The sequence below is a fragment of the Frankia sp. RB5 genome (assembly GCF_059816245.1).
In genome coordinates, this window is the sequence record NZ_JCBATA010000014.1 from 1 (window position 1) to 55,492 (window position 55,492).

Here is a 55,492-nt window from a genome sequence, read left to right on the forward strand (position 1 = left end):
CCCCCCCCCCCCCCCCCCCCCTTTGCTCACGGCTTGCGCGCCCCCCGTCCTCCCCCGGTTTCCTCACAAGTTGGCCCTCCCCGCGGCTCTTCCGATCGCGCCCACGGCGAGCGGGGCCGCCCGGTCGCCGCGCTCGCGGTGGCGGCCGTGGCCGCCGTGGCGGCCGCCGCCACCGCCGCGGGTCTCAGCGCCGCCAGTGACGACGTGACGACCGGCGCCCAGGCCCCGCTGCACGACACGCGACCGGACGGTCCCGCCGCCAGCCGCTCCGCCGACCGGAATCCGGCGACCGGCCGGGATTCCGCCCGCGTCCCCGCCCCGGCGGTGCCCCGGTCCACCGATCCGGCGGACACGGTGACGGGCGCGCCGTCAGGTCGGGGCAGCGACCCGCTCGCCCCCACCGAGCAGGATCAGCAGGGCAGCCTCGCCGCCGAGGATCTCGCGCTCAGCACGCTGCGCCTCGCGGCCGCCAGCCGGCCCGACGCGGCATCCCCACCAGCCACCCAGCCGAGCGCACCCGGCAGCGACGCGCGCTCGGCCCCGGAGCCGCCGGCCGGCCTACTGATCACACTGCTGACTCCCACGGAGCCGGCCACCCCCGCCGCGCCGGGCACGCCCGCCACCCCGGAGCACTCCGCCGTCGAGGCAGCCGCCGCCCCGCCTGTCCAGGCCGGAACCAACACCGGCACGAGCCCCGGCACCGTCAACCGGCCGATGGGCCGTATCCCGGCCGCCGGCACGGCCGCCGCCGCGGTGGCAGCCCAGCCGGCACAGAACCCCTCGCCCCCGTCGACCACCCAGACCACCACCGCCGTGGCCCAGGCGGGTGCTGGCGGACAGGCCACCACGGGCGCCGCCCAGGCAGGCGCGGCCACGGCCCAGACGGGCACCGGTCAGAGCACCACGGTCCAGCAGGGCACCGCAACGGCGACCGCGGGCGCGGCCACGGGTGGCGGGAGCGCCGCGGGGGGCTCCAGCTCGGGCCTCACCGCGGTGCCCATCGGCATCGTGCCGCTCACTCCCCGCTAGCCGGGCCGCGGACGTCGCCGTCCGGCCAGATGATCTGCACGGGCCGGCCGCGCAGCCGCGCGTAGTCGACGACGTCCGCCGTGCCGCCGTAGCCACGGGCGGGCAGCCCGTCCCAGACCGCGATGATCCGGTCGGAGGAGTCGACGAGCACGCGGCTCGCGAGCATCAGGCTCGCCGGGTCGGGGCTGGGCCGATCCTGCCGGCGGACCTCGGCGGAGCTGCGCACCAGCCGGTCGTACTCGGGACGGTGGTCGGCCGGCTGGAGCTCCCGGTAGCCGGCCGCGGGAATCACCGAGATCAACCGTCCGCCGAGCTTGAGGACGACGTCGGCGAACACGGTGTCGGCCCCGTCGGCCAGGCAGCTGATGCCCGCGAAACCGCCGGGGGACAGCGGCGCCAGCAGCCGCCACAGCTCGCCGGCGACGAACGCGCGCTGCTCGTCGGTGAGTCCGCGATGGCCTGTCACACCGACGACAAGCACGCCGGCACCCTCACGCCCAGGATCGCGCAGGAAAATGACACTCCGCGACTGTAGCCGGGGGGACAGCGCATGCCGGCCGGCCGCGGACTCAGGTGAGCAGAACGACCTTGCCGATGGTGCCCCGGTTCTCCAGCGCCGCGTGTGCCGCCGCCGCCTCGGCCAACGGGAAGGTGTGAACCGCGGGGACGAGCGTCCCGGCGGTCGCCGCGGCCAGCGCGGCCTCCTCCAGCGCGGCCAGCCCGCCGGGCCGGCGCAGCATCCGAGCGCCCAGGACGGACGCGACCAGCAGGCCTCGCTGCACCACGTCCGCCGTGGTGATCGGTGTGGGGGCACCGGCGGACCAGCCGAACACGAGGAACCGGCCGGCCGGACCGGTCAGCTCCAGCGCGGCGCGGCCGGTGTCGCCCCCGACGCCGTCGAGGGTCACCGTGACCGAGCGCCCGTCGAGCGCGGCGCGCACCTCGTCCGGCCAGCCGGGCCGGCGGTAGTCGACGGCCACGTCGGCGCCGAGGCGACGCACCGCGGCGGTCTTCGCCGCTCCCCCGGCGAGCCCGACGGCGACGGCGCCCGCGTTGCGCGCCGCCTGCACGAGCAGGCTACCGAGACCACCGGCGGCCGCGGTGATCAGGACGACGTCGTCCGCGGTCAGTTCGGCGACGTCGAGAACGCCGAGGGCGGTGCGCCCGGTCCCGATCATCGCGACGGCGGTGGAAGCGTCGAGCGCGGGCGCCACCGGGTGGACGTGCTCGACCTCGCGGACGGCGAGCTGCGCGTAGCCCTGCCCGCGCGGCCCGAGATGGGCGACGACCCGCTGTCCCAGCCAGCCCTCGTCGACGTTGTCGCCCACCGCGTCGACGGTCCCGGCCACCTCGCGTCCGGGGATGGTCGGCAGCGACGGCACGGCGAGTGGGCCCGACGCGACCCCCGCCCGCAGCCGGGTGTCGATGAGATGCACCCCGGCGGCCTCCACGGCGATCCGCACCTCGCCGGGACCGGGCCGCGGATCGTCCACCTCCTCGTACCGAAGGTTGTCCGCGGGGCCGAACTCGTGCAGCCGGATGGCGTACATGATCTGCTCTCCAGGTCGGGAGACGGTGCGTCCGCCCGAGGCTAGGAGCTGAAGCCGACGTGAGGTCAACCCCGCCCGGACGTCAGCGGCCCGACGCGCCGTACCAGGCCGGCCGGGCGTGCAGCAGCCAGTCGGGGATGAGTTGGCGCAGCACGTCGGGCCGCAGCTGGAGATCGGACAGGCTGGCCAGGGAGGCCGAGACGATGTCCAGGTCGTCGAGCCGGCTGCCGAACTCGCCCGCCCACGATCTGTCCACCGCGAAGACGACGTCGAGCTCCGCGACCGGTTCGCCGTGCTCGACCCCGGTGGTCTCCACGCAGCCGACGAACGTCACCTGGTCCGCGTCGATGCCGGCCTGCTCGTCGAGCAGGCGGCGCAGCGCCGTCTGGACCGAGTCGCCCGGGGGCACCCGCCCGCCGGGCAGGTGGAAGGTCGACTGGCCGCGCACGTTGGCCAGCAGGATGCGGTCCCCCTCGACGAGCAGCGCGCGGACGTTGATCCGCACCGGTCCCGCGGCCCGGCGCGACGGATCGGGCCTCGTCCCGTCGGCGATCGGGGCGGTGGCGAACAGGCTCTCGGGGAGGGTCACGGGTGCTCCAGGGACGGGGGTGAACGTGGTGACCTCCGCATCGTGCCCCGCCGGGGCCGGATGCCGGGCGCCAACGGGGCATCCCGCCCGGACCAGGCCGGGCAAGCCCACGACCAACCCGCCACGAACCCCAGGCACGAACTCCGCGGCAGCGGCAGAACCTGGCCGGAATCGTCGCAAAATCGGGTAAATCTTTCGGGAAACACCGAAGCTGCGGGGTTACCATCACTGCATGCCGACATTCCGGATCAGCGAGGCGGCGACGCTGCTCGGTGTCAGTGACGACACCGTCCGCCGGTGGGCGGACAGCGGCCGGCTGCCGACCATCCACGACGACGCGGGCCGCCGGGCCATCGAAGGCGCCAACCTGGCCGAGTTCGCCAAGGACCTGGCGGGCGAGCAGGGAAGTTCCACGATACCCGTCGTGGCGGAGTCCGCCCGCAACCGCTTCCCCGGCATCATCACCCGGGTCACCCGCGACACGGTGATGGCCCAGGTCGAGATCCAGGCCGGCCCGCACCGACTGGTGTCGCTGATGAGCCGCGAGGCGGCGGACGAGCTGGGCCTGGAGCCCGGTGTCCTCGCGGTGGGCGCGGTGAAGTCCACCAACGTCGTCATCGAGATGCCCGAGCGCCGCTGAACCGTCGATGACGAGCCCAGGTGGTACCTCGCTGCCGTGGGCCCTGCCGTCGCGGCGGCAGGGCCCACGCGGTGCTGCCCGCGCCGTGCGCCGCGAGACCCGCCGGCGCGTCCCGTGGGCCCTGTGGGTGCCGGCGGCGGTGGCCGTCCTGTTCCTGCTGCTTCCGCTCGTCGGGCTGCTGATCCGCACCCCGTGGTCCGGGCTGCCCAGGCTGATCACGGAGAAGAGCGTCCGGCAGGCCCTGCTGCTGTCGCTGCGCACCGCCACCGAGGCAACCGCGTTGTCGCTGGTGTTCGGCATTCCGCTGGCCTGGCTGCTGGCCCGCACCCGCTTCCCCGGCCGGACCCTGCTGCGGGCGCTGGTCACGCTGCCGCTGGTGCTGCCGCCGGTCGTCGGCGGCGTGGCGCTGCTGCTGGCGCTGGGCCGGCGCGGCGTGCTCGGGGAACGGCTGGACGACTGGTTCGGGATCACCCTGCCCTTCACCAGCACCGGCGTGGTGGTGGCGCAGACGTTCGTGGCGATGCCGTTCCTCGTCGTCTCGGTGGAGGGGGCGCTGAACAGCGCCGATCGCCGCTACGAGGACGCTGCGGCGACCCTCGGCGCCGACCCGTGGACGACGTTCCGGCGGGTGACGGTCCCGCTCGTCGCCCCCGCGGTGGCCGCCGGGGCCGCGCTGTGCTGGGCCCGGGCACTCGGCGAGTTCGGCGCGACGATCACCTTCGCCGGCAACTTCCCCGGCAGCACGCAGACGATGCCGCTGTCTGTCTACCTGGCGCTCGAGAGCGATCCGGACGCGGCCATCGCGCTGTCACTCGTTCTGCTGGCGGTGTGTGTCGCCGTTCTGGTGACGCTGCGTGCGAACTGGCTGCCCGGCGCCCGCCGTCTGGGTGGCGCCCGTCGGCTCCCGCGCGCCGGCGCGACCCGCGACATCCCGGCGGACGGAGATCCCCGGTGAGCCCCGGCCAGCCCGAGAGCACGGATGTGGTCGGCGGCACAGCGGCCGCCGCGGCAGCGGCGCAGGGCCTCGACGCCCGGATCGCGGTTCGCCGGGGCGAGTTCGTCCTCGATGTCGGGCTGCGGGTGGAGCGGGGCGAGACGGTCGCCGTCCTCGGTCGAAGCGGCGCCGGCAAGAGCACACTGCTGCGCGCGCTGGCCGGCCTGCTCCCGATCGACGAGGGCCGGATCTCGCTGGCCGGCGAGGTCCTCGACGACCCGGCCGAGCGGGTGTTCGTGCCCTGCGAGCGACGTCCGGTGGGGGTCGTGTTCCAGGACTACCTGCTGTTCCCACATCTGCGGGCCCGGGAGAACGTCGCCTTCGGCCTGCGGGCCCGCCTCGGCCTGCGCCGCAAGGCCGCCCGGGCGCAGGCCGACACCTGGCTGGCCCGGTTCGGCGTCGGCGAGCTGGCCGACCGCCGGCCCGGCGCGCTGTCCGGCGGTCAGGGGCAGCGGGTCGCCCTCGCCCGGGCGCTGGCCACCCAGCCGCGGCTACTGCTGCTCGACGAGCCGCTCGCGGCGCTGGACACCACCACCCGCGGCGAGGTGCGGGCGTTCCTGCGCGGGGTCCTGCCGGACCTGTCCGCGCCCGTGCTCATCGTCACGCACGACCCGGTGGACGCCGAGGTGCTGGCCGACCGCACCATCGCCCTCAATGCGGGCCGCCTGGTCGATCTCGCCGGCACCTGAGCCGCGGGCGGGCGCGTCCTACCGCTCGGCGCCGGCGCCGACGAACGTGGCGCAGCTGCCGTTGCGGTGCCGGACCTCCGCGTCCGGGCCGGGGAAGACGAAGCTGACCTGCCCGGTGTCGGTCCAGCGCACGGCGAAGGGCGGGTCGCCCGCGTCCGAGCGCGTCTCGAAGATCTCCCCCGACCGGTCCGCCGTGTGGGGTACGTGGCTGTGGACGATCAGCACGTCACCGGGGTGGGCCCGCAGCACACCCGTCCGGCGGGGGAAGACGTCCGACCGCGAGATCTCGACGTCCACCGTCATCTCGTCGTCCGGCGCCGCCCCGGCCGACGACGCCGCCACTGCCCGAGCGGACGCCGCCGCTCCCGCCGGCGCCCCGCGGGAGGCCGCCCCCTCGGACGCCGCCTTCCCAGCCGAAGCTGCCTTTCCAGCCGACGCGGCCTTCCCAGCCGACGCGGCCTTCCCGATCGAGGACATGGTCCCTGGGGAGGACATGGTTCCGGCCGACGACATGGTTCCGGCCGACGACATGCTGCCCATGGACGACATGGATCCGGCCGACGGCGTGGTTGCGACCGATGACGTCGGGCTGGCCGCCGGAACGGCGCCGACGGCCACCGGCGGGGTGGGTTCGTGGCGCGGGGCGAACGTCTCATCGCGCAGCGGATGGACCAGGTCCGCCATCTCCCGCTCGCTGCGGACGAGCAGATCGTCGACGGTGACCATGCCGACGATGCGGCGGCCGTCGAGCACTGGCAGCCGTCGCAGGGCATGGCCGCGGAAGATCTCGTAGGCCCGCTCGACGCCCATCCCGGCGGGAATCGTGACCACGTTCGTGGTCATCAGGGCGTCGATGCGGCCATCGGCGGCAACGTCCCGCGCCAGCCCACGGACCACGATGTCGCGATCGGTGACGATGCCGACAAGCCGGTCGCCGTCGACCACCAACAGCGCGCCCACGCCCGTCCGCGCCATCCGCCGGGCGGCGTCGGCGATCGTGGTGCTTCTGTCGACGGTCACCGGCGGCCTGCTGATCATCGAGCCGACGTAGGCCATGATCCTCCCCCTCCGCTCTGCCCACCGTGCGTGACGGCCCATGGCGCGTGCGCGTGCGCGGGCGATGGGGCCCCACGGTTCCCTCCTGTACGTTCCCCGTTTCCGAGCCGTAGGCACCTGATGACACCTGGTACGACGCACTCGTCTGAGGCCACTCGCGGTCCCCCGATCCGACGAGGCGATGACCCGACTGGCAGGGCCTGGTACGGCTGGCGGGAGGACCCGGTCAGGCGGAACGTGCCTGGCGTCGGATGGTCATCCGGTCGACGAACCAGTCCCGGGCGAAGGTCGCGACCCGGGCCAGAGCATCGGGCTCGGTGAACAGGTGGGTCGCCCCGGGGACGATCTCCAGGCGGTTCGGGCAGCCGGTGAGGCGCTGGCGGGCCCATTCGTTGAGGTCGAGGACGCGATCGTCTCGCCCGCCGACGATCAGCAGGGTAGGCGCGCGCACCGCCGCCAGCCGGTCGCGAGCCAGGTCCGGCCGGCCGCCCCGGGAGACGATGGCGGCCACGCCGCAGCCGGGTTCCCCCGCGGCCCACAGGGCGGCCGCCGCTCCGGTGCTCGCGCCGAACCAGCCCACCGGCGCCCCTGCCAGCGACGGCTCGCCCCGCAGCCAGGCGGTGGCGGCCAGCAGCCGGCGGGCCAGCAGCCCGATGTCGAAGACGTTCCCGACGTCCTCCTCCTCGTCGCCGGTGAGCAGGTCGAACAGCAGGGTGGCGAAGCCGGCCGCCACCAGGGTGTCGGCGACGAGCCGGTTGCGGGGGCTGTGCCGGCTGCTGCCGCTGCCGTGCGCGAAGGCCACGACGCCGCGGGGACGCGCGGGCACGGTGAGCCGACCCTCCAGGTGGGTGGGGGCGGGGGCCGGGATCTCGACGTCGGCGCCACGGCCGATGCCGCCGGCCGCCTGCCGCAGCAGATCCACGACCTCCTCGTCGCCGGTCTGGGCGAAGTCGGTGTAGAACTCGCCGACGCCGAAGAACGTCTCCGGTGTCTGGACGCAGACCACGTCATCGGCCTCCTGCCGCAGCCAGGCGACCCGGTCGCGGGCGGCGACCGGGGCGGCGAGCACGATGCGCGCGGCGCCCTGGGCCCGTACCGCCCGGCAGGCGGCGAGCGCGGTCGACCCGGTGGCGATCCCGTCGTCGACGACGACCACCGCGCGGCCCAGCAGCGGCACGCGCGGACGGCCGGCGCGGAACAGCCGGCCCCGCCGCTCCAGCTCGACGGCCTCCCTGGCCTCCACCCGCGCGAAGTCGTCCTGGCCCACCCGGGCCAGGCGGATGGCCTCCTCGTTGACCACCCGCACGCCGCCCTCGGCGATGGCCCCCATCGCCAGTTCGGGCTGGGAGGGCACGCCGATCTTGCGAACGAGCATCACGTCGAGCGGTGCGGCGAGCGTCCGCGCGACCTCGAACCCGACCGGGACACCGCCGCGCGGCAGTCCCAGCACGACCACGTCCTGTCCGCGCAGGTGCGCCAACCGGCCCGCGAGCCGCCGCCCGGCGTCCGCACGACTCTCGAAGATCACGATGGTTCACCGCCCTCCCGACGGGCGGCCGGCCTCGAGCCGATGCCGCCTGCGGTGGTGATGCCCCCATCGTGCGGCCCGATCCCCACCCGGGCCATGGCGCCCGGTGCCCGGACACCGTCACCCGATCGGGCCATCCACACTGGATCCGGCGCCGGGCCTGCGGCCCTGCCCGCGTCCCCCTCGCGCCCACCTCGACAGGCGCCAGGAAGCGGCGGATGTCCCGGAGAACAGGTGCCGAACTGGCATAGGGCCACTGACCATCACATTGGTCGCCGGCTGCCGTCGCGCGGCGGCAGCCGCCCACGAGACCGTGCATAATCGAGCAGGTGACGCTCCGCTTGCAGCACGGCCGCGCCCCTCACTGGGCGTGGCAGGTGGTCTGTCGTCCCGGAGCCTGTCCGTGTTGTCCCAGCCCTCGCGCCCACTGAGGCCCATCGCCACGCGAAGGGTCCGCGCGGCCCGGTAAGCACCGGCGCCGCCCAGGGCGCGAGGGATCTCGGAGCCCACCGCGCCGAGCCCGGCCGCGGGATGATCCCGGTACCCCACCGGCAATCCCCGCCGCCCGCATGTCCAGATCCGACGCTCACGCCGGCCGCGGCCACAGCCGTGGGATCGACCCGGGGGACCCGACCGGTGCACGCCGGTCGTCGCCGCCGATTCGACGGCTGATCGGGAGCCGGACCTCGACGCTCAGGTCCGGTGTCGGTGCCAGAACGGTCACATCGGCCAGTCGGTGGACAGCATCCCGTCCGCCTCACGTCCCACCACGTCGTCATCCGTCCGCACCCAGCAGGAAGGCAGCGTCAGCCGTGTCCTTCATGGCATGGATGAACCGGTTGCGAGCCGACGGGTACCTGGTCTGCCCCGGCAGCTGCGCGGTGCCCGTCGATGTCCGCGGCGTCCGCGGCGACGGCGTCGGTCTGCACTTCCGCTGCCGGGGGACGGCCATCCGCCTGGCCGCGTACCGGCCCGGTCGGGCGGCGTGGCAGGTCGCCGTGCGGGACGCGTCCTGGTGCCCCGAGGAATCGCTGCAGCTGTGGGTCCACAGCCCGCTCGACGGCACGCCACCCCCCACGGACGCGCGACTCGCCTTCCCCGGCGACGCGGGCCCCGACCGGGAGGTCATCCTGGACGGCTCGGACGCCTGGGGCTGGCGCGGTCACGAGGCCGGCCTGCTGCGCCCGGACACCGCGGCCCGCCTCTTCGACCACCTGCTGGCCACCCTCGCCGACCCGACAGCCACCGCGGCCGTCCTCCAGGCCACCGCCCCGCCCTCCGCCGGCCAGGCGGCCCGCCCGACCACACGACACGAGACCCCCGAAGAGATCACCATTCCGGCGGCCCGCACGGGACGGTCCGGCCAACCCGCCCTCGCCACCTCCCCCGTCATGTCCGCCCGCCCGGTCTCCGCCTCCTCGGCGGGGGGTGGTCGTCACATGCCCCCCGTCATCCTGTAAGCTGCAGTTACTTCCAGGGGGTGTAGCTCAGCCTGGTAGAGCGCCTCCCTCGCACGGAGGAGGCCAGGGGTTCGAGTCCCCTCACCTCCACGAGCCGGCCCGTCGTGTTCGCCGATCTTTGATCGGCTTCGCGGCGGGCCGCGATGTTTTCCCGGGGGGCGACCCCCGGACCCCCGTTCGGCCGGCGTGGAGTTGACCCAAGGTGGTCAGGTGGTCTCGGGCGGGTCTTCGGGAGCTCGCGGGCGCTATCCGTCGGCGGGGCGGTGGGATCATGGAGTCGTCTGGTTCATGACGGGACGCCGTGGGGAGATTCTCGGGTCGTGTTCGGTTCGGCGCCCGGGTGCGGCTGTTCGTCCCGCCGGGCTTCGACACCACGCCGATCGACGTCGCTCTGGAGAGGCTGCCGGCCCTGTTCGACGTGTCCCGGTGGTCTATCCCGACGGCGACCGACACGGCGGCCGGCCACATCACCAGGTGGAAGTGACCACTGCTGCTGGCGCCGACCCAGATTCTGGCCAGCCTCACGGGCGGCGTGGTCCGGGACGACCCGCTTGATCTGCTCACCGTACGTCGAGTGCTGGCCTGGTATCCCGACGATGTCTGGCGCTGTGTCCTGGCCGCCGGCTGGCTGCGGGTGAGCCAGGAGCAACCGTTCGTCGGCCGCACCAGCGAGCACGGAGGCGTCGACGGCGCCGAGTGGGAAGTCGCTGTACTTCTCGACCAGCTCGACCATCCGGTCGAGGTCCTGGCGAGCAAGCGGGATCAGGCTGATCTGTCCGGTGTTGATGGAGCGCAGGAACGCGGCTTCGGCGCGGGTTCCTTTCTCCCGTTCGAGCATGAAACAGACTTCGGTCAGGACGGGTAGGGAACGAGTAGCGGCCGGGGCGTGCGCCGCATGAGAGCGACGCTGCGGGCGTGGTGCTCGTCGTCGGTGTCGGCGGCGGCGATCAGCGGCCCGGTGTCCCAGACAATCACTCGGGGTCGCGCCCCAGTTCGGCGCGCAGGACCTCAGCCGAACGGGTGGCGAGATCGCCCTTGCCGCTGGCCAACGCACCGACGAAATAGGGCAGTGGCCACTCGTCGCCGCCGCTCTCGGCGGGCGCGCTCTCGCGCACGAGAGCCAGGATCGGCGCCACCTGCGACTCGGGTAGGCGGTCGATCAGACTGTGCAGCTCATCCCGCAGAGTACTCACCCGTCGTGGATACGACCGGCGCGTGGCCAGCCACCAAGATCCGCCGGGACGCGAGCTGAACGGCGGATCGCACCCCCGCACGGCCGCCACGGTCGCGGTGTGGGTCACGCCGACGATGTAGACCAGGTTCCGATCGGTGAGCTCTTGGCGGAACTTGGCCGAGTCTCCGTAGCCGGCGTCGGCGAGGACCGGGCGGGCACACCATCCGGTGAGCTCGGCTGGGGCTTGCCGCCGGGGATGCGGCGCCAGGCCAGTACGAGGGCCACTCGCCTTTGACGGGACGACGGGACCAGCTCGGCGCCACCAACGGGTCCACAGCTACTCGCAGGTCAGGGCCTTGATCGGAAAAATCCGATCAAGGCCTTTGATCGTTTGCCCGTCGACGTAGTTGCCCGAGATCTGGCCGAGCTGGTGGCGCCGGCAGCGCCGGGCGTCCGCCGCGCCCGGCGAGGGTCACAACATCGTGGGCGGAGGACCACCCTGCCCCGCTCCGTCGCCCTCCCTCGGGCAACGGCAACCACCCGAGCTGCTACTACAGAGACTAGTAGGGAACTTCGATGCACCTCCGGAGTGTCCACCGGCCCGCCCCGGGAGGCCCAAGTGCTCGGCTCCCCGGGACCAGGGGGAAAGCGAGACAGGGCCGTGAGGGAGGACCGAGATGAAGAGGTACACGCCGATCTACGGCTTGGTCGTGGGGCTTGCCATCGTCACTCTGCTCGTCGTCGGACTTCCCGGTACGGCGCTGGTGCAGGCTCGTCCTGGTCAGGCGCAGTGGTAGCCGAGGTCGCTCAGGGCGGGCATGGTGATGACCGTCAGCGGCGTGAGGAGGAGGGCGGCGATCAGCAGGGCCCGCGCCGCGACAGCGGGACCGCCGAGCGGTGCCTGTGCGGTGAGCAGGCGCAGAACCCGTTGGTGGACCGCGGTGCTTCCCATGCCCAGCGCGGACGCGGGTGGGGCCGCGAGACGCAGGACGGCGTGCGCGACGGTGTGACGGGGGCAGTGGCGCGTTGCGCCGTCGTCGGCGGCGAGTTCCACGAGCCGCCGCAGCTCACCGTGCATGTCCTCGAAGAGGGAGACGGGCCCGAACGCCCGGTCGAGGATCGCCGCGCCGGTCAGGATGAGGTGATGCCGGCCGCGCAGATGGGTCCGCTCGTGTGCGATCACCGCGCGAAGCTCGGCGGCCGGCAGAGTGCGGAGCGCTCCTGCGGTCAGTACGACGGTCGCGTCCCGTCCCGGTAGGCAGAACGCGCTGGGTTGGGGGTGGTCGAGGACGACGACGTCGAGCGTCGGATGGAAGCGGCCCGCAAGGCGGATGTCGCGGTGGGTGCGGTGCCGAATCCGCCGCTGGGTGAGCGTGACGGCGGCGATGGCATGCCCAAGACGTGCCATCACGCCGAGGATGCCAGCGACGCCTGCCGCCTGCGGCGCTGTCCAGGTGGGCACGGGCAGCTGATGGTCCGCCCAGCCGCACCACTGCACCAGCAGGACGAGTAGGTCACCCAGAGCATGGTTGGGCACGATCAGCAGGAGTGGGGCGAGGATCAAGGTAGCGACGACAGACGCCGCCGCGGCGAGCCACATGCTGATCGCCAGCCGGGGCGCGCGGGACGTCCATGAGGCCCCGACCAGCGGACGCGGGAGTCCGAAGGCGACGAGCAGGGCATAGGCGGTCAGCCCGGCGGGAATCACGCCGTCGGCGTCCCGTCGTCGTCGCCGCCCCGCCTGCGCTGACCCTCGTGCCACTGCACGGCGCTACGCAACGACTCGTACTCCGCCGCGTTCATGGTCTCGACGAAGTGCAGCAGCGTCAGGCCCCGGTCCTCGGCCCCTGAGAGCACCTCGCTCATCAACCGGGCCGTGTACGCGCTGCGACTGAGCGCCGGCTGGTAGCGGTACGACCTCCCCGACCGCTCCCGGGCGAGCCAGCCCTTGCGGAACAGTCGGTCCATCACGGTCATCACCGTCGTGTAGGCCAACGGGCGGTCAAGCAGCCCCCGGACGTCCCGCACGGCCATCGGCCCCCGGGCCGACCACACCCGATCCATGATCTCGGCCTCCAGGTCGCCGAGCTGTTCCACCACGCCCCGTTCGTCTCCTGTCCCACCCGCACGGCGGCGATCCGCGATACCGACACCCGAGTTCACCACTGCGCACGCGTCCGCGTCACCCACGCGGCCGCCATGCCAGGGAGCTCCCGGTCGCCGACTCCCGGCGACTCCGCGGCGGCGAGGGCCACCGGTTGCCCCAGGATCTTCCCAGCTGGCGCTCTGCGACGGAGGTCCGGATGCGCCGCCCGTTCCGGAGGCCGCCCGCTCTGCCCCTATCTGCTACATGGCATAGTAGTTAGGAGCCGAGTGGGGCGAAGGAGGGATCTTTGGTGGATCGCACCGCGGGGAACGGGCTTCCAGCGCTGGACACCACACACGCCGCGGGGCGCGGCCTTCTGTATCAGGCCACTCAGCTCGGCAGACGGAGCATCCGGCTCACGCGCGCGCAGCGCCGAGCCGCGACCGTCGCGATGATGACCACGGGCAGTTTCGCCGCGGCGTCCACCGGGTTCGCCCTGGCGACCTCCGACAACCTGCCCGCCGTGCCCGCCACACCGGTCACCACGGCGGACCTGATCGCCGGCTCGCACCCGCTCACCCCAGATCGCCAGGCCGTGCCCCTCGCCGACGCGATCGCGGAACCGACTTCGGCGTCCAGCTTCACCGCCGTGTCCATCAGCCCGGACCGTTCCACGATTGCCCCGAACTCCTCCGTCGTCTTCACCGTGCGCGCGGCCACGGCGGACGGACGGACTCCCCTCGCAGGGGCGACGGTACGGATCGCCATGGTCGACGGCCCGAAGTGGACCACCACCGCCCGGCTGCGGACCAACGGCGCCGGCGAGGCATATATCTCCGCCCGGCTGCTGTCGACCATCACTCTCACCGCTGTCTTCGACGGCTCCGACGCGTTGCGCCCCTCTCTCGCCGGCGCGACCACGGTCACCGTCACCGCACCGAACACACAGTCCACCAGCGCCAGCGAAGCACCCTCGATCGCGGGTACCCCGTCGGTGGTCACCGAAGTACCTGCGAGCGGAATCGGCGCGAAAGCCGTCTACCTCGCCTCGCTACAGAAGGGCAAGCCCTACGTCTGGGGGGCCGCGGGCCCCTACGCCTTCGACTGCTCGGGCTACGCCCAGTACGTCTACCGGCAGCTCGGCCGGAATCTGCCACGTACGGCGCAACAACAGTTCCAGGCCACGATCCGGATACCGAAATCCGGCAAGCAGCCCGGAGACCTGATCTTCTTCGGGACGCCAGGCAACATTACCCATATGGGCATCTACGCAGGAAACGGCTACATGTGGGCCGCGCCGCAGACGGGGCGCACCATCAACCTACAACCCATCTACTCCAGCACCTACTACGTCGGCCGGGTCAGGTGACCCGTTCCTCTCTCCCTCCATCGACGGCGGGTTGACGTGGTTTCGGTCCGCGTCGACCCACGTGGTCCCGGGCAGAATGAGGCCATGATTGGCCGGCTCCGGGGGAAAACCACCTGGGGCTCGCTGTCCGTCTTCCCGCTTTTCGTCCTCGTGCTGCTGGGCGTCCTGCTCATGCACGGCGGGCTGTCTGCCCACGTCAACCGTCAGGCGCATGCCCCCGCCGGGGCACACAGCGGTACATCGATGCCCGTGGGCGCTATGCCAACGCGTCCCGAGGCCACGCCCCTGTCTCGGGCTGGTAACGGCCCGGGGCAACGGCCGCTCACGGTGGACCACATCCGGAACAGCCCGGACTGCGAGAGCGGACATGCCGGCGCGATGTGTCTGGCGTTCCTGCGCCTGGCCGGTTTCCTGACCGGTTTCCTGACCGCCGTCCTGCTGATCGGCTGGGCCGCCCACCTGGTCCGCCGCGGTGGGAGACGGTCGCAGACGGCTACCTTCCGATCCGGACGATCGCCGCCAGACGGTCCGCCACGGTCCCGTGCTCCCTCGCTCGCCTCACTCTGCGTGCTGCGCCTGTAGACCGATCACCCTCGCGCACCGGCCGGATCTCCGCGCCGCGCGCCGGCCTTCGGACCTACGGACAGACAAGGAACCAGCATGAGACGACTCATCCTGCTCATTCCCGCGATCTTTGCGGCGATCGTACTCAGCGCCTGCGGCAGCGGGGGCGGTGCCGCCGACGCCACCGATGCCACCGATCACAACACCGCCGACATCACCTTCGCCCAGAACATGATCCCCCATCACCAGCAGGCGATCGCGATGGCCGACCTGGCCAGCACCCGGGCCCACAACCCGGAGGTGAAGGCGCTCGCCCAGCAGATCCGCCGAGCCCAGGCGCCCGAGATCGCCACCATGACCGACTGGCTCACCACCTGGCACCAGCCCATCACGCCTGCCCACTCCACCCCCGGCATGGGCGGACACGGGATGGGAGAGCACGGCATGGGCGGAACCGGTTCGGCCACCCCCATGCCGGGTGGCATGGCCGGAATGATGAGCGACACGGACATGACGAAAATGTCGATGGCAACCGGTCAAGCCTTCGACAGGATGTTCCTCACGATGATGATCATGCATCACCAGGGAGCGGTCGCCATGGCGAAGGCGGAGATCCGCGACGGACGCTACGCCCCGGCGAAGAAGCTCGCGGACAGCATTCAGACCACACAGACAACCGAAATTACAACTATGCAGAACCTGCTCACAAGAATCTGACCAAGGTATCCCAAGCGTCGCCACGTTTCCGAACGCGAAGAGAAACGTATCCCGACGACGATCCCCACGATAGCGGTCACCAGACGGACCGCGGCGTCCGGACCCCCAGACCTGCGGAACGGGCCGCGGCGGGATTGGCGACGCCGCCGGGCAGGACGAACGCGTCGTAGTCCGCCGCCGCCGCGTCGGCGGATGCACTAGGACGGCCGTACTAGTCAAGCCCGGAGAGCGCCGGCCTCGACATCGACGAGGCCGGCGCTCTCCGGGTGACCTGCCACGGAAGGCGGCGTCACGGCCGCCACTGGAGAGGAGTCAGGACGCGGTCGCCGCCAGGGCGAGCAGTACCAGGGCGCTGATCGCGGCGATCGTCCGGATGGAGTTGAAATGGTCCCAGCGGGCCCGCTGGGACTGCCAGTCGCTCGGCGGCGCCTCCGGCGTCCAGGTGGCCATCGCGTTGTTGATCGGGAGGTCACCCCGAACGGTGACGATGATGTTGACGAGGACGCCCACCGCGGCGACCGCGGCGAGGATCGCGCAGGCCCTGGAGCCGGCCACGGCGGCGGTCACCGCCAGAGCGACCGTCGAGAGCAGGCAGGCGATCTGCAACGGCTTCATGAACTTCGGGTAGCTGATATCGAACGCCTGTTTGACGAGGACGTAGGTGGTCGTAGGCAGGGAGTGCATCGCGGGGCGCACTGCGACCAGGCCGATGGTCATCGTGCCGGCGACGAGCCCGGTCAGTACGAGGGAGACTGCGGCAAGGGCCGAGACCATGGTTTTTCGGCTCTCCATCCATCAGACGCGGCTGGGTGCTTGCTTCATACCAACCAGGCCAGGCCGTCGCGGCCCACTGGCCACTTCGTGCCTGATCCGGCGAAAACCCCACGGCGCGACGGACAAGCCCACCATCGCCGGGTCTCAGGTGAGGGGCGGGAGGGGTTGGCTCGCGTCGAGCACGGCGCGGAAGGGGTCGCCGCGCCGAGCCAGACGGTCGAAGACCGTGCGGATCGTGACGCTGTCGGGGCGCAGCGCGGGGTCGTCGAGCTCGTCCCAGGCTCGCGTCTCGTCGAAGGTCGTCCCGGGTGCCACCGGCATCCAGATCTGGACGCCGCGTCGGCCGGTCAGCTTCGGGCACGCCCGCACACCCAGGTGCTCGAAGGCGCTGCGGTGCAGGCGGGCGAGCACCAGGCCCTGGAACTCGCCCGTACCCTCGTCCGTGCCGGCCTTCCCACGTTCTGGTGGTCCTTCGGGAGCCTGGTCCCGCACGGGTCGGCGCCCTCGCCCCCGCCTCGGCGTGGGCGGTCGCTGCCAAGGAGCGGACAATGCGGGACATCCTCGAGTCACTTCGGCGGCTGTGGGACGCCGGCGAGACCTTCGCGCTCGCCACGGTGATCCGCGTCCACGGCAGCGCGCCCCGCGAGCCCGGCGCGGCGATGGCGGTCACCGCGGGCGGCGAGGTGGTGGGCAGCGTGTCGGGCGGGTGCGTCGAGGCCGCCGTGTACGACGCGGGAGTTGAGGTGCTGACCACCGGACAGACGGTGTTGCGGTCCTTCGGCATCACCGACGACGACGCCTTCGCCGTCGGGCTGACCTGCGGCGGGACGCTCGACGTGCTGATCCGGCCAGTGGATCCGACCAACAGCGGGCCGCTCGGCGACATTCTCGCGTCGATCGCCGGCGGCGAGCCGGTGTCGGTGGCCACCGTGGTGTCCGGCGCCGCGTCGACGGGGGCGCAGCTGGCGGTCTGGGGCGACAGGGTCGCCGGCTCGCTCAGCCCGGACACCCTGGCCTACGCCGCCCAGGAGGCGACGGATCCGGACGCGGTGGACCTGGACGCGGCGGTGGTCAAGGACACGCGCGGTCAGCTCGACCAGGGCGGCGTGGCGCTGTGGCACTACGGGCCGCCCGGCAGGCGGCGGCGCCGCGAGCAGCCCGGCGAAGGGGCCGCGGACGGCGAAGGGGCCGCGGACTGCGAACGGGCCGACGAGGACGAACGGGCCGAGGATGTCGTCGAGACGGCCGACGGGGTGGAGGTTTTCGTCGAGTCGTTCGGTCCGCCGCCGCGCATGCTCGTGTTCGGCGCGGTCGACTTCGCGGCGGCCCTCAGCCGGATCGGGCGGGCCCTCGGCTACCGGGTGACGGTGTGCGACGCGCGACCGGTCTTCGCGACGGGGAGACGTTTCCCGGACGCCGACGAGGTCGTCCGCGACTGGCCGCACCGCTATCTGAGGTCAACCGCGGTCGACGACCGCACGGTGATCGTCGCGCTCACCCATGACCCGAAGTTCGACACGCCGCTGCTGGCCGCCGCCCTGCGCGGGCCGGCGGGGTATGTGGGCGCCATGGGGTCGCGGCGCGCCCATGCCGATCGGGTGCGCCGGCTGCGCGCCGCGGGGGTCACGACCGCGGAACTGTCGCGGCTGCGCTCCCCCATCGGCCTGGACCTTGGCGCGCGCACGCCCGAGGAGACCGCGGTCTCCATCGCCGCGGAGATCATCGGACTGCGCTCGGAAGGGCGGTGGCTGCCCCTGAGCGTCACCTCCGGTGAGATCCACCGCCCGGCTCCTGGACGGCCCGCGGCGGCGGGTGCCACCTCCGGCGCCGAGGCCGGCGGGGCCGTCAGGCGAGCGCGCATTGGTTGATATCAGCGATATCTACTACCTATACTCAGGCTCCACGTGACCAAGGTCACGTAGGAGGCCGGACACCACACCCCGGAGACGACGCCGCGGCGGCTCGCGGTCGGCAGCGCCACCCCGCACCGCGCCCGGTGGACGTGGCGTCCCAGCCGCGCCCCGCGCGGACAACGGATCTGGGCACCGTCAGACGGAGGTAGGCCATGCGGATCCGCATCGAGGACGCGGAGTGTCAGGGGCATGCACTGTGCGCCATGAACGCGCCCGACCTGATCGACACGAGCGAGCAGGACGGTCACGCCGTCGCGCTCGTCTCCGAGGTCCCGCCCGAGCTCGTGCCCACGGCCCGGCTCGCGGAGCTCGGCTGCCCCGAGCGGGCGATCGTTCTCGAGGACTGACCGAATCGGCGGGTTGAGTCAGTAATACAAGTTCACTACTTTTTGGTCACGGACATCCACGCGGCGACCGTCACACCCGTGCGACCCGTACGGCGAGAGGACCCTCATGCCCGTCCAGGAAGCTCCGCTCGACCTGTTAGGCGAGGCCGGTCTGCTGATCGGCGACAAGATCGTGCACTCCGCCTCGGGCGGCATCCACCAGCACATCTACGCCGCCACCGGCAGCCCGACCGTCGAGGTGCCGGTCGCCGGACCCGCGGAGATCGACCAGGCGGTGACGAGCGCTCGGGCGGCGTTCGGCGCCTGGCGGGCGATGCCCGCGAGCGCGCGCCGCGACGCGCTGCTGCGCCTGGCCGGGCTGCTGCGCGAGCACGCCGAGGAGCTCGGCCGGCTCGCCGTCATCGACAACGGCGCACCCGCCTACATCCACCACTTCGCCCCGCACGCGGCCGCCGAGCTGTTCACCTACAACGCCGGCTGGATCGACAAGATCGGCGGCGAGGTCATCACCACCGACCAGGTGCCGTCGTTCGACTACACCCGGGACGAGCCGTTCGGCGTCGTCGGGGTGATCATCCCGTGGAACGGGCCCGTCCACGCGATCGGCATGACCTGCGCCCCCGCGCTCGCCGCCGGCAACTGCGTGATCGTCAAGCCGCCGGAGCTGACGCCGTTCTCCGCTCTGCGCATCGGCCAGCTCGCCCTCGAGGCCGGCCTGCCGCCGGGCGTGTTCCAGGTCGTACCGGGCGCGGCGGACGCGGGCGCGGCCCTGGTCGCCCACCCGGGCGTCGACAAGGTGCATTTCACCGGTAGTGGGGCGGTCGGCAAGGCGGTCCTGACCGGCGCCGCGGCGACACTCAAGCCCGTCGCCCTGGAGCTCGGCGGCAAGTCCGCCAACCTGATCTTCGATGACGCCGACCTCGTCACCGCCGCGAGCCAGTCGCTTGGCGCGATCGTGAACCTGTCCGGCCAGGGCTGCATCAACGGCACCAGGGTCCTCGTCCAGGCCTCGGTCTACGACCAGGTCGTCGAGATCATCCGGGCGGCCGTCGAGCAGATCCCGCTCGGCGACCCCGCCACCGCGCTCGCGCCGCCCACCATGGGCCCGGTGATCAACTCCGCCGCGTGCACCCGGATCATGGGCGTCATCGACCGGGCGAAGTCCCAGGGCGAGGGGCGCCTGCTCATCGGCGGGTCCCGCGGCGCCGACGACTTCGCCGGCGGCTACTACATCCAGCCGACGGTGTTCGTCGACGTCGACAACTCCAGCCGGCTCGCCCAGGAGGAGATCTTCGGGCCGGTCCTCTCGGTGATCAAGTTCATCGACGAGAAGGACGCGATCCGCATCGCCAACGACACCGAGTTCGGCCTCGCCGCCTACATCCAGACCAACGATGTTCGCCGGGCGCACCGGGTCAGCGCCGCGCTGGAAGCGGGCAACGTCTGGGTCAACGGCTTCGTCGGCATCCACGAGGCGATCCCCTTCGGCGGGGTGAAACAGAGCGGCATCGGCCGGCTCGGCGGCATCGCGGGCATCCGCGAGTTCTCCCGGTCCAAGAACGTCTGGATGGCGCTGTGACGCCGTCGCCCGTCGCATCGCTCTGAAGGGCCCGTCGCATCGCTCTGAGGGGAAGCACATGCCAACCACGCCGTTGGACGGTGTTCGCGTCGTCGACCTGAGCTGCGGTATCGCGGGGGCGTACGCCACGAAACTGCTGGCGGACGGCGGCGCCGAGGTGATCAAGGCCGAGGGGCCGGACGGCGACTGGCTGCGTGGTTGGCGCGCGGACGGCGCGCCCGTCGCAGAGGGTGACGACGGGGCGCTGTTCCAGTTCCTGGCGACGTCCAAGAGCAGCGTGCTCGTCGACCCCGCCGTCGGCGACGCCGGCCTGCTCGGGTCCCTGCTCGCCGGGGCCGACATCATCGTCACCGCTCGCAACGGGGTGCCGCGCGGGCTGGAGGCGCTGGACCCGCGCGCGCTGCGCGCCCGGTATCCGCACGCGATCGTCGTGAGCATCACCCCGTGGGGCCTGGACTCGCCGTGGTCCGAACGGCCGGCCACCGACGCGACGCTCCAGGCGCTGGGCGGTGCGCTGATGACCCGGGGAAGCTCGACCCGGCCGCCCGTGATCCAGGGCGGCGAGCTGATCCAGTGGACCTCGGGAATGATGGCCGCCACCGGCGCGCTGGCCTCCCGCTGGCGCTCGCTTGCCACCGGCACCGGCGACCTGGTGGACGTCTCCCAGCTCGAGGCGGCCATCCACACGATGACCATGTACACGGTGACCTGGGCGTCGATCGCCGGCTCGCCGATGCGGGCCAACCGCATGAGCAACCTGCCTGCGATCCACCGCACCAAGGACGGCTACGTCGGTTTCATGGTCGTCACCGGCCAGCAGTGGCTCGACTTCTGCGTGCTCGCCGGCCAGTCGGAATGGATGGAGGACGAGTCCCTCATCCGCTTCGACGTGCGCACCCGCCGCTCCGCCGAACTCACCGCCGCCATCGACGCCTGGGCCGCCGAGCACACCACCGACGAGATCCTCGAACTCGCCGACGCCTTACGCGTCCCCGCCTCGCCCGTGGGCCGCGGCGACACGGTCGCCGCCTTCGACCATCTCGTCGAACGGCACGGCTACCTGTCCAACCCGCGCGGCGGCTTCCTGCAGCCCGACGTCTCCTACACCCTGTCCGGCGGCGCGGCCCGCCGCCCGTTCACCCCCGCGCCCCGTCTCGGCGAGCAGACCGAGCACTACCAGGCCGAACCACCCCGAACCCCGGAGATCATCTCCACCCCCGGGCGGCGGCCGCCGGCACCACCACGCCCAGCGCGGGCAGCGCGGGCGGCATGCCGAGTGCGGCACTGCCGTTCGAGGGCCTACGGGTTCTCGATCTGACCCAGAACTGGGCCGGGCCCGTCGCCGGCCATGTGCTCGCGATGTTCGGCGCCGACGTCATCCACGTCGAATCGGCCCAGCGCCCCGACGCGATGCGCTTCAACGCCGTCCGGCCGATGGGCGAGCCCGGCTGGTGGGAGATGGCGCCGCTGTTCATCGGCCCGAACTCCAACAAGCGTGACCTCACCCTCGACCTGGGCTCCGAACAGGGCCGCGAGCTGGCGAAACGCCTCATCGCGCACGTCGACGTCGTCATCGAGAACTACTCGCCCCGGGTCATGGAGGGCTGGGGCATGGGCTATGACGAGCTGCGGGCGATCAAGGAGGACATCATCGTCGTCCGCGCGCCCGCCTACGGTCTGACCGGCCCCTGGCGCGACCGCGGCGGCTACGCCCAGACCATGGAGATGACCTCCGGTATGGCCTGGATGACCGGCTGGGCCGATGCCGCCCCCGAGATCCCCAACGGCCCGATGGACCCGACCGCCGGCGGCCACGCCACCCTCGCGCTGCTGCTCGCCGTCGAGCACCACCGCCGCACCGGCCGCGGCATGCTCGTCGAAAGCCCGATGATCTTCGGGGCGCTGAACGTCACCGCCGAGCAGGTCATCGCCCACTCCGCCTACGGCACCCTGCTCTCCCGTGACGGCAACCGCACCCCGTACGCGGCCCCCCAGGGCGCCTACCGCACCGTCGATCCGCTGCCCGACGGCAGCCACGACCGCTGGCTGATGATCTCCGTCGCGAGCGACGAGCAGTGGCAGGCCCTGCGTCGCGTGCTCGGTGATCCCGACTGGGCCCGCGACCCGGCGCTGGACACCCGCGCCGGTCGCCGCGCCGCCCACGACAGCATCGACACCCATCTCGCCGCCTGGGCCGGTGACCAGGACGCCACCGACGCCGCCGAACGGCTCGCCGCCGCCGGCGTCCCCGCCGCCCCGATCCTGCGCCAGGACGAGCCACTGGACCTCGAGCCCCTGCGCGCCCGCGGCTTCTACGAGCCCGCCGAACGACCCGTCACCGGCAAGCACCTGCTCCAGGCCTACCCGGCACGCCTCGCCGACGGCCCCGAGACCCACAACCACACCTCCGCCCCGACGCTCGGCGAACACAACGTCGAGATCCTTCGCGATCTGGTCGGCCTCACCGACGAGGAGATCAAGGCCCTGGAGGCCGACAACGTCATCGGCACCGTCCCGGGCATCGGCGGCAGCGGCCGCGGCTTCCGGTAGGCCCCAGCGCTCTGCGCAACCTCAGCGCAGCCCGCAGCCCCCCGCGCGGCCCGCTCGCGTGGTGATCAGAAGTCCGTCGACGAGAACGAGGTGGATGCCATGGGTAGGGTCGAGGGCAAGGTCGCCTTCATCACCGGTGCCGCGCGAGGGCAGGGTCGCTCGCACGCGGTGACGCTCGCGAACGAGGGCGCCGACATCATCGCCGTGGACCTGCTCCAGCCCGACGCCTTCCCCTGGATGGCCTACCCGCAGGCGGAGTCGGCCCAGCTCGACGAGACGGTGGCCCTGGTCGAGAAGACCGGCCGCAGGATCGTGGCCCGGCAGGCCGACGTGCGCGACCGGGACAGCCTGCGTGCCGCCCTCGACGCCGGGCTCGCCGAGTTCGGCCACGTCGACATCGTCAGCGCCAACGCCGGGATCAGCCCGTTCGGCCCGGAGAGCTGGAAGATCTCCCCGCAGCAGTGGACGGACGTGCTCGCCGTCAACCTGACCGGAGTGTGGAACACGACCTCGGTGTGCCTGCCGCCGATGATCGAGGCGGGCCGGGGCGGCTCGATCATCCTGACCAGCTCGGGCGCCGGTACGAAGGGCGTGCCGAACCTCTCGGACTACTGCGCCTCGAAGTTCGGCGTCATCGGCCTGATGAAGAGCCTCGCGAACGAGGTCGGCCGCCACAACATCCGGGTCAACGCCCTGACCCCGGGCACCGTCGCCACCGACATGGTCCTCAACGAAGGCCTGTACCGACTGTTCCGCCCGGACCTGGAGAACCCGACGAAGGAGGACGCGGCCCAGATGTTCGCCACCATGATCAACGTGCTGCCCGAGTCCTGGGCCGAGCCGGTCGACATCTCCCACGCCCTGCTCTTCCTCGCCTCCGACGAGGCCCGCTTCGTCACCGGCCAGGTCCTGGGCATCGACCTCGGCTCGAACATCCGTTAGGTTCTCTCGACGCGGGCGGCCGCGGGCCACCGGCGTCGCGAGAACCTGAACCAGGGGCGTCGACGTCAGGGGGCGTCGAACACGGGGCCCTGGCTGGTCTCGTTGGCGGTGAGGATGGTCCGGCAGAACGAGTTCACTGTCAGGTGGTTGTCCAGCTCGACGGTGCGCCCGTCGGGCAGCGACACGGTGCCGGTGGTCGTCGACAGCAGGTAGCAGTACATCCGGACGCCGTTCGACATCTGCCAGAAGCTGTAGGCGCGGCCGTGCGCGGCGATCTCGACGTCGACGGCGGCGCCGTCCTGCTCCATCCCGAGCCGCCACCGCACGGGCAGGTGCTGCGAGGTGCGCGGGTCGTCCCATCGCTCGGTGACCTCGAAGTCGAGGCGGCCGACGCCGGGGGCGATGTTCACCTGCTTGTCGCCGTACTTGACGAAGCCGAGGCGCATGTCGTCCCGCGGCTGGAAGAAGTTGACCTTGACGTCGTCCTTGATGGTGTAGAGCCACCACATCCAGTGCGGCGCCGGCAGATTGCGGATCGGGTCGTTCGACTGGCCGGTGATGATGTGCTCGCGCACGCCGTAGCCGTTCGTCAGCTCAAGGTCGTGCTTCGACGTGCGGATCGTGCCGTTGACGTCGACGAACACGTCGTAGCCGGCGCGGTCGGCCTCGGCGGCTCCGGCGAAGGGGCCCCAGTTCCACAGGGGCGAGCCCTTCTGGTGGTAGCGCAGGTCGAAGGTGGCGTCGCCGGCGCTGCCCTCCAGCCGCCACTGCGGCGGCGCGGAGACGAAGCGCAGCCCGTCGAAGTCCCAGGTCACGGCGTCCTCGGTGGTGGTGACGCCGAACTGGTCACCGCGCAGCCGCTGCCCCTGGGTCCAGCCGACCCGGGAGAAGTCGTTGTCGCTCATCGTGCCGCGCTGCGACCTCGGCACCGCGATGAGCTGGATCTCGCGCTCGGCCGACGCGCCCGGGCCCCACAGGCCCCGCCCGTTGCCGAACAGCGCGTAGCCGGCGGACCACAGCAGCACGTCGTACTCACCGGCCTCGGCGACGACGCCCAGCGCCGTCTCCTCCCACAGGTCGGTCTCACTCGACGGCTTGGCCAGGGACTCGAAGTGGGTGCCCTCATCCTCGAGGGTCACGTCGGTGTCCGAATGCTGGATCTTGGTGTACTTGGCTGCGAACTCGTCTGTCACCAGGGGTCCTCTCCAGCCCGAGTGGGCCGTCGTCAGGGGATGGCCGGTCCGGCCGGCGGGCCGGACGGTCGCAGGGGCTCGCCGGTGGAGCAGACCGGGAGCAGCACGCTGTCCACGAAGGCGGTGATCCGGGCACGATCGGGACGCGTGCCGCGGACCAGGAGCTCGTGCAGAAAGAAGGAGCGGGCCAGGTCGGCGAAGGACTCGACGTCGAGACCGGGCCGGACCTCGCCGCGCTCCGCCGCCGCCCGCAGCAGCTCGGCGCAGTAGGCGGCCTCGTGCTGACGGACGAGCTCGCGGGCGAGCCGGCCGGCGTCCCCGTCGATCCGCGAGGCGACCACGAGGCCGACCACCAGGTTCACCGAGGTCCAGTGGGACCGCGCCCGCAGGTCGAGGTTGCCGATCAGGTCGCCGCGCAGGGAGCCGGTACGCACGGGCTCCAGCTGCGCCGCGGTCTCCCGCTCGATCGCCCGGCGGAAGGCCGCCGCCATGAGCTCGTCCTTGTTCGCCCAGCGGCGGTAGGCCGTCTTCGTGCTGGCGGCGGCCCGCTCGCAGACGGCGCCGACGGTCAGCCGGTCGTAGCCCACTTCCGTCAGCACGACGAGCGCCGCGTCCAGCAGGGCGTCCTCCCGGTCCTGGCTCATCGGCCGACCGGCGCCCGCCGACCGACGCGCACCGGCTCGGGGGTCCGTCCCGTCCATCCGCCGTCCCGTCCCGTCTGTCAAAGAAAGGAAACAGGGTCGTTTCCTTTTTAAGATAGCACGTGCGGCGACGGCCCCACCGGTGACGGCGGGGCCGTCGCCCCTGCTCAGGCTGGCCGGCGGCGCTCGCGAGGGCCGCCGGCCCGGCGGCGCCGGCAGCTCCTCAGGCGGCCAGCAGCGCGTCGATCTGGCCGAGCGCCTCCGACATGCCCTCGGCGACCCCCATGTCGAGCACCTGCTTCATCGCCGCCTCGTCGCCGAACGTGGTCACGATCCGCATCACGGTCGCGGCGCCGCCGGCGGCCTCGTCCGCGTCGAGAGTGACCCGCACGATCGTCGTCGGCAGGTCCGGGTTCGGCTTGCCCTCGTCGTCGGCGAAGCCGTCCTCGAACTCCAGCCCGCTCGGCGCGCCCACCGACCGCACCCGCCACCAGCCGTGGAAGCGCTGGCCGTCCGGCGCGGTCATGTAGTAAGTGACCGTCCCGCCCGGGGTCAGCTCGTACTCGACGACCGTCGCGGGATGGCTCGGCGGGCCCCACCAGCGCTCCAGCTGGCGCGGATCCGACCAGACCTGCCACACCCGCGGCGGCGCCGCCTCGAACCTGGACGTCACCGTCAGGGTCAGGGCCGCCAGATCCTTCTGGACGTCGATCACGCTCATGCGCGCGTACCTCTCCTTCTCTCGGTGTTTCCGGCTCTCGGCGTTTCCGGCTGTTCCCCGTCCCGTCCGCGCGGGACGTCATGCCCCGCCGGGGTCCAGGTCCAGGTCAAGGCCAGGTTCGGGTTCGGGTTCGGGTTCGGCGAGGAGGGCCCCGATCCGCTCGACCCGGCCCCGCCAGACGTCGGCCAGCTGGTCGAGCAGGCGATGCGCCTCCCGCAGGGCATCCGCGTTGCCGCGCACCCGCTGCTCCCGACCGCTGCGACGCTTGATCACCAGACCGGCGCGCTCCAGCACGGCCACGTGCTTCTGCACCGCCGCGAAGCTCACCGGGAACCGGCGGGCGAGCTCGGAGACCGAGTACTCCGCCGTCAGGGTCATCGCCACGATCTCCCGGCGCGTCGCGTCGGACAGCGCCGCGAAGATGCGGTCGGCGCGGTCCCCGGACTCCCGATCTACAACCATCGGGTTGTATGTTAGCCCACCCTCGGACCGATGACCAGGGCCTGCGCAGGACGACCGTGAACCACGCCCCGATCGCGGACCGTGACCTGATCGCCGACCGGGGCCTGATCGCCGACAATGGCGGGATGCGGATCGACAGCCGGGTCACCGCCCGGTACGAGCTCGCCGACGAGGACCGGCGACTTTGGCGCGCGCGGCGGCGGTCGCCGTTCCACGTCGTGCGCGCCGAGGCCCGACGCCTGCCGCTGCCCGACCGGGCCGCCGACACCGTCCTGCTGCGAGCCGTGCGCCTGACCGAGACCGAGCCGTCCATGCTCGGCGTGAGCGCGCATGTCCTGGGCGTCGCGCGCACTCCGTCCGCCCGCGGCGCGACCCTCTCCGCGAGCCGGTGATGGCGCCCGGGCCCGAGCTGGTCGACCTGTCCGTGCCGATCATGGATGGGATGCCCGTGTACCCCGGTGATCCCGAGATCACCGTCACGCCGGCGTTGCGGGTCGCCGCCGATGGTGTGAACGTGGCGCGGCTGCACCTGGGCTCCCAGTCCGGCACCCACGTCGACGCGCCCTGGCATGTCGACGATCGGCTGCCCCGCCTCGACGAGCTGCCGCTGGAACGTTTCATTGGACCGGCACGGCTCGTCGACGCCCGCGGCCTGCCTCCGCGAACGCCGATCGGGCCCACCTCGCTGCCGGCGGGGCTACGGCCCGGCGACGTCGTGCTCATCGTGACCGGCTGGTCGACCCGGTGGGGACGACCCTCCTACCTCGACCACCCCTACCTGGCGGTGGACACCGCGCAGGCGCTCGTCGACGCCGGCGTGCGGACGGTGGGAATCGACGCGGCCAGCGTGGATCGCACCGCTGGCTCAGACGGCTCAGACGGCACGGACGGCACGGACGGCACGGACGGCACGGACGGCCTCGCGGCGCACCGGGTGCTGTGCGGCGCCGGCGCGGTGATCGTCGAGAACCTCACCAGCCTCGACCGGCTGGTGCTCGCCCACGGTCAGCGCCGGTCGATCGAGGTCTTCCTGTTCCCGCTGCCCCTCGCCGGCGCTGACGGCGCTCCCGTCCGAGCCGTCGCCCGCCTGGGACCCACGCCATCCGACCCGTCGATCACTGATCAGGGTTCGCGACCGCGGAGCTCACCGCGCATCACTGATCAGAGTCCGCGTTCCGCGGAACGCACCGCGCATCACTGATCAGGGTGCGCGTTCCGCGGAACGCACCGCGCCTCCGAAGTGGGCGCCCCGAGCCTGGCCGGCGCGGCGGCGGGATCAGCTGCCGACGGCGTGGCGGCGCAGCAGCGGATCGTCGAGTTCCTCGGGGGCGGCGGGGTCCGCCACGGGGGCGGGCGCCGGCTCGACGGACGGCGGCGCGGTCAGGCCGCCGTGCGTGCCCGGCGGGTTGATCTGGACCCGGCCAGGCCTGGAGGTCGTCGGACGCGCGGCCGGGCGGGCCGCGGAGCGCGACGGTGTGCGCGCGGCGGTCGCCTCGACCTCGTCCGCGTCGGCCGCGTACTGCGTGCCGAGACCGTGCTCCGCGCCGAGTGCGTGGCCGGGCACGAGCCCGCGGTCGCCCTCGAACACCTGGTCCGCGTGGCCCGCGTCGAAGGCCTGATCCGAGTCGGGCGCGTGGTCGGAGCCGATCGCTCCCTGGTTCGGCAGCACCGTGGCGTGGCCGCCGCTGTCGGCGTGACCCGCGGCGACGCCGTACGCCCCCTCGAGGTCCGGCGCGGCCCGGTAGCCAGCGGGAAGTTCGCTGGTCCTGGGTGCCTCGGACATCAGGGCGCCGAGGTCGATGGTCTCGGCCTGGGCGTGGGCGAGCTCCTCGGGGGTGAGCGCGTCCAGCCCGTCACGCTCGTGGTAGGCGAAGGAGGACCCCACCGGCCGCCGGCGGCCGCGGGCGGCCCGCTCGGCCTCGATGCGGCGCTCGATCGCGGCCCGCGTCACCTCCAGGCGCCGCTCGATCTGCGCCGCCCGGCGCAGGTGCACGAGGTACGCGGTGATCCCCAGGTCCGTCAGCAGCTGCACGGCGATCCACAGGCCACCGAACACCGCGGCGAGGATCACCGTCAGGGGGAACAGCGCGCCGAGAACGGTCAGTCGCTGCCGGCGCACCCGCATCAGGGTCGCCCGCTCCGCGCTGACCCGCCGGCTCGGGCCGCTCGTTGCAGCGGCAGGCCGGCGCGGCTCGGAACGGGCGTCGGGGCGCGTGTCGGAACGGGACTCCGCGCGGGTGTCGGCCCGCGGCTCCGGGGCGGATCGGGCGCCGAGCGGGCGCGGTGTACGTGGCCCCGTGGAGGCGGGCGGCGTACCGGTGGCCGCCGGCCGGACAGGCGTCGCCCGCTCGGCGAAGGGCCCGCCGGTGGAGCCGGGCTCGACGTGCGGCAGCTCGCCGCCCGGCAGCTCGACGTCCGGCAGCTCGACGTCCGGCAGCTCGACGTGCGACGGCTCGACGTGCGACATGGCCGTTCCTCCCACCCCACCAACGTCCGCGGCGGCCGCGGCCTCGTCGTCCAGCGGTGGGCGGCGGGAAAGCACCCGCATCGCCACCGTGAACCGCTCCGTGGAACGCTGCTCGGACAACGTGTCGTGCCGGCGCAGCCACATGGGGATCAGCACGAAGCCCCACACCGCGACAATCGCGACCCAGATCAGCGCGCTCACCGTGGCATCACCGCCCGGCGGCGGTCGAGGCCCCGGCGGCGAAGCGGCGACCCGAACGCCGTGCCCGCGTCAGGCACGGCGGGCCCGGCAGGGGCGGCGGCGCTGACCATGAGGAGCCTCTTCTCGACACCAGCGGATTGCGATTTCGACGTTGACGCTAGTGAGCGAAATCCACGTGGTCACCGACCCGAACCCGGCGTGTCGCATCCGCAATGCGGTGTTGCCTCATCGTCCCCTCGTCGTCCAAGTGGCCATCACCCCCCGGGAAGGTCACGACAGAACATACGGAAACACTCACGAAAAGCACCAGGCTCCAGCCAGACGCTGCGAATGGGCTCGGCGGTGAGTACGGGAACAACGGTGGGTGACGAACCACGGTCACCGTCCGGATGACGACACCCCGGCGACACCGGGAGTGGAACTCGTCACCCCACCCTCGAGGCCACCGGAGTGCGGGCCCCCGGGTGGTGGCGCGCCGGGGTGGGAACCGGCCCGGAAGCGGCGGCGCCCGCACGGGAGCGACAGCGGGTCAGGAGCGGCGCAGCGGGCTCTGCCGCCACCGGCGCAGCAGTCCCTCGGGAACGTCCTCGGTCGTCAGCGCGAATGCGATGTGGTCCCGGTAGTGGCCGTCGATGGCGAGATAGCGCCGGTGCAGGCCTTCCTCGCGGAAGCCCAGCTTGGCGAGGACGCGCTGGCTGGCGACGTTCTCCGGGCGCACATTCGCCTCGACGCGATGCAGCCCGACGGGGCCGAAACAGTGATCCACGACAAGGGCGAGAGCGGTCGGCGTGATGCCCCGGCCGGCATACTCGCGGTCCACCCAGTAACCGACCTGTGCGCTGTTGAAGGCGCCGCGGGCAATCGTCGAGACCGTGACCTGGCCGACGAGGCGGCCGTCGAGGGCGACGGCGAACGGCAGCGCGATGCCCAGGCGTGCCTGCTGGCGCAGCCGGTGCCACATCTGCCGGTAGACGGCGAGCGTCTGCCGCTGCGCCCAGGTCTCGCGTACCATGACCAGCCCCGGCGGTGTCGCCTCCCACGGCGCCAGCCAGTCGGCGTTGCGCAGCCGGATGTCCACCCAGGCCGACGCGTCCCGCAGCCGCAGCGGGCGCGCCTCGACGGACCCCTCGGACAGGACGGCCGGCCATCCCGGCGCCCGCGCCATTCCCGCCCCCTAGCCCGGCGCCCCGGCGGCGCCGAGCCCGCCACCACGGGCCTGGCCACCATGGGCCTGGCCGCCGCGGGCGCGGTCGCCGACGGCCGGGTCGCCGATGGCCCGGTCGCCGCGGGCACGGCCGCCGACGACAGGCTCGCCGTGGGCGTCGTCGTCGATGTCGCTCAGCTGGCTGATCGCGTGGACGAGCACGGGGGTCAGCACGGCCAGGCCGTCGCGGACGCCGCCGGTGGAGCCCGGCAGGTTCACCACCAGGGTGGCGCCCACGGTGCCGGCGAGGCCGCGGGAGAGCATCGCGGCGGGCACGGTGTCGCGGCCGGCGGCCCGCAGCGCCTCGGCGAGGCCCGGGACGGGGCGCTCGATGACGGTGTCGGTGGCCTCCGGCGTCACGTCGCGCGAGCCGAGGCCGGTCCCACCGGTGGTCACGACCAGCGCGCACCCGTCAGCCACCGCCTCGCGCAGCGCGCCGGTGATCCGGTCCCGCTCGTCCGGCACGATCGTCGCCGGGCCCACCGCGAAGCCGAGCTCCGCGAGCCCGCTGACCAGCAGGGGGCCGGAGCGGTCCGGGTAGATCCCGGCGTGCGCCCGGTCGGAGACGGTGACGACCCGGGCCCGCGTCCCGGGCGGCAGCGTGGCCCGCCGTCCGCTCACGGGCCTGGCTCCCGTGGCGGGCCGGCCTGCCAGTCCCCGCGGCGGCCGCCGGTCTTGGCGAGTACCCGCACGCCGGTCAGCTCGGCGCCGGGGTCGACCGCCTTGACCATGTCGTGCAGGGTCAGCCCGGCCACGGTGACGGCGGTCAGCGCCTCCATCTCGACGCCGGTGCGGTCGGTGGTGCGCACGGTGGCGGTGATGGCCACGCCGTCGTCGCGGACCGTGAGCTCCACGGTCACGCCGGAGATCGCGATCGGGTGGCACAGCGGCACCAGGTCGGGCGTGCGCTTGGCCGCCATGATGCCGGCGATCCGGGCGGTGCCCAGAGCGTCCCCCTTGGGTACCCCCGACCCGCGCAGCAGGTCGACCACATCCGGGGTCACCAACAGCAGCCCGGTCGCGACGGCGGTGCGGGCGGTGGCCTCCTTGGCCGACACGTCGACCATCCGGGCCTCGCCGCGTTCGTCGACGTGGGTGAGGTGCGACCGGCTCATCGGGTGGGGAGCCCCGCGGGCGGGCCCGTCGCGTCCGCGTGCGCATCCGCCCAGCCCACTCCGGAGAGGATGGACCCTGGAACATCGCCGAGCAACAACGCCGCCACCCGCGAGCCGGCCGGCGCCTCCGTCACGTCCTCGGGGATGACGACCAGCGCCTGCGCGGCCGCGAGCGAGGTGAGCTGGTGGGAGCCCTGGCCGCCGGCCGGGCGGGCGAGCGTGTCCGGGGCCGGGCGGCCGTCGGCGCCCAGACCGTCGAGCGTGACGCGCACGAAGCCGCGCTTGCCGGCCGGGGAGCGCAGCGGCTCGGCGAGGGTCACCTCGACGCGCGGCAGGCCGGTGGCCGGCAGGCCGCGCATCCGCTGCAGGGCGGGGCGGACGAACAGGTCGAACGACACCAGCGCACTGACCGGGTTGCCGGGCAGCGTGAACACCGGGACGCCCTCGACGAGGCCGAAGCCCTGTGGCCGGCCCGGCCGCATCGCGACCTGGTCGAAGCGGATGCTGCCCGCCCCGGTGAGCACCTCCTTGACGACGTCGTAGGCGCCCACGCTCACCCCACCGGTGGTCACCACCGCGTCGACCTGCGACAGGATGCCGTAGAAGGACTTGGCGAAGGCGTCGGGCTCGTCGGGCACCCCGGTCAGCCGCTGGACCTGCGCGCCGGACTCGCGGGCGGCGGCGGCGATGCCGTGGCTGTTCGAGTCGACGATCTGGCCGTCGCGCAGCGGGGAGCCGACCTCGACGAGCTCGGTGCCCGTCGAGAGCACCGCGATCCGCGGCCGGGGGTGCACCGGCGGGCGGGCCACGTTGACGGCGGCGAGCAGGCCGATCTGCGCCGACCCGATGATCGTCCCGGCGGCCAGGACCAGCGCGCCGGGGGTGACGTCCTCCCCCGCGCGGCGGATGTGCTGGCCGCGGCGCGGGACGTCGCGCACGGCGACGGACTCCCCCCCGCCGTCGGTCCACTCCAGCTGGACGACGGTGTCCGCGCCTCGGGGCAGCGGCGCGCCGGTCATGATCCGGGCGGCCGTGCCGGCGGGCAGCGGTGCCGGGGTGCCGGGACCGGCGGGGATGTCGGCAGCGACCGGCAGCGTGACGGGCTCCTGCTCGGTGGCCCCGGCCACGTCGGCGGCCCGCACCGCATAGCCGTCCATCGCCGCGTTGTCGAAGCTGGGCAGGGCCACGGTCGCCCGCACGTCGGCGGCGAGCACGCAGCCGTGCGCCTCGTGCAGGGCGGCGCGGCGGGCACGGGTCGGCGTCACCGCCGCGAGGATCCGTTCCAGGTGGTCGTCCACCGTCGTCATCGGCGCCCATCCCCGTTCCCGAGCCTGCGACGGCGACCCGCCGTGGCCGCGTCGTCCGCCGTCGCCCCGGCTGCGGCCATCGGAACCCGGGCATGTCCCCGACGGCGCCGGCCACGGGGTCCGGAGGCCCCCGGCGCGGGTCACGGCCGGCGCCGGCGCGATGCGCCGATCCGCACGCCGGCCGTATCCGGGAGCGATCCCGACCCTGTGGGGGCCGTCACGGTGAATCGAATGCAACCAGGCTTGTCAGGTGCATGACAAGGGGTGGACGCCTGCCAATCAGGACAGCTCGCCCTTGGGCCCGCCGGCGGCCACGTACTCCTCGATCCACGGATAAAGCTCGGGCCCGAGGTCAGCGCGCTCGCAGGCCAGCCGGATGACGGCCTTCAGATAGTCCACCCGGTCACCGGTGTCGTAGCGGCGGCCGGTGAACACGACGCCGTGCACCGGCAGCGCGCCGGGTTCCGCTGCCGCGCGCAGGGCCAGCGTCCGCAGCGCGTCGGTGATCTGGATCTCGCCGCCCCGGCCGGGCTCGGTCTGGCGCAGCACCTCGAAGATCTCCGGGGCGAGCACGTACCGACCGATGATCGCCAGGTTGCTGGGCGCCTCCTCGACGGGCGGCTTCTCGACGAGGTCACGCACGCGGACGATGCCGTAACGGTCGTCCGGACCGCTGGGCACCGACTCCACCGTGGCCACGCCGTACATGGAGACCTGCGCGCGCGGCACCTCCATCAGGGCGATCACGCTCCCGCCGAAGCGGGACTGCACGCTGAGCATCTCGGCGAGCAGCGGGTCGCGCTCGTCGATGAGGTCGTCGCCGAGCAGGACCGCGAACGGCTCGTCGCCCACGTGCGCGGCGGCGCACAGCACCGCGTGGCCAAGGCCACGCGGCGACGACTGCCGGACCGAGTGCACCTCGGCGAGCTCGGCCGACGCGCGCACCCGCCGCAGCCTGGCCTCGTCACCCTTGCGCTCGAGGGCGGCCTCGATCTCCCCTTCACGATCGAAATGGTCCTCGACCGCTTTTTTCGCCCGGCTCGTGACAAGAAGGACGTCCCTCAGGCCGACGCGCGAGGCCTCCTCGACGACGTATTCGATGGCCGGTCTGTCGACGACCGGCAGCATCTCCTTGGGTACCGCCTTCGTCGCCGGCAGGAAGCGCGTGCCCAGACCCGCGGCCGGAATTACCGCCTTCGTCACTGGCATGGGCAAACCTTAGCGGGGTCCCTCGCGCGGGGCAGCGCCGCGGCGGCGTTCACGGGCAACGCACAGCTCACATCGACCGGGCTACCGCCGGGCCGGCCGCACGGGGCCGCCGTGACCTGCGCGGGGGCATGCTGTGACCCTTGGTGGTCACCCTTCGCGCCACCCCCTCCTTGGTGCCAGTTCCGATGCATCATCCGAGGTCAGAGACCTGGGCCGCGCCGCACGCGCGGTGCCGACCCGCGGGAGGCCGTGCACGTGCAGGGACGACAGGAACCGCCCGACGAACTCCCCCCGGAGCTTCGGGCTCGGGCCCGCCCGCCCCTGGGCACGGACAAGGCCCGGCTGCGCGCCCGGCTCCTGGCCCAGCGCCGCGCCTGCCAGGCGGTGGCGAATCCGACCTGGCCCCGCTCGGCGCCCGGCTCGCTCGCCACCCGGATCCTGTCGATCCCCGAGATCACCGACGCGCGCTGCGTGGCGGCGTACGTGGGGCTGCCCGGGGAACCCGACCTCGGCGACCTGCTGGCCCGGCTGCTCGCCCGCGGCACCCGGGTACTGCTGCCCGTCCTGCGCGCCGATCTGGATCTGGACTTCCGCGAGCACGTCGGAACACTCGTCCCCGGCGCCCTGGGCACCCGCGAGCCACCGCCGGCGGCGGCGCCGGGCGACATCGGCGAGGCGCAGGCTCTGATCATTCCGGCGCTCGCCGTGGACCGGGCGGGCCGGCGGCTCGGCCGGGGCGGCGGCTCCTACGACCGGGCGCTCGTCCGGGCGGCGACGGGGGCCGCGGTGATCGCCGTCGTGTACGACCAGGAGCTGCTCGAACGGGTACCGGCGGAGCCCCACGACCGCAGCGTCACCATCGTCGTCACGCCGAGTCGTACCCTACGGTGCGAACCATCTGACGGAACCCGGGAACATCCGGGGCCGCCCACGAGCTAAAGTTGGCAGTCGCCACTTCCGAGTGCCAACTCCGGAGGAGTACGTGCCTACCTACCAGTACCGCTGCACCGACTGCGGTCGTGACCTCGAGGTCGTGCAGAGCTTCAGCGACGCGTCACTGACGGAGTGCCCGACCTGCGCCGGGCGGCTCCGCAAAGTGTTCGGTTCGGTGGGCGTGGTGTTCAAGGGCAGCGGCTTCTACAAGAACGACAGCCGCTCCAGCTCCTCGGGCGGGTCCACGCAGCAGCGCCCGAAGGACACCACCATCGACGCCATGAGCTCCAGCGCCTCCTCGTCCGGCGACTCGTCCTCGTCGACCACGGCGGACGCGTCGTCGGCCTCGGGGGCGGGCAGCGGCGCGGCCGCGTCCTCCTCCACGGCGAGCACGGCCTCCAGCACCGCGGCGGCCTGACCCTCCAGACACCGCCCGCACAGCACGGCACCGCCGCACCAGGAGCACCTGTCAGCCACATCACACCGTCGAAGGCGTCCAGGCGTAAGCGCCCGGGCGCCTTCGTCGTGTGCGGGGACCGATCCGCCACGGTCGGGCCCGCGGGCGGCCGAGTCCGACCGGACGGGCTGAGCGGACGGGGGCCGAGCGGACGGGGGCCGGCGGACGAGCCGGACGGGCCGGACGGGCCGGGCGGGCCGGGCGGGCGCCGGCGGACGAGCCGGGCGGGCCGGCGGATGCCGGCATACGAGTGACCCGGCCCGGGCGCGGCACACACGCCGCGCCGGGTCCGGACGGGAGCGATCCCTCCGTTTCACCCCGGATCGCCACAATGCGCGGACAGGCACGTTCCCACCGGTTGGCGGATATTTTCCGGTCACTCCGGAACGGCGAACGCGACGGGCCGCGCGGCGACCTCGAGGACCCGATCCGGACGGGATCGGATGACTGTCGGATGGACCGGGATCGGGCATGCCGCGCGCGTCGCGGCCGCCCACCCACGTCCTACTGTTTGCGCCGCCGATAGTGCTCCACGATCCAGGCGTCCACCTCACGCTTGCGCCAAACCCGGGTGCCTTTGGCACCACTACCCGTCGGCGCGTTGATGACCTGCAAGGGCGCCGGAAACCGGGAGTCCTTGCGTGTCCAGTAGTCCACCGCCTGGCGCGTGATCTTGAGTTGGAACGCGATGTCCCCGATGCCGACCAACTGCTCACCGTCGTCCACGCGGAACATCGTAACCACTTTGCTCTTCCCCAAGAACCTCGCTAGGGTCTAATTTGCTCGACAGCAAATGACTTCGAGGAGGAAACCATGCCCCCCATCGATGGGGACCACCATCAGGGCCGGCCGCGCCGGTCCGATGAGGTCGGCGCTCTGTTAGACCGCGACGAGGACTACGACCAGGATCCGGTCGGGGATCCGCCCATCACGGTCAGCCGGTACCGGGCGGCCATCCGCGCGATGCTGGCGGCGCAGGTGCCGGACCCCGGGTTCGTCGCCACCGCCTGGTCCCAGCGCGAGACGGAGGCCTTCCTGGCGGGCAGCCGGGCCACCCTGCGGCTCGTCGTCGAGATGGTCGGCCACGCCCTTACCACGCCACCGCCCACGCGCGGCGTAGATTGACCGCCGGCGGGTGGCTGACCGCCGGCTCCGCCGCCGCCCGCGCGCCTTCTGGGCGCGTCGGCACTCCCGTCACATCGGTAACCGATTACCAGCGAACGCGGCCCGGCGGCGGGATCCCGAGTGGGATCGTGACCGCGGAACAAGCCACGCCACACGAGGGGGAGACGATGAGCGTCACCGAGCCACACGACGACGACCCGTTCGACGACGATCGCGAGATCGGATGGGGCGACGAGGCATTGTCCGAGGATGAGGATCCGGACATCGACCGGCTCCTCGCGGATCTTCCGCCGCACCACGTCGAGCGCTGAGCCCCCGCGTCCAGCCGGGCGCGCTCGCACCCCGGAAGTGGAAAGCCACACTCCGCCCTTTCCGGGCCAATGATCCGGCCGATCGCCGGCCCGCCTCCCCATATGACCGGCCATCCGGGCCGGATTCCGCGATGGAATCCGGCCCGGCCGGCCATCGGCATCGGTGGTCGCCCGACGCGAAATGCCCGGTCAGCGGCGATGAGCGTCGGCGAGCAGGTGGGCGAAGGCGGCGGGAGCTTCCAGATGCGCGGCATGCCCGCAGTCCGGCAGGACGCGCACGGTCAGGCCGAATCGCTCGTGCAGCAGCCGCGCGGCCCGGTGGCGTACCGGCGGTGACGTCGCGCCGACGGTGACGACCACGGGGCCGCGCCGCGCGGGCAGGGGCAGCGGTTCGAACTCCAAAAACATCGACAGGTCGCGATCGACCGCCGCCGGGTCGGGCGGTGCCTCCGCCGGGGTCCACGCCGGGCCGTAGAGCGCACGACCGAAGGCCTCCACCCCGCCCTCGGCGTACGCGGCGGCCACCGGCGCGAGCAGTCCCGGTAGCAGGGAGCCGACGGCCGGTTCGTGCAGGACCGCGCCGGCCAGCGGCGCGCCCGCGGCGAGCAGCGCCAGCCCCAGCGTCGCGCCGCCGCTGACGCCGCCGTAGACCGCCCCGTCGACGAGCGGCCACAACGCGGCCACCTCGGCCGACAGCCGGCCGCTGGACGGCCGGTCAGGCGCCTGGACGCGCCGCTCGCCGAGTTCCCGGCGCACCCGCCGCCACACCGCGCCGGTCGTCGCCGTTCCGTGCACCAGGACGACCGGCGGCAACGCCACCCCGGTCATGCCCGTGTCCGCCGACCTGACCAGCGCCATCACGGCTCCCATCCCGACCCGCGGAGATCGCCGTTAACGCGACCGCAATCGCCGTCGGGTGAACGTAACAATGAACGCATTGATTGGAAGCGAACGAATCCCTTAACGTCCCAATCATGTACCCGATCCTGTATACAGGTCAGTATGCAGCACGGACCGAAGGACTGTCACGGTCCCCGCCAGCCGCGGCACGGTCGAGGGGGGTGCCGCGGCACACGGCGCGATGCCGGATGCTCGGCGGTATGACACCGTCGCCGACCTCGCGGTCCACCAACGGGAACCTGCGTGACCAGGCCTACGTCGCATTGCGCCGCCAGCTGATGTCCGGGGAGTTCTCCTTCCGCGACCGTCTCGCCGAGGAACGCCTGGCCGCGCTGCTCGGCGTCTCCCGCACCCCGATCCGAGAGGCCCTGACCAGGCTCGCCAGCGACGGCCTGGTGGAGAAGCGGCCCGACGGCGGCTACTACCCGGCCGAGCCCGACCTCGTCGGCCTGCGGGACCTCTACGAGATCCGCGTCACCCTGGAACTGCGCGGCCTGCAGCGTGCGGTGGAGACCGGCACGACCCACGACCCCGGTCTGCTGGAGCCGCTGCGCGACGCCTGGCGGGAGCTGCGCGCCGACCCGCCCGCGCCGGATCCCGACTTCGTCGCCCTGGACGAGCGGTTCCACATCACGCTGAGCCGGGCGTCCGGCAACGTGGAGCTCGCCACCATGCTCGACACCGTCAACGCCCGCATCCGCCCCGTCCGGATGCACGACTTCGTCACCGCCGACCGGGTGAGCCTCACAATCGACCAGCACCTCGACATCGTCGAGAAGGTCCTCGCCGGCGACCTGGAAGCCAGCGTCCTCGCGCTGCGCGGCCACGTCGGCGAGTCCATGGACGTGGTCGAGAAGCGGGCGGCCCGGGCGATCACCCAGATGGTGCTCCACCGCAGCCGCGCCGCGGGCAACCGGGCCTAGTGCCGTTGCCGTACCAGGCGCCCCGACGGCCCACCGCCAGCACGCCCGACCAGCGTCGGACCGCCCGAGAGGACCCCGTCCCATGACCACCACCCCACCCGCGACGGACGCCCCGCCGACGGCCGACGCACCGTCTCCCGCGACCGGAGCATCGCCTGCCTCGGCCGAGGAGCGACCCGCCGTCAGCGCGGGTCCCGCCCTGGCGGAGCCGGACCGCCTCGCCACCGCCGGGCGGCGCCGGATCGGGCCGGTCGCCGCCGAGCCCTACGCCTGGCCCTACGACGGGTCGTTCAGCCCGGCGACCACGGCGGTCATCAACATCGACTGGCAGGTCGACTTCTGCGGCCCCGGCGGCTACGTGGACGCCATGGGCTACGACCTCTCGCTGACCCGTGCCGGGCTCGCGCCGACGGCCGCACTGCTGGACCTGCTGCGCCCGCTGGGCTTCCTCATCGTGCACACCCGTGAGGGCCACCGACCGGACCTGTCCGACTGCCCGCCGAACAAGCTGTGGCGCTCGAAGCGGATCGGCGCCGGTATCGGGGACCGGGGCCCGCGCGGGCGGATCCTGACCCGCGGCGAGGACGGCTGGGAGATCGTGCCCGAGGTCTCGCCGCTGCCCGGCGAGATCGTGATCGACAAGCCGGGCAAGGGCTCCTTCTACGCGACCGACCTGGACCTGGTGCTGCGCCGCCACGGCATCACCCACATCATCCTGACCGGAATCACCACCGACGTCTGCGTGCACACCACGATGCGCGACGCCAACGACCGTGGGTACGAGTGCCTGCTGCTGTCCGACTGCACCGGGGCGACCGACCCGGCCAACCACGCGGCGGCCCTGCACATGGTGACCATGCAGGGCGGGGTGTTCGGCGCGGTCGCGACCTCCACCGCCGTGCGCACGGCGGTCGGCGCCGCCGTGGCCGCCGGCTGAGCGGCCCGGCCGGCCGATGCCGATCGACGTCCCCGACCCCGCCCCCGACCTGCGGGCGCCCGACCTGCAGGCCGCCGTGCTGCGGTCGCGGTACCGCGCCGGGACGCTGCGGGTGACCGAGGTGATCGCCGAGGTCTACGACCGGATCGAGTCCCGCGGCGACGACGGCGTGTGGATCTCACTCGTGCCACGGGCCGCCGCGCTCGCCCTGGCGGCCGCCCTGGATGCGCGGCGGGCGGCCGGCGCCGAGCTGCCCGCCCTGTTCGGACTGCCGTTCGCGGTGAAGGACAACATCGACGTCGCGGGGCTGCCGACGACCGCCGGCTGCCCGGGCTTCGCCGCCGGCGCCGTCTGCGTCGGCAAGACGAACCTCGACCAGTTCGCGACCGGCCTGACCGGGGCCCGCTCCCCCTACGGCACCCCGGTCTCGCCGTTCGACCCGACCATGATCGCCGGTGGCTCCAGCTCGGGCTCCGGCGTCGCCGTCGCGGTCGGCCTGGTCAGCTTCGCGATCGGTACCGACACCGCCGGGTCGGGCCGGGTGCCGGCGGCGCTGAGCAACGTCGTCGGGGTGAAGCCCTCGCGCGGGCTGGTCAGCACCCGCGGGTTGGTGCCCGCCTGCCGGTCGCTGGACTGCCTGAGCGTGTTCGCGCTCAACGTGGCGGACGCCCGCCTGGTGCTGTCCGTCATGAGCGGCCACGATCCGGCCGACCCGTGGTCCAGGCCGATGCCGCCCGTGGGTCCGACCCCGGTCGCGGCCACGGCGCCGGCCCCAGCTCCGGTCCCGACCTCTCCGGTCCCGACCTCGGCTCCGATCCCGGCCCCGGTTCGGGTTCCGCGCGCTCGGGCGGCGGGCGGTGTCCGGGTCGGGGTGGCCAGGTCGACGGATCTGACCTTCTTCGGGGACGAGGGGGCCCGGGCGGTCCACGAGCACGGGATCCGACTGCTGCAGACGGGCGGTGGCGAGCTGGTCCCGGTGGACCTCGGGCCGTTCCTGGCCGCCGGCGAACTGCTGTACGACGGCCCGTGGCTTGCCGAGCGGTTCGCCTCGGTCGGCGAGTTCGTCCTCGCCCATCCGGACCGGACGCATCCGGTCGTCCGGTCGGTGCTCGCACCAGGCGCGGCGGTCACCGGCGCCGACGCCTTCCGCGGGCTGACCCGGCTGCGCGCGCTGCGAGGCCAGGCTGACGAGGTCTGGCGGCACATCGACGTGCTGGCGCTGCCCACGGTGCCCACGACCTACCCGCTCGCCGCGGTGCACGCCGATCCGGTCGGCCTCAACAGCCGGCTCGGCCGGTACACGACGTTCGTGAACCTGCTCGACCTGGCCGCGATCGCCGTTCCCGTCGGCTTCGCCGGCGCGCTGCCGCACGGGCTGACCCTCATCGCCCCCGCGGGCCGGGACGCGTTTCTCGCCGACCTCGCCGCCGACCTGCACCACCGCGCCGAGCTGCCGGTCGGGGCGACCTACCACCGGCTGGCCCGGCCGGAGCCCCCGCACGTCGCCGCCCCGCCCGGGTCCCGCACACCACCCTCCCCCCGCACGACTCTCTCCCCCGGCACACCGCCGGGCTTCCTCGATCTGGCCGTCGTCGGCGCGCACCTGAGCGGCCAGCCCCGCAACGCCGAGCTGGTCCGGCTCGGCGCCGTCCTGCTGCGGCCGGACCGAACCCTGCCCCATTACCGCCTGTACGCGCTGCCCGAACCCGGCCGCGATCCCGGACCCGGACGTGACTCCGCGGCCGTCACCGGCCCCGATCGGGCCCCCGGACTCGGCGCCGGCCGTCCCGGCCTGCTGCGGGTGGCCGACGGCGGCGCGCGGGTGGAGGCCGAGGTGTGGCGGCTGCCGGCGGCGGCGGTCGGCGCTTTCCTGCTCGGCGTCCCGTCCCCGCTGGCCATCGGCACGGTCGAGCTCGCCGGTGGGCCCACCCTCGGCTTCCTGTGCGAGTCCGTGGCGGTCGACGGCGCGGTGGACATCACCGAGCACGGTGGCTGGCGGGCGTACCTCGCGAGGGATCGGCCCGACCCGCTGGCCGCGCGGGTACCGTAGGGGGGTAGTTCACCCTGGGGGAGGCGCGCGGCGGATGCACGGCTACACCAACTCCAAGGACGAGTACACCGCCCGGCTGCGGCGCATCGAGGGTCAGGTCCGCGGGCTCCAGCGCATGATCGCCGAGGACAAGTACTGCATCGACATCCTCACCCAGGTCTCGGCGGCGACCCGCGCCCTGCAGTCCGTCGCCCTCGGCCTGCTGGAGGACCACCTCGCGCACTGCGTCGCCGACGCGGCGGCGCAGGGCGGCCCGGTCGCCGACGAGAAGCTGCGCGAGGCGACCGCGGCGATCGCGCGGCTCGTGCGTTCCTGACGCCTGGCCCGCGCCCACCGGCTGCCGGCTGCCGGCCATCCGGCCACCGGGCCGCCTCCAGCCGCCGGGCTCAGCTCGCCGGCTCGCCGCCCCGGTCTCCCAGTTCCTCGACCAGGTTCGACAGCGCGGGCAGCGCCGCCATGATGGCGGCGCGGTCCCGTTCGGCCAGCCGCCCCAGGGCGATGCCCAGGCGCCGCTCGTGGGCCCGCTGCCACCCGGCGAGCGCCGCCGCGCCCGCCGGGGTCAGCCGCAGCAGCGCCGCCCGCCGGTCGGCGGGATCCCGCTCCCGGTGCAGGTAGCCGACGTCGGCGAGCTGCTGCACCAACGTCGAGACGCTGTTGGGGGCGAGGCGCAGCAGGACCGCCAGCTCACCGACCCGGGTACTCTCCCGCTCGGCCAGGCACTGCAGCAGCTCCACCTGCGCCATCGGGAGGGACTCCCAGGCGTACTCGGTGCGGATGCTGGTGCGCAGGACCCTGCGCAGCCGAGTGACGATCTCCGTGAGTCGGTGCACATCACGGTCGAGGCCGGCCGCCTCGCCCTTCCCGGCGGGGGCCTCGGGGATACGACCGGTCATGCCGGCCTGAAGCTCATCACGTCAACGCCTCCTGATCACGCACGTTACGCCGTTCGGCGGTGGGCCCCTCGAAACTCGTCGCGGCGCCGCGGTCTCGGGCGAGAGGTAGCGTCGGCCCCATGACCGACGCCGCCGGCAGCCCCGCGCAGCGGACGGAGCGAATCTGGCTGGACGACCGGTCGTGGGTGGACGTCACCCGCGGTTGGCTGCCCGACGCCGACGAGTTGTATCAGGCGATGCGCGACGGCCTGTCGTGGCGGCAGGGAACGATGTGGCGCTACGAGCGTCAGGTGACCGAGCCGCGGCTGAGCGCCTGGATCCCCCGCGGCGGTCCGGTGCCGTTCCCGCCGCTGCTGGCCGCGTACCGCCGGCTGCGGCGCACCTACGGCGTGGACTTCGACGGTTTCGGCATGTCCCTCTACCGGGACGGCAACGACGCGGTCGGCCCGCATCGCGACCGCGAGATGCGCTGGCTCGACGACACGATCATCGCCATCCTCACCCTCGGTGCGCGCCGACCGTTCCTGGTGAGGTCCCGTCATCTGACGGCGGGGCGGCGACTGCTCAACGACCCGCACGCGCCCGGCGGCCGGGACCTGTCCCCCTCCGGCGGCGACCTGATCGTCCTCGGCGGCCGGGCGCAGGCGGACTGGTTGCACGCGGTTCCCCGGGTCCCCGGTCACGTCGGCCCGCGCATCTCGGTGCAGTGGCGGTGGACGTCGCGCACCGGCCGCCCCGAGCAGGGCCCCGGCTACGGCGCGGCCCGCCACTTCAGCCGCTGAGCCGGGGCGTGGCAGCGTTGTGGCAGCCTCACGCGCCGTCCGTGTCGCGAACTGGGGCCGCCGATGGCGATCGCGTTCCGCGGAACGCATTCCCTTATCAGGGATCGGGTATCAGGATGGCCCGGGCAGCGGGCCCGTGAGACCGGACGGAGGACCCGAGCGGCCCGGAGCTCGCAGGTCCGGTCGTGTCTCAGCCGCAGGGTGGCTCGTAGGGACGGTGGCCGAGATAGGTGCGCCACTGGGTCCGGGTGATCTGGTCGCCGACGCGGGCACAGGCCTCGTCCTGGGCGGCACCCAGGTCGAGCTGCCACAGCCGGACCACGCCACCAGTGCTGACCACCAGGGTGCCCGCGCGCCCGGCCGGTCCGAACACCCCTGCGCCGATGTCGGTGCCGACCGGGACGGCCGCGCGGCGCACCGGGCCGGCCGGCCGGGTCATGTCCCAGAAGGCCAGCTCCCCGACGGGATCGCCGAGAGCGAGCACCCGGCCGTCCGCGGACAGTGTCGGCACGGGATTCTCGGCGCCGACGCCGTCGATCGTGGCGAGCCGGCGCAGCCCGCGCGGATCGCCGAGTCCGTACACCTCGGCCCGGGCCTGCCCGCCCGAGGTGTTCGTCGCCACGAACCAGCGCCCGTCCGGGCTGACGGACAGGCCGTCCACGACCACCGGCTCGGTGCCCGTGCTCGGATCGGCGCCCGGATCGGGGCTCGCCAGCCGCTCGGCGCGCAGCCGGGGGGCGGCCGGGTCGGTCACGTCCCAGACGGCCAGACGGCCTGGGCCGCCCAGCACGAGGGAGCGTCCGTCCGGGGTGAATGCCAGGGTCGTCGCGGCCGACGGCTCGCGTAGCACGGCGCGGGACCGAGGCGCCCGCGGGTCGCTGACGTCCCAGAGCCGGACGGCACCGTCCGCGCCGGCCGACGCGAGTGTCCGGCCGTCCCCGCCGACGGCGAGTGCCGTCACCGCACCGATGTGCGCGCTCACCGCGGCGAGTGCCGCGACCTGGACGGGTGCCGCCCGGACCTGGTCGAGACCGCTGCCCGCGATGATCCGCGGTGGGTCCAGCCGCCACAGCCGGACCGCGCCGTCGGCGCCCGCCGTCACGACGGTGTCCGGCGCCGGCGCGGCCGTCGAGGAGGCCGAGGCCGCCGCCCGCGGCACGACCACGACGGCCCGCAGCTCCGAGCGTGCCGTCCGCGCCGACGGGGAGATGGCGGCGGGGCGGGCGAGTTCCGCGGGAACGGTGGCATGCGGGCTGTCGTCCGTCGGCGGGGCGGTCGCGCGTCCACGCGCGTCGTCGGCGGCGAGCCGGCGGCGGTCGACCGGTGGGGTCTGCGCCGAAAGGTCCGCCACCCGCCGGGCGGCCGCGGGGTCGGCGATGTCCCAGACCGACGCGCCGGTGTCCCCGGCGGCCACGAGGTAGCGGCCGTCGGTGCTGAGCGCGACGCTATGCACGGAGCCGGCGGACGCGGTGATCCGGCGTTCGCCCGCCTCGACGAGGGCACCCGCGGCCATCGAGGTCGGCGAGATGCGAAACGCGGCCACGGCCAACTGTCTGGCGAGCTCCGGCTCGTCGTCCAGCAGCCGGATCGCCGAGCCGGCCGCCTCCCGGGAGACCGACGCGTCCGCGCTGTCCCGCAGGCCGTCCAGGGCCGTGACGACGCCGGTCGTGGCGAGCGCCGAGGACACGGCACCCAGCGCCATCACCCGCCACAGCCAACTCCGGCGGGGCGGGCGGGCGGTCGCCGCCCCGGCAGGCGCCGGCGACTGGTCCCGACCGCCGGCCACACCCGGCGACCTGGCCCGCGAGGCGGCACGCGCCACCGCGGAGCGGGTCTCCCCGAGCAGACGCTGGACGGGCACGTGAACGGGGGCTGGGGCTGGGGCTGGGGCTGGGGCTGGGGCACCCTGCGGTGGAATGCGCGTCGACGTGTGCTCGTTCCTCGACGCGGCACTCGCGGCCGATGCCGCGGTCGGCTCGGGCTCCTCCTTCGCCTGCGCGTCCCCGCCCTCGGGATCCGAGCTGCCATCGGCCCGCGAGCCGCCTTCGGATTCCACGCGCGACGCCCCGCCGTCCGCGCTGGCGACGGGATCGACGCTGTCGGCGCGCACGGCGGGATCCGCGGGATCGGCGGGATCGGCGGGATCGGCGGGATCGGCGGGATCGGCGGGATCGGCGGGATCGGCGGGATCGGCGGGATCGGCGGGATCGGCGGGATCGGCGGGATCGGCGGGATCGGCGGGAGCCGACGTGTCGGGTGGAGCGGACTCCTCGGCGAGCGCGGACCTCTCGGGCGAATCAGCCGCGTCTGCTGGGTTGGAAGCGGAGGGTGACGGGTCGTCGGGAGGCGGGTCCGCGGACGGATCGTCGTCGGGTGGTGGCTCGGCGGGCGAGCTGATCGTGGCCAGGACGGGGAGGAGATCCCGGGTGGCCGCGGGGTCAGCCGTGGGCCGCGACCCGCGGGTGGGTCCCGGCGCGGCGGGAGCCGGGTCGGGCAACTCCTCGATGAGGTGTTCCAGCAGCTCCGCGGCGACCGGGCGGCGTTTCGGATCCTTACGCATCGTGGCCGCGACCAGCTCACGCAGGGCGGGTTCAAGCGCGGACAGATCGGGTTCCGCGTAGACCGCGCGCTGGAGCAGCGCACGGGGCGTGCCGCCGCCGAACGGCGGCTGACCGGTGACCGCGAACAGCAGCACGCCGCCCCAGGTAAAGATGTCGGACGCCGTGGTCACCGCCTGACCGAGAGCCTGTTCGGGGCTGATGAAGGCAAGTGTCCCAATTCCCGGCGACGATGACCCTGAATTGTCAGCTAACACGGCGTTGAGTACCCGGGCGAGACCGAAGTCCACCAGGCGGAGCCCCTGTCCGGAAAGCACCACATTGGTCGGCTTCAAATCGGCGAAGACAATTCCGTGCTCATGCAGCGCGGCGAGCGCGGCCGCGAGCCCGAGGGCGAGCCGCCCGGCGTCGGCGGCGGACAGCGGCCCCTCGTCCTCGACACTGGCGGCCAGGGTCGGCGCGTTGACGAACTCGACCGCCACGTAGGGGGGCTGTGCGTCGGTGTCCACGTCCAGGATCGCTGCGATGCAGAACGGGTCGAGCTCGCGCAGCCGCTCAAGATCGTCCCGGAGCCGGCGGCGGAACTCGGCGTCCCGCCCGAAGGGCGCGGTGATCGTCTTGATGAGGACCGGGTGCGCAAGATTGTTACGCCCGAGAAACACCGGACCGGTCCCGGCGTCGACAAGCTTCCGTTCAACGGTGTACGGACCGATAGTTGCGGGGGCAATCCCGGTGAGTCCATAGGGAGTGCGCCGGGCAATCGCCATACGCCGAAACCTCCTACGGCTCAACAAACCGGCCGTGCGGGCACGGCGGCGGATCTGGTCGACAAATCCATGCTATCGGCGCCGACCGAAGACCGGGCGGCAACGATTCGGTTCACAGCCCGCGCTCAGCCTCGCCGGCGATCGCCAGGACAGTCCGAAGTGGACCATCCGGTACGGGTGGCAAGCCGGTTCGACACGGGCCGACAGGGCAATGGTGACCACAGGTGAGTAGCAACGGACACACCGGCACCTTCGGTCGGGTCCGTTGCCACCAGCGGCGACGGCGTGATGTGACCGACGCAACGATGGGCGAGGATCGCCGGGCGCGTCGCCTCGAGCCGGCGGCCGGCGGGCGTCCACCGCCGGCCGGCCCGACCGGACCACCGCGGGCACCCCGCCGGGGTACCCCGGCCCGCGCTCCGGAGCACGCCAGCGCACACCGGAGCACCCCGGCCGGCGGCCACGCCCGCCACGGTCAGCCACGCTCCGGCGCCACCCGAAATCCCGCCGCGCCTTGCCGCCTCACACCACGTCACACCACGTCGCACTGCCGCGACGCGACGTGGCCGCAGGACCGACCGTCAGGTGTTGGAGGAGCGGGCGAAGGGCTGAAGCCGGGCGACCAGCCCGCGCACCTCGGCGCCGGCCGCGGCGAGCGTCTCCTCCGTGGTGCTGTCGCCGCTGCCCTCGAGCAGGACGTCGAGCGCGATGAGCCGCTCGGCGACCTCCGTCATCAGGTCGAAGTCCCGCCCGCGCTGACGGACCAGCTCGGCCAGCCGCTCGTTCTTCTCGAACAGCTCGACGAACACGCTCACCTTGGCGCGCAGCAACCAGGGATCGAACGGCTTGGCGATGTAGTCGACCGCGCCCACGGCGTACCCGCGGAATGCGTGATGGGGTTCCCGGTCGATGGCGGTGAGAAAGATGATCGGGGTGTCCCGGGTCCGCCCGCGCTGCTTGATCCGGTGCGCCGTCTCGAATCCGTCCATTCCAGGCATCTGGACGTCGAGGAGGATCACGGCGAAGTCATCGACGAGAAGGCGTTTCAGGGCCTCCTCGCCGGACGACGCCGTCACGAGATCCTGGTCCAGCGAGGCGAGAATCGCCTCCAGCGCCATGAGATTGTCGGCGCGGTCGTCGACCAGAAGGATCTTGCTGCGGGGCCGTTCCGTGGTCGGCCCGCCTTCGCCGTCGACGAAACCGCCCGTCCGCTCGGTCACCCGCCTGCCTCCTCCTTCGCGGTCGCCCTGCCGACCTTCGCGGTCGCCCTGCCGGTCCGTGGTGGGTGTAGCCACCCCACCACCATCGCTGATCGCATCTGGGGGCCGCTCACCGGCCCACCGATACACGCCCGTTTGCGCACCATACGCGATCTGATCAACACAGATACGAGCGCATCACCCCGAGGAGGTGGTCGAGATCCACAGGCTTGGTGATGTAGTCCGACGCACCCGCCGTGATGCTCTTGTCCCGGTCCCCCGGCATGGCCTTCGCGGTCAGCACCAGGATCGGCAGCTCGGCGAACGCGGACATGTCCCGGATCATCGACGTCGTCTCGTTGCCGTCCATGCCGGGAAGCATGACGTCCATCAGCACGAGATGCACCGGGCCGGTGTCCTGCTGCAGCGTACGGATCGCGTCGTGGCCGTTGTCGGCGTAGAGCACCCGCATTCCGTACATCTCGAGGGCGCTGGTGAGCGCGAAGACGTTGCGGACGTCGTCGTCGACGACCAGGACCGTCGTCCCGACGAGCGGGTCCGACCCGTCGGGGCTGTCCGCCGGCGCCCGGCCGCCGGCGTCGGCCGGGCCGGTGAGGAACGGCGTGCCCACCGTGTTCTCACTCGGCCGCCACCCCTGGGCGCCGACGGTCGACGCCGCGCCGGCCGTCGGCGACGAGCCTCCCGGCGATGACGAGATGAAGGTCTCCGGCACCCCCACGCGATCACCAGCGCCGTCGGCACCGGACCCGTTCACGCCAGCCGCGGCGGCATCGCCCGGGGCGGCACCGATCGCCGAATCGCCGGCCACCCCTGTGCCGCCCCGGCCCGCCGCGGGCGCGTCGCCGGAGACGCCGGGACGCGGGCCGTGGACGCCGTTCGAGCTGGCGAGCATGCCCCCCGCCGGGCCGGAGCCGGGGATGGCGGGCACGGAACCACCCGCCTCGCCGCCGCGGCCCAGCGGTCCGTCCGGCGCGCCGACGATCATCAGCACGTCGTCGGGCTCGCCGGGTGTGACGCCGAACGCCGGCATCTGCGCGAGCGGGACCGTCGGCAGGTAGAGGGTGAACGTGCTGCCCCGACCGACGGCGCTGGACACCGCGATCGAGCCGCCGAGCAGCCGGGCGATCTCCTTGCTGATCGACAGGCCGAGCCCGGTGCCGCCGTAGCGTCGCGAGGTCGTGCCGTCCGCCTGCTGGAACGCCTCGAAGATCATGCGGAGCTTCTCCGCGGCGATGCCGATCCCGGTGTCACTGACCGCGAACGACAGCACCGTGCCGGCCGAGCGCAGGTGGCTGGCCAGGTGCGGCAGGTCCGGCCGAGCGAGAGTGACGTCGAGGCGGACCGAGCCGCTGTCGGTGAACTTCACCGCGTTCGACAGCAGGTTCTTGAGCACCTGCTGCAACCGCTGCTCGTCAGTGACGAACTCTGCCGGGACATCGGGGGCGAGGCTGACCTCGAACGCCAGACTCTTCTCGTTCGCGATCGGGCCGAAGACGGTGGCGACGGCGTCACAGAGCGCGCCGGTGCGCACGGCGGTCGCGTCCACGTCCATCTTGCCGGCCTCGACCTTGGACAGATCCAGGATGTCGTTGATCAGCCCGAGCAGCTCGGTGCCGGCGGAGTGGATCGTCTCGGCGAAGTCGATCTGCTTCTGGGACAGGTTGCGGTCCGGGTTGTCGGCGAGCAGCTTCGCCAGGATGAGCAGGCTGTTCAGCGGCGTACGCAGCTCGTGGCTCATGTTCGCCAGGAACTCCGTCTTGTACTGCGAGGACAGCGCGAGCTGCTCGGCCTTCTCCTCCAGGCCGATCCGGGCCAGCTCGATCTCGCGGTTCTTGTCCTCCAGCAGCTGCGCCTTCTCCTCCAGCTCGTTGTTCGTGCGCTGCAGCTCCACCGACTGCGAGCGCAGCTCCTGGGTGAGCCGCTGGGACTGGGCGAGCAGCTCCTCGGTGCGGGCGTTCGCCATGATCGTGTTGAGCACGACGCCGATGGTGTCGACGAGCTGGTCGACGAGGATCAGGTGCAGCTCCGAGAACGGCGTGAACGACGCCAGCTCGATCACACCGAGGACCTGGTTCTCGAACACGACCGGCACGACGACGAGATCGCACGGCGGTGCCTCACCGAGGCCGCTGCGGATGTTGAGGTAGCCGGCGGGCACGTGCTCGACCCGGATCCGGTTGCGCTCCAGCGCCGCCTGCCCGATCAGGCCCTCGCCGAACAGGAACGTGCCGTCCGAGCGCCGCCGCGGCACCGAGCCGTAGCCGGCGACGTAGCGCAGCTTGTCGCCCTCGATGAAGTCGAGCAGGTAGACCGTGCCCTGCTGGGCGTTCACCGCCGGTGTCATCTCGCTGATGATCATCTGGCAGACCGCGTACAGGTCACGCTGGCCCTGCATCTTGCTGCCGATGCGGGCCAGGTTCGACTTGAGCCAGTCCTGCTGCGCGTTGACCTCGGTGGTCTCCCGCAGCCGGGCGATCATCTGGTTGATGTTGTCCTTGAGCTCGGCGACCTCACCCTCGGCCTCGACCGTGATCGACCGGGTCAGGTCACCGCGGGTGACGGCGGTGGACACGTCGCCGATCGCGCGCAGCTGGATGGTCAGCGTGGAGGCGAGCTGGTTGACGTTGTCGGTGAGGTCCTTCCAGGTGCCGGCCACCCCGGCGACCGTCGCCTGACCGCCGAGCTTGCCCTCGACGCCCACCTCCCAGCCGACCCGGGTGATCTCGGCGGCGAACGAGGAGAGCTGGTCCACCATCGTGTTGACGGTGTCCTTCAGCTCGGCGATCTCTCCCTGCGCCGGAACGGTGATCTTCTGCGACAGGTCGCCGCGGGCCACCGCCGTCGTCACCAGGGCGATGTTGCGGACCTGGCTGGTCAGGTTGCCCGCCATCGAGTTCACCGACTCGGTCAGGTCCCGCCACACACCCGAGACCCCGCGCACATGCGCCTGGCCGCCGAGCGCCCCCTCGGTGCCGACCTCGCGAGCCACGCGGGTGACCTCGTCGGCGAACGACGAGAGCTGGTCGACCATCGTGTTCAGGGTGTCCTTGAGCTCCAGGATCTCGCCCTGGGCGGTCACCGTGATCTTCTGCGAGAGGTCACCCCGGGCGACCGCGGTGGCCACCAGGGCGATGTTGCGGACCTGGCTGGTCAGGTTGCCCGCCATCGAGTTCACCGACTCGGTCAGGTCCCGCCACACACCCGAGACCCCGCGCACATGCGCCTGGCCGCCGAGGTTGCCCTCGGTGCCGACCTCCCAGGCCACCCGGGTGACCTCGTCCGCGAACGACGAGAGCTGGTCGACCATCGTGTTCAGGGTGTGCGCGAGGCCCGCCACCTCGCCGCGGGCGTCGACGGTGATCTGCCTGGTCAGGTCGCCGCGAGCCACCGCCGCCGCCACCTCGGCGATGCTGCGCACCTGGGTGGTCAGATTCCCGGCCATGACGTTGACGGAGTCCGTCAGGTCCCGCCAGACCCCGGACACCCCCTTGACCTGCGCCTGACCGCCGAGCTTGCCCTCGGTGCCGACCTCCTTCGCCATTCGGGTGACCTCGTCGGCGAACGCGGAGAGCTGGTCCACCATCGTGTTCACGGTCGACTTCAGCTCGTGGATCTCACCGCGCGCGTCGACGGTGATCTTCTGGCTCAGGTCGCCCTGCGCCACCGCGGTGGTGACCTGGGCGATGTTACGGACCTGGCTGGTCAGGTTGCCCGCCATCGAGTTCACGGACTCGGTGAGGTCCCGCCAGACCCCGGAGACGCCCTTGACCTTGGCCTGCCCGCCCAGGTTGCCCTCGGTGCCCACCTCGCGGGCCACCCGGGTCACCTCGTCGGCGAACGACGAGAGCTGGTCGACCATCGTGTTCACGGTCGTGCCGATGCGCAGGAACTCCCCGCGCACCGGCTGGCCGGCGATCTCCAGCGCCATGTGCTGCGACAGGTCACCCTCAGCGACCGCCGCGATGACCCGGGCGACCTCGTGCGTCGGGCGGGCCAGGTCGTCGATGAGCGAGTTGACCGCCTGGGTCATGTCCGACCAGCCGCCCGGGGTGCCCATCTCCTCCATCCGCAGGGTCAGCCGCCCGTCCCGGCGAATGACCTTGCTCACCCTGGCGAGCTCGCGGGCATGGCGCTCCTGGGAGGCGGCCAGCTCGTCGAAGCGGCGCACCACCTCGCCGGCGACCCCGTCGCGGGCGGAGATCCGGCTCGACATCCGGGTCGAGAAGTCGCCTTCGCACAGCTTGGTCAGCCCGTACAGTAGATCGGCGATCAGCTCGTCCGACGACGTCGGCGACGAGGCGGACGACGTCAGCGTCGCGCGCGCGAGGTCCGAGCCACGGGGGGTATCTGCCTCGCCCGGTGCATGAGAGACGATGGTCGCGGTAGCGTCACGGCCGGGCGGAGCGGGATCGCGGCGGGCCGGGGACTGCTGGTCGTCAGTGGCACTCATCGGTCTCCTAGCTGAGCTCGGTCGGCACGATCGTCTCGGACGACGGGCCGGGTGGAACTGCCCGGGCCAGGGGCGGTCGCCTCGGGGCACCGGCGTGGCGGGCGTCGGTGGACAGGTGACACCAGCCGCCAGTATCCGCCTCACGATGGACAACGCAGGAGAGACTGAGCGACATGACTGGCGCAGGAGGGGGTCCGGGGATCCGGGCGCACGCCATCACGCTGCCGCCCACCCCCGACTCCCCCCGTTCAGCCCGACGGTTCGTGCTGGAGGCGCTACGCGGCCGGCTCGACGACGACCTGCTCGACTCCGCGCTCCTGCTGGTCACCGAGCTTGTCACCAACGTCGTGGTGCACGCGGGCACCCATGCCACCGTCGACGTGCGCAGAGAGGGCCACGGGGTGCGGGTGGGTGTGGCCGACCGTCATCCGGTCCGGATCGGGATGGCGCGGGTGAAGGTCGACGTCCCCCGGCCGGCGTCGGCGTTCACCGAGGAGGCCGACTTCGGCACGGACGGGCTGCGCGAGGACGGCCGCGGCCTCGCCCTCGTGGACGCGCTGGCGACCAGCTGGGGCACCGAGCATCATCGCGGCGGCAAGACCGTGTGGTTCCGCCTCGGCTCCCCGGAGATCACCGGCGAGGGTGCCGACCTCGCCTGGGACGAGACCGGCTCGGACGACAGCGCCGTCTCCGGCGACCGGGCCGCCCGGGGCGATGGCGACCGTGTCGCCCAAGGCCATGAGGTCGCCCGCGTGCCCGTCCAGGCGCGGCCGCCGCGGCTGATCGCGCGCGACAGCGCCCGGGCGCTGACGGCCGAGGGCGAGGTCGGCGAGCTGCTGGCCCAGCTCGTCGACGCGCTCGCCGTCACCGCCGCGCTCGTACGCCGCCCGGGTCGCGACGGCGGGCGGATCGAGTCCGTGGCCACGCTGGGCGTCGTCGGCGAGGACGCCGACGCGATGGCCTTCCCGCTCGATCCCACCCAGGAGAGCCTCGGCGAGCTGCTGCTGTGGCCGGTGCCCGGTGTCGGCCTCGCCCCGCCCGACGTCGAACGGGTCCGGCTGGCCACCCGCTGGATGGCGCTCGCGCTCGGCGGCGGGGACATGCGCCGGGCCGAGGAACGCCGCATCGGCATGCTGTCCTTCCTCGCCGAGGCGTCCGACCTGCTCGCCGGCAGCCTGGAGCTCGGCCACTCGCTGGCGCTGCTCGCCCGCCTGCCGGTACCGCGCCTGGCCCAGTGGTGCGCCGTCTACCTGCACCGGGAGAACGCCGATCCGGCGCTGTGGTCGGCCACGCACGCCGAGGAGAACATGGCCGGGGCGCTCGAGGTCGCCGCCGCGGACCCGTCCGGGGCGCTGATGGCGGCCGTGCGGGGCGCGAGCGGGGACCGGGTTCGCTCGCTGACCGCGCTCGGCGGCCCTGCGCTGGTGATGGTGCTCAAGGCGCGCCGCCGCCTGCTCGGCGTGCTCGCCCTCGGGCGCCCGGACGGCAACGCCTTCGCCGCCGACGAGATCGACCTGCTCGCCGACCTCGCCCGGCGGGCGTCGTTCGCCATCGACAACGCCCGCCTCTACAGCCGCCAGGTCGAGCTCGCCGGCACTCTGCAGGCCGGGCTGCGCCCGCCGGACCTGCCGCGCATCGAGGGCCTGGACCTCGGCTCCGCATACGGCGCCGCGCAGTCGGCGGGGCTGGACGTCGGCGGCGACTTCTTCGACCTGCTGTGGGGCCCGCTCGGCTGGACGATCGCGATCGGCGACGTCTGCGGCAAGGGCGCGGAGGCGGCGACCGTGACCGGCGTCGCCCGCGCGGTGCTGCGGCTGCTCACCGGCCGCGGCACCGATCTCGGCGAGGTGCTGCTGGAGCTCAACCGGACGCTGCGCGAGGCCGCCGCCTCCCATCCGCACGGTCAGGGCCGCTTCTGCACCCTTGCGGCGGCGTCCGTCACCGGCCCAGGGGAGTCCGGGATCGGGCTGCGCCTGTTCCTCGCCGGGCACCCGCAGCCGGTGGTGCTGCACGCCGACGGACGGGCTTCGCTGGTCGGGCGCCCCGGAACCCTGCTCGGCGTCCTCGACGACGACGAGGTCTCCTTCCCCGGCGTGGAGATCACGCTGCGTCCCGGTGAGTCCCTGGTGCTCTACACCGACGGCGTGATCGAGGCCCGCGACGGGCGGGACCTGCTCGGCGAGGACCGCCTGCTGGCCGCCGTCGGCGACTGCGCCGGGCTGACCGCGCAGGGCATCGCCGACCGGGTGCTCACCGCGGCGGAGCGCTTCGCCGGCGGCAACCTGCGCGACGACGTGGCCATCCTGGTCGCCAGGGTGCCTGACTGAGCCACCCGGCGAGCGACCCGCTCCGCGAGCGTCACCACCGCGCCCCCACCCACCGCGTCCACCGCTGCCAGGCGGTCTCCGCCCCCGCGAGCACGACCGGCCGAGTCCGGCCGAGTCCGGCCGAGTCCGGCGGATCGCGACGATCGTCACGTCCCCGCCGCCGGCTCGTCCTGCTCGACGCGCGAAACCGCAGGTCGGCCGCGCCCGGCAAGATCGAATGCCCGGCTGGCATCGACACAAGCGTCGCGATCCGGATACCGACGCTTCAATCCGCCCCCAGCGGGTACACCGAAACTCGATGTCCTCGTTGTTCAGGCTTGGTGGTCGATGAGCGCGTCTTCGGTACCGATGGACGTGGTGCGGCAGGCAACGTCAAGTTGCCCACCCGCGACCCACATCCTCGCCGAGCTTCCCTATCTTCCCTCCGCCGTCCCGCAGGCCCGCCGGGTGCTGCGGGAGGGCATACGGCTCGCTCGGCTTCCCGAGGATGTCCGCGGCACGGCGGAGCTGCTCGTCAGCGAGCTGGTGACGAACGCGGTGAAGTACGGCGAACCACCGCTGTGGCTGTTCATCGAGATGCGGCCCGGGCTGATCCACGCCTCGGTGTCCGACACCTCGACCGCGCTGCCGCAGCGGCGCACCGCCGCTCCCGACGCCGAGGGCGGCCGTGGCCTGCTCGTCCTCGACGCGCTGGCCGGCAGCTGGGGGACGGTGGCCGCCGAGGGCGGCAAGTACCTGTGGTTCGACCTGCCGGTGCCGGTCGTCCCCCCGGGCCCCGCACTTGACGCG

General features: G+C 73.1%; 55 protein-coding genes, 1 tRNA gene and 2 pseudogenes (1 of these 58 cut by a window edge). 29 read left to right on the forward strand and 29 right to left on the reverse strand.

The features are described from left to right. Positions 1-147 precede the first annotated feature (147 nt). On the forward strand, positions 148-1,029 hold the full coding sequence (locus tag AC6EXY_RS09320) for a hypothetical protein (RefSeq protein WP_499842325.1): 882 nt from the start codon (positions 148-150) through the stop codon (positions 1,027-1,029). On the opposite strand, the gene AC6EXY_RS09325 is transcribed toward AC6EXY_RS09320, so the two are convergent. From AC6EXY_RS09325 to AC6EXY_RS09335, 3 genes are all read right to left on the reverse strand, one after another. Then, positions 1,016-1,510, reverse strand: coding sequence for a hypothetical protein (locus tag AC6EXY_RS09325; protein WP_101833282.1), 495 nt, complete (start codon positions 1,508-1,510; stop codon positions 1,016-1,018). The two genes, AC6EXY_RS09320 and AC6EXY_RS09325, sit on opposite strands and share 14 nt — an antisense overlap. 88 nt (positions 1,511-1,598) lie before the next feature. Next, a complete protein-coding gene (locus AC6EXY_RS09330) occupies positions 1,599-2,579 on the reverse strand; it encodes a zinc-binding dehydrogenase (protein WP_101833283.1) in 981 nt (326 codons plus the stop codon). Positions 2,580-2,661: 82 nt separating this feature from the next. Beyond that, a complete protein-coding gene (locus AC6EXY_RS09335; protein WP_101833284.1) occupies positions 2,662-3,168 on the reverse strand; it encodes an NUDIX domain-containing protein in 507 nt (168 codons plus the stop codon). Positions 3,169-3,400: 232 nt separating this feature from the next. Between AC6EXY_RS09335 and AC6EXY_RS09340 the strand changes: the two genes are divergently transcribed. The 3 genes from AC6EXY_RS09340 to AC6EXY_RS09350 are packed head-to-tail and all read left to right on the forward strand — an operon-like array spanning position 3,401 to position 5,491. Further along, a complete protein-coding gene (locus AC6EXY_RS09340) occupies positions 3,401-3,808 on the forward strand; it encodes a TOBE domain-containing protein (RefSeq protein ID WP_101833285.1) in 408 nt (135 codons plus the stop codon). Positions 3,809-3,815: 7 nt separating this feature from the next. Continuing rightward, positions 3,816-4,763, forward strand: a complete 948-nt coding sequence (locus AC6EXY_RS09345) for an ABC transporter permease (RefSeq protein WP_101833286.1) — start codon at positions 3,816-3,818, stop codon at positions 4,761-4,763. After that, positions 4,760-5,491: an ABC transporter ATP-binding protein gene (locus tag AC6EXY_RS09350; protein WP_499816993.1), complete on the forward strand. Its 732-nt coding sequence runs from the start codon at positions 4,760-4,762 to the stop codon at positions 5,489-5,491. Before AC6EXY_RS09345 ends, AC6EXY_RS09350 begins: the two co-directional genes overlap by 4 nt. Before the next feature lie 18 nt (positions 5,492-5,509). Here the strand turns inward: AC6EXY_RS09350 and AC6EXY_RS09355 are convergent, their stop codons facing one another. After that, the gene (locus AC6EXY_RS09355) at positions 5,510-6,547 is read right to left on the reverse strand and encodes a CBS domain-containing protein (protein WP_243407814.1); all 1,038 of its coding nucleotides are present in this window, start codon (positions 6,545-6,547) and stop codon (positions 5,510-5,512) included. Positions 6,548-6,773: 226 nt separating this feature from the next. After that, entirely contained in the window at positions 6,774-8,075 is a 1,302-nt protein-coding gene (locus tag AC6EXY_RS09360; RefSeq protein ID WP_101833288.1) for a phosphoribosyltransferase family protein, read from the reverse strand. Between the two features lie 830 nt (positions 8,076-8,905). Between AC6EXY_RS09360 and AC6EXY_RS09365 the strand changes: the two genes are divergently transcribed. The 4 genes from AC6EXY_RS09365 (at position 8,906) to AC6EXY_RS09380 (ending at position 10,400) form a co-directional block, all read left to right on the forward strand. Beyond that, positions 8,906-9,535 (forward strand): hypothetical protein, encoded by a 630-nt coding sequence (locus AC6EXY_RS09365; protein ID WP_243407821.1) that lies wholly within the window; start codon positions 8,906-8,908, stop codon positions 9,533-9,535. Between the two features lie 16 nt (positions 9,536-9,551). After that, a tRNA-Ala gene (locus tag AC6EXY_RS09370) sits at positions 9,552-9,625 on the forward strand. Positions 9,626-9,836: 211 nt separating this feature from the next. Next, positions 9,837-10,019 carry a hypothetical protein gene (locus AC6EXY_RS09375; RefSeq protein WP_243407815.1) on the forward strand — a complete coding sequence of 61 codons (183 nt, stop codon included), beginning with the start codon at positions 9,837-9,839 and terminating at the stop codon, positions 10,017-10,019. Between the two features lie 48 nt (positions 10,020-10,067). Further along, positions 10,068-10,400 carry a DUF4037 domain-containing protein gene (locus AC6EXY_RS09380; RefSeq protein ID WP_243407816.1) on the forward strand — a complete coding sequence of 111 codons (333 nt, stop codon included), beginning with the start codon at positions 10,068-10,070 and terminating at the stop codon, positions 10,398-10,400. On the opposite strand, the gene AC6EXY_RS09385 is transcribed toward AC6EXY_RS09380, so the two are convergent. The 5 genes and pseudogenes from AC6EXY_RS09385 to AC6EXY_RS09405 all read right to left on the reverse strand — a co-directional run bounded on the left by AC6EXY_RS09385 (position 10,388) and on the right by AC6EXY_RS09405 (position 12,809). After that, positions 10,388-10,510 carry a hypothetical protein gene (locus AC6EXY_RS09385; protein WP_279354683.1) on the reverse strand — a complete coding sequence of 41 codons (123 nt, stop codon included), beginning with the start codon at positions 10,508-10,510 and terminating at the stop codon, positions 10,388-10,390. The two genes, AC6EXY_RS09380 and AC6EXY_RS09385, sit on opposite strands and share 13 nt — an antisense overlap. Beyond that, positions 10,507-10,728, reverse strand: a complete 222-nt coding sequence (locus AC6EXY_RS09390) for a hypothetical protein (RefSeq protein ID WP_101833312.1) — start codon at positions 10,726-10,728, stop codon at positions 10,507-10,509. Before AC6EXY_RS09390 ends, AC6EXY_RS09385 begins: the two co-directional genes overlap by 4 nt. Further along, positions 10,729-11,046 (reverse strand): annotated as a pseudogene (locus tag AC6EXY_RS09395) (transposase); the annotation flags it as partial. A 444-nt stretch (positions 11,047-11,490) separates the two neighbouring features. Then, the gene (locus AC6EXY_RS09400; RefSeq protein WP_243407817.1) at positions 11,491-12,417 is read right to left on the reverse strand and encodes a M56 family metallopeptidase; all 927 of its coding nucleotides are present in this window, start codon (positions 12,415-12,417) and stop codon (positions 11,491-11,493) included. Beyond that, positions 12,414-12,809: a BlaI/MecI/CopY family transcriptional regulator gene (locus AC6EXY_RS09405; RefSeq protein WP_480014663.1), complete on the reverse strand. Its 396-nt coding sequence runs from the start codon at positions 12,807-12,809 to the stop codon at positions 12,414-12,416. The genes AC6EXY_RS09400 and AC6EXY_RS09405 overlap by 4 nt, the downstream gene beginning before the upstream one ends. Positions 12,810-13,105: 296 nt before the next feature. Here AC6EXY_RS09405 and AC6EXY_RS09410 point away from each other — a divergent pair, with 296 nt between their 5' ends. Both AC6EXY_RS09410 and AC6EXY_RS09415 read left to right on the forward strand, forming a co-directional pair. Further along, positions 13,106-14,164, forward strand: a complete 1,059-nt coding sequence (locus AC6EXY_RS09410; protein WP_499816994.1) for a C40 family peptidase — start codon at positions 13,106-13,108, stop codon at positions 14,162-14,164. A 660-nt stretch (positions 14,165-14,824) separates the two neighbouring features. Then, on the forward strand, positions 14,825-15,445 hold the full coding sequence (locus AC6EXY_RS09415; protein WP_101833290.1) for a DUF305 domain-containing protein: 621 nt from the start codon (positions 14,825-14,827) through the stop codon (positions 15,443-15,445). Between the two features lie 312 nt (positions 15,446-15,757). On the opposite strand, the gene AC6EXY_RS09420 is transcribed toward AC6EXY_RS09415, so the two are convergent. Together AC6EXY_RS09420 and AC6EXY_RS09425 are read right to left on the reverse strand one after the other, a co-directional pair. Further along, on the reverse strand, positions 15,758-16,219 hold the full coding sequence (locus AC6EXY_RS09420; RefSeq protein WP_101833291.1) for an anthrone oxygenase family protein: 462 nt from the start codon (positions 16,217-16,219) through the stop codon (positions 15,758-15,760). Positions 16,220-16,363: 144 nt separating this feature from the next. Further along, complete coding sequence (locus AC6EXY_RS09425) at positions 16,364-16,711, reverse strand: DNA ligase D (RefSeq protein ID WP_207770438.1); 348 nt, start codon at positions 16,709-16,711, stop codon at positions 16,364-16,366. A gap of 56 nt (positions 16,712-16,767) precedes the next feature. Between AC6EXY_RS09425 and AC6EXY_RS09430 the strand changes: the two genes are divergently transcribed. The 6 genes from AC6EXY_RS09430 (at position 16,768) to AC6EXY_RS09455 (ending at position 23,550) form a co-directional block, all read left to right on the forward strand. Continuing rightward, positions 16,768-18,087: an XdhC family protein gene (locus AC6EXY_RS09430; RefSeq protein WP_101833292.1), complete on the forward strand. Its 1,320-nt coding sequence runs from the start codon at positions 16,768-16,770 to the stop codon at positions 18,085-18,087. Positions 18,088-18,284: 197 nt separating this feature from the next. Continuing rightward, complete coding sequence (locus AC6EXY_RS09435; protein ID WP_101833293.1) at positions 18,285-18,479, forward strand: ferredoxin; 195 nt, start codon at positions 18,285-18,287, stop codon at positions 18,477-18,479. Between the two features lie 106 nt (positions 18,480-18,585). Further along, positions 18,586-20,058: an aldehyde dehydrogenase family protein gene (locus AC6EXY_RS09440; RefSeq protein ID WP_101833294.1), complete on the forward strand. Its 1,473-nt coding sequence runs from the start codon at positions 18,586-18,588 to the stop codon at positions 20,056-20,058. 58 nt (positions 20,059-20,116) lie between these two features. Next, a complete protein-coding gene (locus tag AC6EXY_RS09445) occupies positions 20,117-21,376 on the forward strand; it encodes a CaiB/BaiF CoA transferase family protein (RefSeq protein WP_499816995.1) in 1,260 nt (419 codons plus the stop codon). Further along, positions 21,328-22,608, forward strand: a complete 1,281-nt coding sequence (locus AC6EXY_RS09450) for a CaiB/BaiF CoA transferase family protein (RefSeq protein ID WP_499816996.1) — start codon at positions 21,328-21,330, stop codon at positions 22,606-22,608. Before AC6EXY_RS09445 ends, AC6EXY_RS09450 begins: the two co-directional genes overlap by 49 nt. 99 nt (positions 22,609-22,707) lie before the next feature. Continuing rightward, a complete protein-coding gene (locus AC6EXY_RS09455; protein WP_101833296.1) occupies positions 22,708-23,550 on the forward strand; it encodes a mycofactocin-coupled SDR family oxidoreductase in 843 nt (280 codons plus the stop codon). Positions 23,551-23,615: 65 nt separating this feature from the next. Here the strand turns inward: AC6EXY_RS09455 and AC6EXY_RS09460 are convergent, their stop codons facing one another. From AC6EXY_RS09460 to AC6EXY_RS09475, 4 genes are all read right to left on the reverse strand, one after another. Next, complete coding sequence (locus tag AC6EXY_RS09460) at positions 23,616-24,743, reverse strand: hypothetical protein (RefSeq protein WP_101833297.1); 1,128 nt, start codon at positions 24,741-24,743, stop codon at positions 23,616-23,618. Between the two features lie 32 nt (positions 24,744-24,775). Beyond that, positions 24,776-25,387: a TetR/AcrR family transcriptional regulator gene (locus AC6EXY_RS09465; RefSeq protein WP_101833298.1), complete on the reverse strand. Its 612-nt coding sequence runs from the start codon at positions 25,385-25,387 to the stop codon at positions 24,776-24,778. Positions 25,388-25,607: 220 nt separating this feature from the next. After that, positions 25,608-26,105: an SRPBCC family protein gene (locus AC6EXY_RS09470; protein ID WP_101833299.1), complete on the reverse strand. Its 498-nt coding sequence runs from the start codon at positions 26,103-26,105 to the stop codon at positions 25,608-25,610. A gap of 78 nt (positions 26,106-26,183) precedes the next feature. Then, positions 26,184-26,567 (reverse strand): ArsR/SmtB family transcription factor, encoded by a 384-nt coding sequence (locus tag AC6EXY_RS09475; protein ID WP_101833300.1) that lies wholly within the window; start codon positions 26,565-26,567, stop codon positions 26,184-26,186. 56 nt (positions 26,568-26,623) lie between these two features. Between AC6EXY_RS09475 and AC6EXY_RS09480 the strand changes: the two genes are divergently transcribed. Both AC6EXY_RS09480 and AC6EXY_RS09485 read left to right on the forward strand, forming a co-directional pair. Further along, on the forward strand, positions 26,624-26,959 hold the full coding sequence (locus tag AC6EXY_RS09480; protein WP_499816997.1) for a hypothetical protein: 336 nt from the start codon (positions 26,624-26,626) through the stop codon (positions 26,957-26,959). Continuing rightward, entirely contained in the window at positions 26,959-27,768 is an 810-nt protein-coding gene (locus AC6EXY_RS09485) for a cyclase family protein (protein ID WP_499816998.1), read from the forward strand. The genes AC6EXY_RS09480 and AC6EXY_RS09485 overlap by 1 nt, the downstream gene beginning before the upstream one ends. Positions 27,769-27,843: 75 nt before the next feature. Here the strand turns inward: AC6EXY_RS09485 and AC6EXY_RS09490 are convergent, their stop codons facing one another. The 6 genes from AC6EXY_RS09490 to galU all read right to left on the reverse strand — a co-directional run bounded on the left by AC6EXY_RS09490 (position 27,844) and on the right by galU (position 34,070). Beyond that, entirely contained in the window at positions 27,844-29,235 is a 1,392-nt protein-coding gene (locus AC6EXY_RS09490) for a SepX/GlpR family protein (RefSeq protein ID WP_101833302.1), read from the reverse strand. A 529-nt stretch (positions 29,236-29,764) separates the two neighbouring features. Further along, positions 29,765-30,400: a GNAT family N-acetyltransferase gene (locus AC6EXY_RS09495; protein WP_101833303.1), complete on the reverse strand. Its 636-nt coding sequence runs from the start codon at positions 30,398-30,400 to the stop codon at positions 29,765-29,767. 9 nt (positions 30,401-30,409) lie between these two features. Further along, positions 30,410-31,060, reverse strand: coding sequence for a MogA/MoaB family molybdenum cofactor biosynthesis protein (locus AC6EXY_RS09500; protein WP_101833304.1), 651 nt, complete (start codon positions 31,058-31,060; stop codon positions 30,410-30,412). After that, positions 31,057-31,554: a cyclic pyranopterin monophosphate synthase MoaC gene (gene moaC / locus AC6EXY_RS09505; RefSeq protein ID WP_101833305.1), complete on the reverse strand. Its 498-nt coding sequence runs from the start codon at positions 31,552-31,554 to the stop codon at positions 31,057-31,059. The genes AC6EXY_RS09500 and moaC overlap by 4 nt, the downstream gene beginning before the upstream one ends. Next, positions 31,551-32,861, reverse strand: coding sequence for a molybdotransferase-like divisome protein Glp (glp, locus tag AC6EXY_RS09510; RefSeq protein WP_101833306.1), 1,311 nt, complete (start codon positions 32,859-32,861; stop codon positions 31,551-31,553). The genes moaC and glp overlap by 4 nt, the downstream gene beginning before the upstream one ends. A 279-nt stretch (positions 32,862-33,140) precedes the next feature. Continuing rightward, positions 33,141-34,070 (reverse strand): UTP--glucose-1-phosphate uridylyltransferase GalU, encoded by a 930-nt coding sequence (galU, locus tag AC6EXY_RS09515; protein WP_101833307.1) that lies wholly within the window; start codon positions 34,068-34,070, stop codon positions 33,141-33,143. Positions 34,071-34,325: 255 nt separating this feature from the next. Here galU and AC6EXY_RS09520 point away from each other — a divergent pair, with 255 nt between their 5' ends. Further along, on the forward strand, positions 34,326-35,009 hold the full coding sequence (locus tag AC6EXY_RS09520) for a 5-formyltetrahydrofolate cyclo-ligase (RefSeq protein ID WP_165818534.1): 684 nt from the start codon (positions 34,326-34,328) through the stop codon (positions 35,007-35,009). 43 nt (positions 35,010-35,052) lie between these two features. After that, a pseudogene (locus AC6EXY_RS09525) lies at positions 35,053-35,193 on the forward strand (FmdB family zinc ribbon protein); the annotation flags it as partial. A 14-nt stretch (positions 35,194-35,207) separates the two neighbouring features. Here the strand turns inward: AC6EXY_RS09525 and AC6EXY_RS09530 are convergent. Further along, a complete protein-coding gene (locus AC6EXY_RS09530) occupies positions 35,208-35,480 on the reverse strand; it encodes a hypothetical protein (RefSeq protein ID WP_243407822.1) in 273 nt (90 codons plus the stop codon). A 484-nt stretch (positions 35,481-35,964) separates the two neighbouring features. Then, positions 35,965-36,195, reverse strand: a complete 231-nt coding sequence (locus AC6EXY_RS09535) for a hypothetical protein (protein ID WP_173402713.1) — start codon at positions 36,193-36,195, stop codon at positions 35,965-35,967. A gap of 78 nt (positions 36,196-36,273) precedes the next feature. On the opposite strand from AC6EXY_RS09535, the gene AC6EXY_RS09540 reads away from it, so the two are divergent. After that, positions 36,274-36,585 carry a hypothetical protein gene (locus tag AC6EXY_RS09540; RefSeq protein ID WP_101833309.1) on the forward strand — a complete coding sequence of 104 codons (312 nt, stop codon included), beginning with the start codon at positions 36,274-36,276 and terminating at the stop codon, positions 36,583-36,585. A 167-nt stretch (positions 36,586-36,752) separates the two neighbouring features. Beyond that, the gene (locus AC6EXY_RS09545) at positions 36,753-36,896 is read left to right on the forward strand and encodes a hypothetical protein (protein WP_165818535.1); all 144 of its coding nucleotides are present in this window, start codon (positions 36,753-36,755) and stop codon (positions 36,894-36,896) included. A gap of 189 nt (positions 36,897-37,085) precedes the next feature. Here the strand turns inward: AC6EXY_RS09545 and AC6EXY_RS09550 are convergent, their stop codons facing one another. Next, the gene (locus AC6EXY_RS09550; protein ID WP_243407819.1) at positions 37,086-37,754 is read right to left on the reverse strand and encodes an alpha/beta fold hydrolase; all 669 of its coding nucleotides are present in this window, start codon (positions 37,752-37,754) and stop codon (positions 37,086-37,088) included. Between the two features lie 242 nt (positions 37,755-37,996). Here AC6EXY_RS09550 and AC6EXY_RS09555 point away from each other — a divergent pair, with 242 nt between their 5' ends. From AC6EXY_RS09555 to AC6EXY_RS09570, 4 genes are all read left to right on the forward strand, one after another. Further along, positions 37,997-38,719, forward strand: coding sequence for a GntR family transcriptional regulator (locus AC6EXY_RS09555; RefSeq protein ID WP_101833317.1), 723 nt, complete (start codon positions 37,997-37,999; stop codon positions 38,717-38,719). 82 nt (positions 38,720-38,801) lie between these two features. Beyond that, positions 38,802-39,656 carry a biuret amidohydrolase gene (gene biuH / locus AC6EXY_RS09560; RefSeq protein ID WP_243407820.1) on the forward strand — a complete coding sequence of 285 codons (855 nt, stop codon included), beginning with the start codon at positions 38,802-38,804 and terminating at the stop codon, positions 39,654-39,656. Between the two features lie 16 nt (positions 39,657-39,672). Then, positions 39,673-41,706, forward strand: a complete 2,034-nt coding sequence (locus AC6EXY_RS09565) for an allophanate hydrolase (RefSeq protein WP_499816999.1) — start codon at positions 39,673-39,675, stop codon at positions 41,704-41,706. A 34-nt stretch (positions 41,707-41,740) separates the two neighbouring features. Then, positions 41,741-42,022, forward strand: coding sequence for a metal-sensitive transcriptional regulator (locus AC6EXY_RS09570; protein WP_101833208.1), 282 nt, complete (start codon positions 41,741-41,743; stop codon positions 42,020-42,022). 70 nt (positions 42,023-42,092) lie between these two features. Here AC6EXY_RS09570 and AC6EXY_RS09575 read toward each other — a convergent pair whose 3' ends face one another. Further along, a complete protein-coding gene (locus tag AC6EXY_RS09575; protein ID WP_101833209.1) occupies positions 42,093-42,599 on the reverse strand; it encodes a MarR family winged helix-turn-helix transcriptional regulator in 507 nt (168 codons plus the stop codon). A 119-nt stretch (positions 42,600-42,718) separates the two neighbouring features. Between AC6EXY_RS09575 and AC6EXY_RS09580 the strand changes: the two genes are divergently transcribed. Continuing rightward, complete coding sequence (locus AC6EXY_RS09580) at positions 42,719-43,381, forward strand: alpha-ketoglutarate-dependent dioxygenase AlkB (protein ID WP_499817000.1); 663 nt, start codon at positions 42,719-42,721, stop codon at positions 43,379-43,381. 190 nt (positions 43,382-43,571) lie between these two features. Here AC6EXY_RS09580 and AC6EXY_RS09585 read toward each other — a convergent pair whose 3' ends face one another. The 3 genes from AC6EXY_RS09585 to AC6EXY_RS09595 all read right to left on the reverse strand — a co-directional run bounded on the left by AC6EXY_RS09585 (position 43,572) and on the right by AC6EXY_RS09595 (position 52,376). After that, positions 43,572-46,706 (reverse strand): WD40 repeat domain-containing serine/threonine protein kinase, encoded by a 3,135-nt coding sequence (locus tag AC6EXY_RS09585; protein WP_499842326.1) that lies wholly within the window; start codon positions 46,704-46,706, stop codon positions 43,572-43,574. A 581-nt stretch (positions 46,707-47,287) separates the two neighbouring features. Beyond that, positions 47,288-47,926, reverse strand: a complete 639-nt coding sequence (locus AC6EXY_RS09590) for a response regulator (protein ID WP_101833583.1) — start codon at positions 47,924-47,926, stop codon at positions 47,288-47,290. Between the two features lie 157 nt (positions 47,927-48,083). Further along, on the reverse strand, positions 48,084-52,376 hold the full coding sequence (locus tag AC6EXY_RS09595) for a hybrid sensor histidine kinase/response regulator (RefSeq protein WP_499817002.1): 4,293 nt from the start codon (positions 52,374-52,376) through the stop codon (positions 48,084-48,086). Positions 52,377-52,549: 173 nt separating this feature from the next. Between AC6EXY_RS09595 and AC6EXY_RS09600 the strand changes: the two genes are divergently transcribed. Together AC6EXY_RS09600 and AC6EXY_RS09605 are read left to right on the forward strand one after the other, a co-directional pair. After that, on the forward strand, positions 52,550-54,703 hold the full coding sequence (locus tag AC6EXY_RS09600) for a SpoIIE family protein phosphatase (protein ID WP_101833581.1): 2,154 nt from the start codon (positions 52,550-52,552) through the stop codon (positions 54,701-54,703). A gap of 327 nt (positions 54,704-55,030) precedes the next feature. Beyond that, positions 55,031-55,492, forward strand: partial view of an ATP-binding protein gene (locus AC6EXY_RS09605; protein ID WP_101833580.1) — the 5' portion only. Its footprint extends 417 nt past the window's final position; 462 of the gene's 879 nt are visible here — the first part of the coding sequence; it begins with the start codon at positions 55,031-55,033; its stop codon lies beyond the right edge, outside the window.

Bases quoted from the DNA above. Each gene is read 5' to 3' on its own strand.
- AC6EXY_RS09430 (WP_101833292.1), top strand. From the start codon at position 16,768: ATGCGGGACATCCTCGAGTCACTTCGGCGGCTGTGGGACGCCGGCGAG.
- AC6EXY_RS09540 (WP_101833309.1), top strand. From the start codon at position 36,274: ATGCCCCCCATCGATGGGGACCACCATCAGGGCCGGCCGCGCCGGTCC.
- AC6EXY_RS09600 (WP_101833581.1), top strand. From the start codon at position 52,550: ATGACTGGCGCAGGAGGGGGTCCGGGGATCCGGGCGCACGCCATCACG.
- AC6EXY_RS09365 (WP_243407821.1), top strand. From the start codon at position 8,906: ATGAACCGGTTGCGAGCCGACGGGTACCTGGTCTGCCCCGGCAGCTGC.
- galU (WP_101833307.1), bottom strand. From the start codon at position 34,070: ATGCCAGTGACGAAGGCGGTAATTCCGGCCGCGGGTCTGGGCACGCGC.
- AC6EXY_RS09415 (WP_101833290.1), top strand. From the start codon at position 14,825: ATGAGACGACTCATCCTGCTCATTCCCGCGATCTTTGCGGCGATCGTA.
- AC6EXY_RS09545 (WP_165818535.1), top strand. From the start codon at position 36,753: ATGAGCGTCACCGAGCCACACGACGACGACCCGTTCGACGACGATCGC.
- AC6EXY_RS09585 (WP_499842326.1), bottom strand. From the start codon at position 46,706: ATGGCGATTGCCCGGCGCACTCCCTATGGACTCACCGGGATTGCCCCC.
- AC6EXY_RS09580 (WP_499817000.1), top strand. From the start codon at position 42,719: ATGACCGACGCCGCCGGCAGCCCCGCGCAGCGGACGGAGCGAATCTGG.
- AC6EXY_RS09445 (WP_499816995.1), top strand. From the start codon at position 20,117: ATGCCAACCACGCCGTTGGACGGTGTTCGCGTCGTCGACCTGAGCTGC.
- AC6EXY_RS09475 (WP_101833300.1), bottom strand. From the start codon at position 26,567: ATGGTTGTAGATCGGGAGTCCGGGGACCGCGCCGACCGCATCTTCGCG.
- AC6EXY_RS09485 (WP_499816998.1), top strand. From the start codon at position 26,959: ATGGCGCCCGGGCCCGAGCTGGTCGACCTGTCCGTGCCGATCATGGAT.
- AC6EXY_RS09555 (WP_101833317.1), top strand. From the start codon at position 37,997: ATGACACCGTCGCCGACCTCGCGGTCCACCAACGGGAACCTGCGTGAC.
- AC6EXY_RS09355 (WP_243407814.1), bottom strand. From the start codon at position 6,547: ATGGCCTACGTCGGCTCGATGATCAGCAGGCCGCCGGTGACCGTCGAC.
- AC6EXY_RS09435 (WP_101833293.1), top strand. From the start codon at position 18,285: ATGCGGATCCGCATCGAGGACGCGGAGTGTCAGGGGCATGCACTGTGC.
- AC6EXY_RS09450 (WP_499816996.1), top strand. From the start codon at position 21,328: ATGCCGAGTGCGGCACTGCCGTTCGAGGGCCTACGGGTTCTCGATCTG.
- AC6EXY_RS09465 (WP_101833298.1), bottom strand. From the start codon at position 25,387: ATGAGCCAGGACCGGGAGGACGCCCTGCTGGACGCGGCGCTCGTCGTG.
- biuH (WP_243407820.1), top strand. From the start codon at position 38,802: ATGACCACCACCCCACCCGCGACGGACGCCCCGCCGACGGCCGACGCA.
- AC6EXY_RS09575 (WP_101833209.1), bottom strand. From the start codon at position 42,599: ATGACCGGTCGTATCCCCGAGGCCCCCGCCGGGAAGGGCGAGGCGGCC.
- AC6EXY_RS09340 (WP_101833285.1), top strand. From the start codon at position 3,401: ATGCCGACATTCCGGATCAGCGAGGCGGCGACGCTGCTCGGTGTCAGT.
- AC6EXY_RS09595 (WP_499817002.1), bottom strand. From the start codon at position 52,376: ATGAGTGCCACTGACGACCAGCAGTCCCCGGCCCGCCGCGATCCCGCT.
- AC6EXY_RS09440 (WP_101833294.1), top strand. From the start codon at position 18,586: ATGCCCGTCCAGGAAGCTCCGCTCGACCTGTTAGGCGAGGCCGGTCTG.
- glp (WP_101833306.1), bottom strand. From the start codon at position 32,861: ATGACGACGGTGGACGACCACCTGGAACGGATCCTCGCGGCGGTGACG.
- AC6EXY_RS09550 (WP_243407819.1), bottom strand. From the start codon at position 37,754: ATGGCGCTGGTCAGGTCGGCGGACACGGGCATGACCGGGGTGGCGTTG.
- AC6EXY_RS09455 (WP_101833296.1), top strand. From the start codon at position 22,708: ATGGGTAGGGTCGAGGGCAAGGTCGCCTTCATCACCGGTGCCGCGCGA.
- moaC (WP_101833305.1), bottom strand. From the start codon at position 31,554: ATGAGCCGGTCGCACCTCACCCACGTCGACGAACGCGGCGAGGCCCGG.
- AC6EXY_RS09565 (WP_499816999.1), top strand. From the start codon at position 39,673: ATGCCGATCGACGTCCCCGACCCCGCCCCCGACCTGCGGGCGCCCGAC.
- AC6EXY_RS09330 (WP_101833283.1), bottom strand. From the start codon at position 2,579: ATGTACGCCATCCGGCTGCACGAGTTCGGCCCCGCGGACAACCTTCGG.
- AC6EXY_RS09345 (WP_101833286.1), top strand. From the start codon at position 3,816: ATGACGAGCCCAGGTGGTACCTCGCTGCCGTGGGCCCTGCCGTCGCGG.
- AC6EXY_RS09535 (WP_173402713.1), bottom strand. From the start codon at position 36,195: ATGTTCCGCGTGGACGACGGTGAGCAGTTGGTCGGCATCGGGGACATC.
- AC6EXY_RS09470 (WP_101833299.1), bottom strand. From the start codon at position 26,105: ATGAGCGTGATCGACGTCCAGAAGGATCTGGCGGCCCTGACCCTGACG.
- AC6EXY_RS09420 (WP_101833291.1), bottom strand. From the start codon at position 16,219: ATGGTCTCGGCCCTTGCCGCAGTCTCCCTCGTACTGACCGGGCTCGTC.
- AC6EXY_RS09495 (WP_101833303.1), bottom strand. From the start codon at position 30,400: ATGGCGCGGGCGCCGGGATGGCCGGCCGTCCTGTCCGAGGGGTCCGTC.
- AC6EXY_RS09570 (WP_101833208.1), top strand. From the start codon at position 41,741: ATGCACGGCTACACCAACTCCAAGGACGAGTACACCGCCCGGCTGCGG.